The sequence below is a fragment of the Chitinophaga solisilvae genome (assembly GCF_009928525.1).
Lineage (GTDB): Bacteria > Bacteroidota > Bacteroidia > Chitinophagales > Chitinophagaceae > Chitinophaga > Chitinophaga solisilvae.
In genome coordinates, this window is record NZ_JAABOK010000022.1 from 57,672 (window position 1) to 101,898 (window position 44,227).

42 protein-coding genes and 1 tRNA gene (1 of these 43 running past the window's edge) are annotated in these 44,227 nt (G+C 48.3%); 20 read left to right on the top strand and 23 right to left on the bottom strand.

Annotated features, from left to right (window positions below; all coding sequences use genetic code 11):
* Nucleotides 1-1,117: the beginning of a hypothetical protein gene (locus GWG06_RS28245; protein ID WP_160717762.1), read on the bottom strand. The gene continues 1,334 nt to the left of window position 1, outside the view; 1,117 of the gene's 2,451 nt are visible here — the first part of the coding sequence; its start codon is at nucleotides 1,115-1,117; its stop codon lies beyond the left edge, outside the window.
* Between the two features lie 121 nt (nucleotides 1,118-1,238).
* Between GWG06_RS28245 and GWG06_RS28250 the strand changes: the two genes are divergently transcribed.
* Nucleotides 1,239-2,471 carry a BaiN/RdsA family NAD(P)/FAD-dependent oxidoreductase gene (locus tag GWG06_RS28250; RefSeq protein ID WP_160717764.1) on the top strand — a complete coding sequence of 411 codons (1,233 nt, stop codon included), beginning with the start codon at nucleotides 1,239-1,241 and terminating at the stop codon, nucleotides 2,469-2,471.
* A 154-nt stretch (nucleotides 2,472-2,625) separates the two neighbouring features.
* On the opposite strand, the gene GWG06_RS28255 is transcribed toward GWG06_RS28250, so the two are convergent.
* Both GWG06_RS28255 and GWG06_RS28260 read right to left on the bottom strand, forming a co-directional pair.
* On the bottom strand, nucleotides 2,626-3,705 hold the full coding sequence (locus GWG06_RS28255) for a class I fructose-bisphosphate aldolase (protein WP_160717766.1): 1,080 nt from the start codon (nucleotides 3,703-3,705) through the stop codon (nucleotides 2,626-2,628).
* A gap of 79 nt (nucleotides 3,706-3,784) precedes the next feature.
* The gene (locus tag GWG06_RS28260) at nucleotides 3,785-3,985 is read right to left on the bottom strand and encodes a hypothetical protein (RefSeq protein ID WP_160717768.1); all 201 of its coding nucleotides are present in this window, start codon (nucleotides 3,983-3,985) and stop codon (nucleotides 3,785-3,787) included.
* A 287-nt stretch (nucleotides 3,986-4,272) separates the two neighbouring features.
* On the opposite strand from GWG06_RS28260, the gene GWG06_RS28265 reads away from it, so the two are divergent.
* Complete coding sequence (locus GWG06_RS28265; RefSeq protein ID WP_160717770.1) at nucleotides 4,273-6,003, top strand: ATP-binding response regulator; 1,731 nt, start codon at nucleotides 4,273-4,275, stop codon at nucleotides 6,001-6,003.
* A gap of 231 nt (nucleotides 6,004-6,234) precedes the next feature.
* Nucleotides 6,235-6,813 carry a histidine phosphatase family protein gene (locus GWG06_RS28270; RefSeq protein WP_127036533.1) on the top strand — a complete coding sequence of 193 codons (579 nt, stop codon included), beginning with the start codon at nucleotides 6,235-6,237 and terminating at the stop codon, nucleotides 6,811-6,813.
* Nucleotides 6,814-6,945: 132 nt separating this feature from the next.
* On the opposite strand, the gene GWG06_RS28275 is transcribed toward GWG06_RS28270, so the two are convergent.
* Together GWG06_RS28275 and GWG06_RS28280 are read right to left on the bottom strand one after the other, a co-directional pair.
* Nucleotides 6,946-7,467: a methylated-DNA--[protein]-cysteine S-methyltransferase gene (locus GWG06_RS28275; RefSeq protein WP_202183144.1), complete on the bottom strand. Its 522-nt coding sequence runs from the start codon at nucleotides 7,465-7,467 to the stop codon at nucleotides 6,946-6,948.
* A gap of 5 nt (nucleotides 7,468-7,472) precedes the next feature.
* A complete protein-coding gene (locus GWG06_RS28280) occupies nucleotides 7,473-8,246 on the bottom strand; it encodes an isocitrate lyase/PEP mutase family protein (protein WP_160717772.1) in 774 nt (257 codons plus the stop codon).
* A 291-nt stretch (nucleotides 8,247-8,537) separates the two neighbouring features.
* On the opposite strand from GWG06_RS28280, the gene GWG06_RS28285 reads away from it, so the two are divergent.
* From GWG06_RS28285 to GWG06_RS28295, 3 genes are read left to right on the top strand one after another with little or no spacing between them, the layout of a single operon-like run.
* Nucleotides 8,538-8,741 (top strand): hypothetical protein, encoded by a 204-nt coding sequence (locus tag GWG06_RS28285; RefSeq protein WP_160717774.1) that lies wholly within the window; start codon nucleotides 8,538-8,540, stop codon nucleotides 8,739-8,741.
* Nucleotides 8,742-8,789: 48 nt separating this feature from the next.
* Complete coding sequence (locus GWG06_RS28290) at nucleotides 8,790-9,938, top strand: DUF4221 family protein (protein ID WP_160717776.1); 1,149 nt, start codon at nucleotides 8,790-8,792, stop codon at nucleotides 9,936-9,938.
* Nucleotides 9,913-10,356 (top strand): hypothetical protein, encoded by a 444-nt coding sequence (locus tag GWG06_RS28295; protein ID WP_160717778.1) that lies wholly within the window; start codon nucleotides 9,913-9,915, stop codon nucleotides 10,354-10,356. Before GWG06_RS28290 ends, GWG06_RS28295 begins: the two co-directional genes overlap by 26 nt.
* A 5-nt stretch (nucleotides 10,357-10,361) precedes the next feature.
* On the opposite strand, the gene bla is transcribed toward GWG06_RS28295, so the two are convergent.
* On the bottom strand, nucleotides 10,362-11,231 hold the full coding sequence (gene bla / locus GWG06_RS28300; RefSeq protein WP_160717780.1) for a subclass B3 metallo-beta-lactamase: 870 nt from the start codon (nucleotides 11,229-11,231) through the stop codon (nucleotides 10,362-10,364).
* Nucleotides 11,232-11,363: 132 nt separating this feature from the next.
* Entirely contained in the window at nucleotides 11,364-11,606 is a 243-nt protein-coding gene (locus tag GWG06_RS28305) for a GlsB/YeaQ/YmgE family stress response membrane protein (protein ID WP_127042439.1), read from the bottom strand.
* Nucleotides 11,607-11,737: 131 nt separating this feature from the next.
* On the opposite strand from GWG06_RS28305, the gene GWG06_RS28310 reads away from it, so the two are divergent.
* Entirely contained in the window at nucleotides 11,738-12,592 is an 855-nt protein-coding gene (locus tag GWG06_RS28310) for a helix-turn-helix domain-containing protein (protein ID WP_160717782.1), read from the top strand.
* Between the two features lie 6 nt (nucleotides 12,593-12,598).
* On the opposite strand, the gene GWG06_RS28315 is transcribed toward GWG06_RS28310, so the two are convergent.
* From GWG06_RS28315 to GWG06_RS28340, 5 genes are all read right to left on the bottom strand, one after another.
* A complete protein-coding gene (locus GWG06_RS28315) occupies nucleotides 12,599-13,600 on the bottom strand; it encodes a WG repeat-containing protein (protein WP_202183145.1) in 1,002 nt (333 codons plus the stop codon).
* 97 nt (nucleotides 13,601-13,697) lie between these two features.
* Nucleotides 13,698-14,738, bottom strand: a complete 1,041-nt coding sequence (locus GWG06_RS28320) for a succinylglutamate desuccinylase/aspartoacylase family protein (RefSeq protein ID WP_160717784.1) — start codon at nucleotides 14,736-14,738, stop codon at nucleotides 13,698-13,700.
* A gap of 196 nt (nucleotides 14,739-14,934) precedes the next feature.
* Entirely contained in the window at nucleotides 14,935-16,137 is a 1,203-nt protein-coding gene (locus GWG06_RS28330; RefSeq protein WP_202183146.1) for a cytochrome P450, read from the bottom strand.
* Between the two features lie 170 nt (nucleotides 16,138-16,307).
* Complete coding sequence (locus GWG06_RS28335; protein WP_160717790.1) at nucleotides 16,308-17,063, bottom strand: hypothetical protein; 756 nt, start codon at nucleotides 17,061-17,063, stop codon at nucleotides 16,308-16,310.
* A 239-nt stretch (nucleotides 17,064-17,302) separates the two neighbouring features.
* Nucleotides 17,303-18,439 carry a peptide-N-glycosidase F-related protein gene (locus GWG06_RS28340; RefSeq protein WP_160717792.1) on the bottom strand — a complete coding sequence of 379 codons (1,137 nt, stop codon included), beginning with the start codon at nucleotides 18,437-18,439 and terminating at the stop codon, nucleotides 17,303-17,305.
* 413 nt (nucleotides 18,440-18,852) lie between these two features.
* On the opposite strand from GWG06_RS28340, the gene GWG06_RS28345 reads away from it, so the two are divergent.
* On the top strand, nucleotides 18,853-19,296 hold the full coding sequence (locus GWG06_RS28345) for a hypothetical protein (RefSeq protein ID WP_127042431.1): 444 nt from the start codon (nucleotides 18,853-18,855) through the stop codon (nucleotides 19,294-19,296).
* 274 nt (nucleotides 19,297-19,570) lie between these two features.
* Nucleotides 19,571-21,859 (top strand): mechanosensitive ion channel family protein, encoded by a 2,289-nt coding sequence (locus GWG06_RS28350; RefSeq protein WP_160717794.1) that lies wholly within the window; start codon nucleotides 19,571-19,573, stop codon nucleotides 21,857-21,859.
* Nucleotides 21,860-21,963: 104 nt separating this feature from the next.
* Here GWG06_RS28350 and GWG06_RS28355 read toward each other — a convergent pair whose 3' ends face one another.
* Complete coding sequence (locus GWG06_RS28355) at nucleotides 21,964-22,461, bottom strand: ferritin (protein ID WP_127044448.1); 498 nt, start codon at nucleotides 22,459-22,461, stop codon at nucleotides 21,964-21,966.
* A gap of 178 nt (nucleotides 22,462-22,639) precedes the next feature.
* Nucleotides 22,640-23,047: a winged helix-turn-helix transcriptional regulator gene (locus tag GWG06_RS28360; RefSeq protein ID WP_160717796.1), complete on the bottom strand. Its 408-nt coding sequence runs from the start codon at nucleotides 23,045-23,047 to the stop codon at nucleotides 22,640-22,642.
* A 94-nt stretch (nucleotides 23,048-23,141) separates the two neighbouring features.
* Here GWG06_RS28360 and GWG06_RS28365 point away from each other — a divergent pair, with 94 nt between their 5' ends.
* The gene (locus GWG06_RS28365; protein WP_160717798.1) at nucleotides 23,142-23,519 is read left to right on the top strand and encodes a nuclear transport factor 2 family protein; all 378 of its coding nucleotides are present in this window, start codon (nucleotides 23,142-23,144) and stop codon (nucleotides 23,517-23,519) included.
* A 209-nt stretch (nucleotides 23,520-23,728) separates the two neighbouring features.
* Here the strand turns inward: GWG06_RS28365 and GWG06_RS28370 are convergent, their stop codons facing one another.
* Entirely contained in the window at nucleotides 23,729-25,741 is a 2,013-nt protein-coding gene (locus tag GWG06_RS28370; protein WP_160717800.1) for a M13 family metallopeptidase, read from the bottom strand.
* Nucleotides 25,742-25,822: 81 nt separating this feature from the next.
* On the opposite strand from GWG06_RS28370, the gene GWG06_RS28375 reads away from it, so the two are divergent.
* Complete coding sequence (locus GWG06_RS28375; RefSeq protein ID WP_160717802.1) at nucleotides 25,823-26,311, top strand: hypothetical protein; 489 nt, start codon at nucleotides 25,823-25,825, stop codon at nucleotides 26,309-26,311.
* 219 nt (nucleotides 26,312-26,530) lie between these two features.
* Here the strand turns inward: GWG06_RS28375 and GWG06_RS28380 are convergent.
* Nucleotides 26,531-26,615, bottom strand: a tRNA-Ser gene (locus GWG06_RS28380).
* 220 nt (nucleotides 26,616-26,835) lie between these two features.
* Between GWG06_RS28380 and GWG06_RS28385 the strand changes: the two genes are divergently transcribed.
* Complete coding sequence (locus GWG06_RS28385; RefSeq protein WP_127036386.1) at nucleotides 26,836-27,273, top strand: acyl-CoA thioesterase; 438 nt, start codon at nucleotides 26,836-26,838, stop codon at nucleotides 27,271-27,273.
* Here GWG06_RS28385 and GWG06_RS28390 read toward each other — a convergent pair.
* The 7 genes from GWG06_RS28390 to GWG06_RS28420 all read right to left on the bottom strand — a co-directional run bounded on the left by GWG06_RS28390 (nucleotide 27,265) and on the right by GWG06_RS28420 (nucleotide 37,577).
* Entirely contained in the window at nucleotides 27,265-27,804 is a 540-nt protein-coding gene (locus tag GWG06_RS28390) for an AAA family ATPase (RefSeq protein ID WP_160717804.1), read from the bottom strand. The two genes, GWG06_RS28385 and GWG06_RS28390, sit on opposite strands and share 9 nt — an antisense overlap.
* Nucleotides 27,805-27,841: 37 nt before the next feature.
* Entirely contained in the window at nucleotides 27,842-28,033 is a 192-nt protein-coding gene (locus GWG06_RS28395) for a hypothetical protein (protein ID WP_160717806.1), read from the bottom strand.
* Nucleotides 28,034-28,561, bottom strand: coding sequence for a hypothetical protein (locus GWG06_RS28400; RefSeq protein WP_160717808.1), 528 nt, complete (start codon nucleotides 28,559-28,561; stop codon nucleotides 28,034-28,036).
* Nucleotides 28,562-28,945: 384 nt separating this feature from the next.
* Nucleotides 28,946-29,692: a GLPGLI family protein gene (locus GWG06_RS28405; protein WP_160717810.1), complete on the bottom strand. Its 747-nt coding sequence runs from the start codon at nucleotides 29,690-29,692 to the stop codon at nucleotides 28,946-28,948.
* 3 nt (nucleotides 29,693-29,695) lie between these two features.
* Nucleotides 29,696-32,479 (bottom strand): outer membrane beta-barrel family protein, encoded by a 2,784-nt coding sequence (locus GWG06_RS28410; protein WP_160717812.1) that lies wholly within the window; start codon nucleotides 32,477-32,479, stop codon nucleotides 29,696-29,698.
* 172 nt (nucleotides 32,480-32,651) lie between these two features.
* A complete protein-coding gene (locus GWG06_RS28415) occupies nucleotides 32,652-36,683 on the bottom strand; it encodes a DEAD/DEAH box helicase (protein WP_160717814.1) in 4,032 nt (1,343 codons plus the stop codon).
* A 138-nt stretch (nucleotides 36,684-36,821) separates the two neighbouring features.
* Nucleotides 36,822-37,577: a DeoR/GlpR family DNA-binding transcription regulator gene (locus GWG06_RS28420; RefSeq protein ID WP_160717816.1), complete on the bottom strand. Its 756-nt coding sequence runs from the start codon at nucleotides 37,575-37,577 to the stop codon at nucleotides 36,822-36,824.
* Between the two features lie 74 nt (nucleotides 37,578-37,651).
* Here GWG06_RS28420 and nudK point away from each other — a divergent pair, with 74 nt between their 5' ends.
* From nudK to GWG06_RS28460, 8 genes are all read left to right on the top strand, one after another.
* On the top strand, nucleotides 37,652-38,209 hold the full coding sequence (gene nudK, locus GWG06_RS28425; RefSeq protein ID WP_235938582.1) for a GDP-mannose pyrophosphatase NudK: 558 nt from the start codon (nucleotides 37,652-37,654) through the stop codon (nucleotides 38,207-38,209).
* Nucleotides 38,210-38,217: 8 nt separating this feature from the next.
* Nucleotides 38,218-38,745 carry a GNAT family N-acetyltransferase gene (locus tag GWG06_RS28430; RefSeq protein ID WP_160717820.1) on the top strand — a complete coding sequence of 176 codons (528 nt, stop codon included), beginning with the start codon at nucleotides 38,218-38,220 and terminating at the stop codon, nucleotides 38,743-38,745.
* A 31-nt stretch (nucleotides 38,746-38,776) separates the two neighbouring features.
* Nucleotides 38,777-39,571 carry a DUF6597 domain-containing transcriptional factor gene (locus GWG06_RS28435; RefSeq protein ID WP_160717822.1) on the top strand — a complete coding sequence of 265 codons (795 nt, stop codon included), beginning with the start codon at nucleotides 38,777-38,779 and terminating at the stop codon, nucleotides 39,569-39,571.
* A 77-nt stretch (nucleotides 39,572-39,648) separates the two neighbouring features.
* Nucleotides 39,649-40,023 carry a VOC family protein gene (locus GWG06_RS28440; RefSeq protein WP_160717824.1) on the top strand — a complete coding sequence of 125 codons (375 nt, stop codon included), beginning with the start codon at nucleotides 39,649-39,651 and terminating at the stop codon, nucleotides 40,021-40,023.
* 286 nt (nucleotides 40,024-40,309) lie between these two features.
* Entirely contained in the window at nucleotides 40,310-40,903 is a 594-nt protein-coding gene (locus GWG06_RS28445) for an ankyrin repeat domain-containing protein (RefSeq protein ID WP_202183147.1), read from the top strand.
* 314 nt (nucleotides 40,904-41,217) lie between these two features.
* Complete coding sequence (locus tag GWG06_RS28450) at nucleotides 41,218-42,324, top strand: peptide-N-glycosidase F-related protein (RefSeq protein WP_160717828.1); 1,107 nt, start codon at nucleotides 41,218-41,220, stop codon at nucleotides 42,322-42,324.
* Between the two features lie 153 nt (nucleotides 42,325-42,477).
* The gene (locus GWG06_RS28455; RefSeq protein WP_160717830.1) at nucleotides 42,478-43,383 is read left to right on the top strand and encodes a helix-turn-helix domain-containing protein; all 906 of its coding nucleotides are present in this window, start codon (nucleotides 42,478-42,480) and stop codon (nucleotides 43,381-43,383) included.
* 72 nt (nucleotides 43,384-43,455) lie between these two features.
* The gene (locus GWG06_RS28460) at nucleotides 43,456-43,962 is read left to right on the top strand and encodes an SRPBCC family protein (protein ID WP_160717832.1); all 507 of its coding nucleotides are present in this window, start codon (nucleotides 43,456-43,458) and stop codon (nucleotides 43,960-43,962) included.
* Nucleotides 43,963-44,227: the final 265 nt, after the last annotated feature.

Sequence of the window (44,227 nt, forward strand, 5' to 3'; positions counted from 1 at the left end):
CGAAAGTGCTTTTCTTCCTCGCTTCGCGGGCAACGTCAGACTCCAGGATGTCCATTACGAGCAGGTCATCGCGGCGGACGAAGGCCAGTCTTTCCGCCAGTGGCTGGCCGGCTTTTGCGAACAGGGTTACCTGCAGGATACCGGAGGGGAGCTTGTCAGCAGGAATAAAGCCGCTGATACGGCCCTCGCTTACATTCAGGCTGGCTTTATATACCAGCTGATTGCCCATCTGGGCAATGACAACAAGGTCATTATAGGCAGTGTCGGCAGCGTTGGCGGGAACGGCCTGGTAGAAGATGCGGCTGCCTTTGTTGAATACCTTCAGGGTAGCGCCGGTGGATTGCGCGGCGGGTAGCGTAAAGGTTTTGGTTTGTCCTTTAGCGCTCTTCACGGTAGCCTGGAAGGCGTCCTGTGCCGCGCCGGGCGTGATGTCGAAGGTGCCCATCCCATCGTGCAGGGTTTTGATGTCCGCATTACCTTTAGGGCCTTTCACTGTGCCGGTCACATCAATCGGGTAGCCGTTGTTGTCAATGGCTTTGAAGGCAACGGTATTGGCTTGTCCGGCAATGAGTGCGCCTCCTTCGGGGAAGAACTGTACGGAGAAGTCAGCGGCAGCAGTATCCGCAGGCGGAGCTGTTTTCTTCGCCGGGTCAAAGATTTCTATGTTACGGCTGTAAGAGAAGGCGGGATCAAAGTTGAGCATCCAGGAGGTGTAGGCCCTGAGCTGATAGATGCCCGCTTTCTGGGTTTCCGGGAGATCAAAGAACCCCGGCGCCCCGGCGTTGCCGATGCCGAATAATTTTTTCTGAACGATATTATTGTTTTTATCAAGCAGCTCTACATACAGGTTGGTGGCCTGCAGGGCAGGAAGTCCGTTGAGGGTGACATATCCCTTGAACCAGATGGTTTCGCCGGCAGCGTAGTAGTCTTTGTCGAGATGCAGGTAAACCTTTTCCTGCGGATAGCGGTTACTGAATTGTTGTAAAGCCTGAATGAGACGGTCTGACCAATCGCCGGGGTTCCGGTTCACAGCGATGGCGCTCACTACTCCGGTCAGGAGCAGTGCGGGCATCAGCCACTTCAGGAAGCGTCTCTTGTTGGTATGGTGCGGTTGCATGCAATGTATTTTGAGCCGGTATAATAATAAAACAAAAATATAACTTCAGTAGATTAAATGGTAAGATTACTGCAGCTTTGCTATTATTGCGGGATAAAGCAAGGGTTTTAACAAGATTTTAATGAGTTCAATCCGGAAAAGATTAGTGGTGGCCGGCGGTGGCGCGGCCGGTTTCTTTTGCGCCGTTAATGCGGCGCGGTTATCTCCGCAGCTGGAAGTGGTGCTGCTGGAGAAAACAGGTAAGCTGTTATCCAAGGTAAAGGTGAGCGGCGGCGGCAGGTGCAATGTTACCCATAACGCACCGGACATCACGTATATGACTAAACGTTATCCGCGCGGGCAGCACTTCGTGAAAAAGTCGTTTTCCCGTTTCTTCGTGCCGGACACCATCGCCTGGTTTGCTGACCGTGGCGTGAAACTCAAAGCAGAGGCCGATGGGCGTATGTTCCCTGTTACAGACGACTCGCAGACCATCATCGACTGCCTGCTGTACGAAGCCGACCGGTACCGGGTCAGGGTAGAGATGAACCAGGAAGTAACGTCCCTGGAGAGAACCGCTGCCGGCGGGTGGATACTGCACCTGCAGGGTGGCCGCAAGCTGGAAACGGACTACGTATGCATTGCGGCCGGCGGATATGCGCAGGCAGGTAAGTTCAGCTGGCTGGAGCAGACCGGTCACACCATTGTGCCGCCTGCGCCCTCCCTGTTTACTTTCAATATGCCTGGCAACCCCATTACTTCGCTGATGGGCCTTGCCACGGAAGCCCATGTGAAAATTGCCGGTAGCAAATTACAGGAGAAAGGGCCACTGCTGATTACCCACTGGGGCATGAGCGGACCGGCCATCCTGCGTTTGTCGGCCTGGGGCGCCCGTGAACTGCAGGCATTGCAATACACCTTCACCGCCATTGTCAACTGGCTGCCCGACTATAACGAAAATACCCTCCGCGAAGCGTGGCCCTCCCTGCGGCTGGAATATGGTAAACAGAAAATCCATCATAAAAATCCGTTCGGCCTGCCGCAACGCCTCTGGCATTTCCTGCTGCAGCAGGCAGGCATACACGAAGAGAACCGATGGGCCGACGTGCCCGCCAAAGACCAGAACAAGCTGATGAAACTGCTGGTCAGCATGGATTTCCCCGTGAAAGGCAAAACTACCTTCAAAGAAGAATTTGTCACCTGTGGCGGTATCACCCTCAGTGAAATAGACCCCGCTACCATGGAAAGCCGCCTCGTTCCCAACCTCTTCTTCGCCGGCGAAGTAATGGATGTAGACGGTATTACGGGAGGCTTTAACTTCCAGCACGCGTGGACAAGCGGGTTTGTGGCAGCAACGGCAATAGTGGGAAAGTGAGTTTTTAATTACGAATTACGAATTGCGAATTACGAATGTAGAAGCGAAGAGCTAAACGTAGATTAAAAGAGATAACTATTGTATATCACCTTTAATCTACGTTTAGCTCTTCGCTTCTACATTCGTAATTCGCAATTCGTAATTCGTAATTCTTTCACGCAATCGTCACTCCCTTCTCCAGATAAACATCCTGAATCGCATTCAACAGCCCTACTCCTTCTGCCATGGGACGCTGGAAGGCCTTACGGCCGGAAATGAGTCCGATACCGCCGGCCCTTTTGTTGATGACGGCGGTGCGCACGGCTTCTGCCAGGTCGGTATCGCCGCGGGAGGCGCCGCCGGAGTTGATGAGGCCCATGCGGCCCATGTAGCAGTTGGCTACCTGGTAGCGGCAGAGGTCAATGGGATTATCGGAGGTAAGCTGCGAATAGATACGTTCATCCAGTTTACCGTAGGAGGAGTTACCGGTGTTGAGTGCTTTATAGCCACCGTTGACTTCCGGCAGTTTTTGTTTGATGATATCAGCCTGGATGGTGACGCCGAGATGATTGGCCTGCCCCGTAAGGTCTGCCGCCAGGTGGTAGTCTACATCTTTTTTGAATGCATCATTGCGGAGATAGCACCAGAGAATGGTAGCCATACCGAGTTCGTGGGCCAGTTCAAAGGCCTGTGCTACTTCCACCAGCTGCCGGTCTGCCTGCTCGGAGCCGAAGTAGATGGTGGCGCCAACGGCCACTGCGCCCAGGTTCCAGGCTTCCTGTACGGTGCCGTACATCACCTGATCTGCTTTGTTAGGATAGGTAAGCAGTTCGTTATGATTGATCTTGACGATAAAGGGAATGCGGTGTGCATATTTACGCGATACAGCTGTCAGCACGCCAAAGGTGGATGCTACTGCATTGCAGCCGCCTTCAATAGCAAGCCTCACTATATTTTCAGGATCAAAGTACGCGGGATTCTTTGCAAAAGAAGCGCCGGCGCTGTGTTCCACGCCCTGATCTACCGGCAGTACCGACATATAACCGGTGCCTGCCAGCCGGCCGGAATAAAACAGCTGCCCCAGGCTCCGCAGTACCTGCGGGTTACGGCTGGTGGGCTGATAAATTCTGTCTATCGTATCGGGGCCTGGCAGGTGCAACAGATCTCTGGGAATAGTGTTGCTCACATGACTTAAAAGCGTTTCACTGTCTTCTCCCAACAGTTCGCTGATTTTTTCCACGGATAACATAAGCATTGATCTTTTTGATTAAACTAATGTAACGATTTCCTGCTGTGCAAAAATGCCGCCACCTATGAACATCTTCCCGATAATATCAGTAGGGAGTGGGTTGTTTCTTTTTAGGACCATCCTCTCTTTCTTCAGACACCTGTTCTGTTCCCTCAAATGCGCCACCAGAGCCGTCATGAATAATAGGATCAGTAGTATCTGCTGTCTCTTCCGGAGCGGATTTAACTTCCGCTGGTGTAATTAATGTTACCATGATGTAAAAGTAACCATATTCCTGCTTTTTCATTCAGCGCAAATGATATACCTTTGAAACGCCAATAAGAGATACAACACTAACCCTCAGATGATCAGATAAGAAACCGGCAGGTATCAGTTTCAGTAAGTAAGACAAGACACAACTAATATTTATTACGTAGACGCTATCCTGAAAACTGACCGGGCTAAAACCCTTTTTCATGATACATCCGGAAACATCAGCCAACAGAAGACAACCGCGCATTCCCGTTCAAACCGAACTGGTTACACCATTATGCTTAAACCTTTTAGTTACCAGAAAAACCCGAAACTGTTACAATGAATCTCCTATCTCCTACTGTTCCCTTCTTAGCGCAACTCATTAAAACAGGTACCCGCTTCGCGCAGACAACCGAAGAGCATAAAGAAGTTATTATTGTTAACTGCCTGAGCCTGACTACGGCATCGCTGCTGCTTATCATAGGCGCTATATTCGCCCTGCTGCTGCCATCCGCCTGGATAGCCCTGCCCGTAGGACTTGAGTGCGCCGGGTTTCTCAGTATCATGCTTATTAACCGTGCCGGCAAGCTCAAAACGGCTAAACTGTCTATGTACATCCTGCAATGTATCTGCGCTACCCACTTTGGTATTCTCCTCGGACCTGTTATCGAAATACAGCTGCTCATCGTTTTTCTCATCATGGCTTCTTACCTGATTACGAAAAACAAAATCCAGCGTCGTATATTCTTAGGTGTTTCCATCGCCATGCTGATTATTACGGAGGTTAACTTTTACTATGATCTCGTTCCTGCCATTCCGCTCAACCGCGATACCAGCTTCCTGCTCCGCTGGCTGTCCATCGCCGGCATCCTGATGCTGATACTGGAAGTTATCAGCTTTTATGACCAGAAAAATTCAGCACACCAGGAGGCGTTAAAAAAATCGGGCGAATCGAAATCACTATTTGTAAAACAGATCAGCCATGAAATACGCACACCATTGAATGGTATCTATGGCATTGCACAGCTGTTACAGGAAGATGTAGCCCGGTACCCGGAACTGGTGCGGCTGCGTCATTACGTGCAGGACCTGATGTATGCCTGCACCGATGCCAAAGCTATTGTAAATAATGTGCTGGACCTGGCAGAAATAGAAAACGGGAAGATGCATAACCTGCATCATACTGCATTTGCACTGCGCCCCTGGCTGGATCAGGTAACGGGCATTCACCAGTATGCTGCTGCAGCCAGAAAGGTAAGCATACAGGTAGAAGCCGATCCGTTGCTGCCGCCGGCTATCATCGGCGATGAGCTGAAGCTGCGCCAGATACTGAATAACCTGTTATCCAACGCCATCAAGTTCACCCGGCCCGGCACCACCGTACTGGTAAAAGCTACCCGTCATCATCAGAAATGGCTGCTGTCTGTCACCGATGCCGGCGCAGGTATTGCAGAAGAGCAACGCGAAAATATTTTTGAACCTTTTGTAAAAACAACAGACCGTTACGTGGAAAGCACCGGGCTGGGACTTCACATCACCAAACAACTCACCAGCCTGCTGGGCGGAGAAATCACCCTGTTCAGCAAACCCCGTCATGGCAGCACTTTCCAGGTGATGCTGCCGCTCATGACCGGTGAAATGCCCGCCATCAAAAAAGCGGATGACCCTTTACTCAACCTGCAGGGATACAAGGCACTGATTATAGAAGACAACCTTATGTCCCAGAAAATACTGGCCAACCTGCTGAAAGGAATGGGCGCCGACACGGCCGTAGCAGACGATGGCGCAGAAGGACTTATCACAGCAGGCGCCTGGCGCCCGGATATTATTTTTGTAGATGCACATATGCCGGTAATGACAGGACCTGTCACCATACAGGAATTACGCAGACAACCCTGCTTTGAAAAAACCCTGATTATCGCTGTAACGGCAGACGGTTTTACGGGAGACGGACAAACGATGATCCGGGCAGGCGCTGATGAACTGATTCCGAAACCAATTGCATTCACCGACATCAGAACCCTGTTGAGGAAACACCTGGTGACAAGACCGGTGATGCATCAGGGATAATTACGAATTACGAATTGCGAATGTAGAATGTAGAAGCGAAGATATAAGCGTAGATTAAAGGTGATATTTAATAGTTATCCGCTTAATCTACGCTTATATCTTCGCTTCTACATTCGTAATTCGCAATTCGTAATTCGTAATTCGCAAGTCATAATTCCCAAGTCATAATTGACCTCCCAAAGCCTTCTTATTACGTATATTTGCACCCCGGAAGATCAAACGACAACAACGATGACGAGAATTGCCATTATACGCCACGGGAGTACCTCCTGGAATAAGGCGGGCCGCCTGCAGGGCCACTCTGATATACCGCTGGATGAAGAAGGGCTGGATCAGGCCCTGAAGCTGGGGCAACGCCTGTCGGGGGAGTCATGGGATGTCATCTATTCCAGTCACCTGATACGCGCCCGCCAGACTGCGGCGGTTATTGCCACAGAACTCGGCCTGGAAAGCACCCTGCAGGATCACCGGCTGGGAGAAGCCGGCGGCGGCCTCATTGAAGGCACCACCGAAGCAGAACGTATAGAAAAATGGGGAGAGAGCTGGATGCAGCAGGAACTGGGCAGAGAACCCAACGCAGCCGTTATTGGCCGCGGTATGGCCTTTCTCGAAGAGCTGCTCACCTCACATCCCGGAAAAAACATCGTCCTGATTACCCACGGCAGCTTTATCAGACAGATGCTGGCACACCTCCTCCCTGAAGAAATGCCCGCACCGCCACCCATGAAAAATACCTCCGTTACTACCCTCTGTTTTGCAGATAGCAGCTGGCGCTGTGAGCTGTTTAATTGCACCACACATCTTGATTGAGGGTTGTTGTTTTAATTACGAATTACGAATTGCGAATTACGAATGAGGAGCGAAGACATAAGCGGATAAAGAATTTACTTCTTTGCTTATGTCTTCGCTCCTCATTCGTAATTCGTAATTCGTAATTCGCAATTAAAAACCATAATCCCGTTCGAGGTTCAGCAGCCGTTGCTTTCTTTCCATGCCACCGGCATAGCCGGTTAAGCTGCCGTTGGCGCCAATCACGCGGTGACAGGGGATGATGATGGCGATGCGGTTGCGGCCATTAGCCGTACCGACTGCGCGGACGGCCTTCTCATTTTTCAGGATCAATGCCAGGTCTTTATAGGAACAGGTTTCGCCATATGGTATCTTCTGCAGTTGCTGCCATACCGATTGTTCAAAGGTGGTGCCCGGCACTACCAGTGGGATGGAGAACGTTTGCCGGCGGCCTGAGAAGTAGGCTGCCAGCTCCTCCTCTACCTGTGCGGAGTAAGCATTATACCCAGGTTGTAATACTGCCTGCAGCTTTTTCTCCAGCTGATCTTTCTGCGTCTGCAATCTTATTCTGTCTGTAAACTCCAGCAGACATAATCCTGCTGTGGTAACGCCGGCTATCATCTCCCCCAGCGGCGTGCTGATTTCCGTTGTATAAATAATTTTTTCAGCCATCATGCTTATCAGAGTATAGCTGCAAAAGTACGTTGCGTGTTGATATCCTGCGTCAGGCGGTCAATTTCCGCATATACCTTACCGAAGAGAAAACCGCCCATACTGGCGCGTTTCACACCCAGCTCCGCTAACGTGCGGAAGTCAGGTAAACCGGGAATACACATCACATTCAGCGGCAACGGCGTCAGGCGGACCATGGCAGCAATATCTGCCACTTCCTGTATGCAGGGAAGGAAAATACCATCTGCTCCGGTAGTATTATACAGTTGCAGCCTGCGCGCTGTCTCCGCCTGTTTATCCGGTACATTGAGCAGGAAGGTATCACAGCGGATATTGATAAACAATGCCAGTTTTTCGGCCTGCAGCTGCTGCCTGACATAAGCTATCCTTTCTGCAAAAACGGCCGCATCCTGCAAACTGCGTCCGGTAGCGGAAATCAGGGAGTCTTCTATATTGATGCCGGCAACGCCTGCCAGCACCAGTTTCCGGATGTTGGCATAAACGGCTTCGTTGGTTTTACCATAGCCCATTTCCAGGTCCACTGTTAAGGGCACACGTAATACAGCCAGTATTCTTCTGATAACAAAGTGATAATCTTCAAAAGACATATCCTCCCCGTCCTGAAAGCCAAGGCTGGAAGCGACAGCATGACTGGAAGTAGCGATTGCCGGAAACCCTTTATCCTGCAATATCCTGGCGCTATGCGGGTCCCAGCAGTTAGGTAATACCAGCAACGGTTTATTTTCATGTAATGTTTTGAATTGCTGAAATGCGGTAGCCATATCTATAATTTTTTTTGTCTGATACAACAAAGGTAAAATGGCTGATAATCTTCAAATTGTACAAAACGGAACAACTTTTCAAAAAGAAGGAATGCGGATATGCTGCAGTAAATAAAAAGCAATCTATTTATTACTTAAATTTAAAAAGCGATCACAAGACAATTTATTGAAGACCTGCTGATGCCAACAAGATGCGATTCCTGTATGATGCCTTCTTTCCGGTAGCGCTGTGATCCTGATCCACGTTAGTTTTTGATGTTGTGCTTTCCTTTCATTTTAAAAACATATATCATGAAAAAACCCTTCATTTATTTCAGCCTTGCCGTTATGGCATTTACCTGTCTTATTTCAGGCTTTACTAACGGTAAACCCTGCGCCGACGATCACCATGGCCTCCGCGGCAAATGCAGGTACTATGTTGTGAACGGGCAAAACATCTATTACTGCGGTACTGCAGTTGATCTGAATACAGATTGTACCTATTACGTTCAATAGCAGCAACAGGGCGAAAGCCCTGTTTATTTTTCCATTACGCACCAATTTATGACTATCAGCAAAATATACGGGCGCATCTTCTGTTGCGCCATGGCAGCTATTTTCTGCGCCTGCCAGGAAGGAAAAATCAGGACATGGTCCAACTGCAATCAACCGGGTGACAGCCTTGCGCTGCGTATTGTTTTCGGCGATACCTTACAGCTGCAGCTCGACAGCCTGATGATTCTCGGTATCACCACACCGGTGAACTATGAAGAAAAGTCACACACTTTTTATGCATACGATGAATACAACAAACGGCTGTTGTCCTGGCCGCTGCAGCAGGATTCAGCGCTGCTGACGCCGGATACCATCTACAAACTGAATATCCGGCAGAAAATCAGCTGGTTCAGTGTTTTATCGCCGGACAGCCTCGCACTCTATTGTTACGGACCGGGGCAACTTTATTTTTACTCTCATCGTAACAAAGGAGTGGTAAGGAAACTGGATTTCAGTGCAGCCGGCGCAGCCGCCAAACCATACGCCAGCGGCGGTGCTCCGGTATATATCACCGACTCGCTCATCACCGGCTTTGGTTTTCTCATGGGAGAAATTGCCGGCGAAAAACCGGAAGGCCGCACCATCTGCAGCGCTGTTCATCTGCCAGACGGGAAAGCCAGTCATCATGTGCCCTATTCTGCCGTGTATACAGACCATAACTGGGGTGGCGCACATCTGAGAACGGTATTTGCTGCCCGGCAGGACCATACCGGGGATTTCATCATCAGCTTACCTGCCGATCATCATGTGCAGTTCATCAACAGCCGCTGGGAGATAAAAGATGTATACGCCGGCAGCAGGAAACATGCATGCATTACCACCATGCCGTATTCCAAGAAGAACAACCGGATGATGGCAGACAACCAGGTAGCGCTGGATTATTATTTCAGCACCCCTACCTACCGCAATATTATTTACGACCGCTATCGTGAACGGTACTACCGGATACTGGAATGGCCGCCGGTCAATCCAAGATTGGGTAAAAAATCATGGCTTATTGCATTTGACAGCAATTTTAAATACCTGGGAGAAGCCCCGCTGCCGGAAGCGCTGGCACTGGACAACTGCTTTCTTACCAGCGAAGGATTATATATACTGAATACCGATAACAAAGATCCCAACATCGCCCAATATGTACAATGTAAAGTCGAAATTTAGCCTGTGCTGCTGGCTGATGCTGCTGGCGTGTTCCCGGCCGGACAATACGCTGGAGAAGCCTCTGCAGGCGCTGGATCCGGCCGGACCAGCGAACGGCAGCTATGTTATCATTCCGAACCAGGGTTGTGAAGGATGCATCAGTACAGCAGAATCGTTTGTAAAAAATCATATCAGCAGCACCGCTGATATCCGGTATGTTTTCACGCGTATACAATCTGTAAAACTGCTGAAGATAAAGCTGGGCGCTACGGTCATGTACAGCAACAAAGTACTGCTGGATACCGCCAATACCATTCCTTACCCTGACAAACAAAAGGAAATCTATCCGATGATTGTAAGGGTAAAGAACCATAAAGTAACGGAGATCACTTACCAGAGTCCGGAGTCTGATGGTTTTGCAGATCTGCTGAAACGATGAGATAGTTATTTCTCTGTCTTCATTTTTTTATCGTAGCTGGCCTGCAGCTCCTGCAGGGAAGCATCGTAGTCTTTTCTGCCGGAGAAGGCCGCCGGGTTATAGGCATCGCCTGGTTTGTGCTTGCTATGTAATGCAAACTGGCTGGCATGCGCGGCAAGCCATATATCAAAAGTCAGCTGTTTCATGGCCTGCAGCGTGTAGGCAAAATCCTTCGCAATTTCAGGATAAGCCTTGATAGCAGAGAATTTGCGATCAGAGATAATAGTAGGCATATTAGCGATCAGCACATTCCACGATCTGTTTTTATCCTTTACCGTAAACTGATAGCTGCAGGAGCCTTTGGTATGGCCGGGATGGTTCAGTATCACCAGGTGCATGCCACCCAGGCTGATGGTATCCCTATCGCGCAGCAGCCGATCCGGCTTAACAGGCGCAAAGGTACTGCCATGACCGCCCAGCTCAAAATCCGAGCTACCGCCGTCTCTGACAACGGGAGCATCTTTTTCATTTATCATCAGCTGTGCGCCTGTCGCTTTTTTGATGGCCGCCATCGCTCCCATATGATCGTAATGCGCCTGATTGGTGAGCAGTATTTTAGTATCAGCAAATTTAAATCCCAGCGCTTCGATATTTGCTTTTATCTGGCTGGCAGAAGCAGCCAGGCCGGTATTAATCAGAATATTTCCCTCCGGCGTGGTAATCAGGTAACTGGTAAGATCGGAAGTACCCACATAATACAGGTTACCTGCAATCTGAAATGGCTGATACGGCGTTGTCCATTCCTTTGGTGTACGGTCAGGTTCCTTTACCTGCTGCGCAGTTGTCTGCAGACCTGCGAAAGCCAGGCCGATTAACAATATGGCGTTTTTACGCATATGAGAGGGAGTATAAAAGTCAGTGAAGAAAATTATTACTTCCAAAGATATAGCATTGCCAGATTACAGCAGATAAAAAAAAGCACATGACAGGAAAACAGGGATGGCCTGTCATACGCCATCCCCGCTTTATCATTTCTTACCTTTCAGCAGGTGAACCAGCCAGATAAGAATCACTGATCCTATTACGGCTACCACCAGTGAACCTACAAAGCCATTGCCTGCATGAATGCCCAGCTGCCGGAATAACCAGCCGCCCAGCCAACCGCCGACGATGCCCAGAAGAATATCTACAATAATCCCGAAACCTTCGCCACGCATCAGTTTACCGGCCAGCCAGCCGGCAAGACCGCCAATTAATAAAGTCCACAACATAGAAAAAACTTTTAGTGACAGGATGAAAGTAGTAATTATTTATATATTTACGCGCTTCGTCCGTACCTGCCTTCTTCTTTTGCTCTTGTAAAATGTACCTACCTTTAGAGCGGCATCACCTGCACGCCTGTATGAAAAAAATGAATAAAATACCGGTCAGACAAATACGCAGCGCTCACCAGGCAACTGATTTCCGCCAGAGATTTACCATCCGGCGGGTGGAAGATATGCTGGCAGACGGGGATATGGAACAGGAGCTGCACCGCCACAATTTTTATTATCTGCTGGCCCTGCAACAGGGAAAGGGAAATCATGAAATCGACTTTCAGCCTTATCCGGTAGACAATCATACCATATTTCTCATGCGGCCGGGGCAGGTACACCGGTTAATACTGAAAACCGGCAGTAGCGGCTATATTGTGGGTTTCCGGGATGAATGGCAGGCAACACAGGATGCACTTGTCAGAAAGGCCGCAGCGTTTCCCCACTATCCGTTAACCGCAGACCGCTTTCAGCCACTACAGGTTATGCTGGCCTATATCTTCCGGGAGTATACCGAGCGGCAGGAAAGGTATGGCGACGTTATCAAAGCGCATATGACAGCGGTACTCACCATGCTTATCCGTACGCAATCCATACAGGATGCGGATAACAGCAGTATGTACCTGCAGGAAAGACTGGAAATATTTTCCTCACTGCTGGCAACACATATCAGCACACATAAACAGGTATCAGATTATGCCGCGCTGATGCACCTTTCCGTGTACCAGCTCAACACTGTTACCAGCGCCTCGCTCGGCAAAACAGCTGCTGCCTGTATCAACGACTATATCATACTTGAAGCCCGCAGATACCTGCTGGCTACCTCCAATAAAATCAATCAGATAGCGTACGAACTGGGTTATGAAGATGTTTCCTATTTTATCCGGTTCTTCAAAAAGCACACAGGTTATTCTCCTGAAGCCTACCGGCAGCAGTTTCAGTAAATACGTTTACCGCCGGTGCTGCCACTCTTTTGCATACTTGTTTACATCAAAAGAAAAAGGCGCATCCGGATGTTCGCGGAGATATTCGCGGCAGGATTGCAGCTCCGCCAGTATCCACCGCTGCAGCGGCTGTTGCTTTTCGCCGGCAAACGCAGCATGGTATATTTTTTTGCCGTCCCGGCTCACGAGAAAAACGAAGCGGTCTTCCTGCTGCTGTCGCTGGTAGCCCTGTACAACATACCAGGGATGCAGCGCCGAGGGCTTCTCTGTTATTTCAAACTGCAGGTTACCGGGATCAGCTGCATAATTCACTTTATGGATCAGCTGCAGCAGCGGCAGCTGACGGAAGTAGCTTACTATCTGTCCTTCCGCAGCGGTATAGCTGAACGGATACGGATAATATTTACCATCGTAGTAGTAATCACCCGGATGTTGCTGTGCAGACAGCGGTATTACCTTTTCTCCGTGATGAGTGATCATCCAGGTAGTACCCTGACCGGAATCGGCCGCGATGCTCCAGTGTTCACCTCCTGCTTCAAACACACGTTTCCAGGAGCCGGTGTAAACAGCGGCATAGCCGTAATTGAACGGCGTTGCAAAAGACCATTGTGCAGGAATAACTTTCCGGCCGGATTTATCAGCAAAACCTATTTTATCGTTTTCCACAAACCGTTGTAGTCCTTCCGCATAGTAATCCGGACCATTATCATAGAGCTGCGGATAATACAGGAATTTGCCTGCCCGGCTGAATGCCTCTCCCATCGGGATGGCGGGAGAATGCTTATCCTTGGCGCGCGCATCTGTATCACTGAAGATGATAACTGCTTCACGGATCGGGTGCTCCGTATCATAGGAGAACCCGGCAGCGTGCGTAGCAGGAATAATAATGCGGCCCTGCCCGTTCTTAACGCCTACGCGCGTGCTATCGGCGTTATAGAAATAAAACAGTGCGCCGGTTTTTCCTGCTGCCGGTTGCTGTTGCGCGTTGGCTCCTGCAAATATTCCCATGCAACAAAAAAGGTATAACGATCGTCTGATATAGTGATTCATCTTCAACAGTTTTCAAGCCGGAACCAATTTATGCATTCCTGCGCAATAATCCTGTTCACGGCCCTGGCAACACGCCGAAGCTGAAAAGTGTTTCTCCTTTGTTGACGGGAGGTGTAGCCAGCAGATAGATAATAACGCCATCCACCGGAGAGATGATGTCCTCCAGGTGCTGTCCGGTAAAACCGGTGATAAACCCCAGTTTCATTCCTTTGCGTACCAGCTCCCCGCTTTTCATGGTAGTATGTATGATACCGGTATGGTTGCTTTTAATGCTGGCGCGGGTGTTAATATACATTGGCTGATTAGCCGGCGGCGGTGTTCCCGGCAACATGCGCAGGTAACGGATTACCCGGAGCAGTGCGGTGGTGTAGACGCGGATATCCTCCTGGCTGACGTTGCCCAGCTTGCCGTATTCGATGGTGATAGCGGGGATGTTTTGCATGGCCGCTTCGCGGTTACAGTACATGCTATGCTCGCCCGGCCCCGGTTTAATATCAGCAGGCGTGATCCAGTCGAAGCCGGTGGCTGCCGCCATTTCCCCGGAGACGGCTGTCTGGCTGCCGTAGCGGTAATAGCCTGCGTATCCGTGCAGATCTTCGCTGGCATCGCCGCCGTGGTTATCAATGATGTAGTTACAGCGGGAGAAAACGGTGGTTGCTATGAAATGTGCGATACGTTCTGTGATGGAGCCGCCGGCATTGCCGGGGAAGGAGCGGTTCAGGTTCTTTTTATCTGCCGGGTTCAGGTATACGCTTCTCCCGGAAAAGGCAGCCACATTGGCGATATGCAGTATCAGCAAGGTGCCTGTCAGCTCCTGTGGATCGATATGTGCAGGGAGTGCCTGCAATGTCATGATGGGTGGATACTCATATCCATGGATACCTGCGATAAGACCAAGTACCGGTCCGGCCTTGCGGCCGTGTATTACAGTAAATGGCAGCAGTGCGCTGTCTCCATCCGGATTGGGCAGCTTCACTTCAAAAGAGGCGCGGGTACCGGGTTTGACGGCATGTCCGCTGAATACAAAATCCTTTACCCGTGCCAGCGCGGGTTGTATGGCCAGCAGGCAGATGAAAATAAGTCCCGGATATTTCATGTGTTAAACTTTTATGAGCAGTATGCAGCATAAGCGTGCGGCAGGCATTATGGCTACCGGCAGGCATTTCATCCGCATGTCATTTCCGGGATGCAAAATAATCAATAATTTTTTACATGCAACCATGTTGCAATTATTTCTCGCGGAAGATATAGAGGAGCAGTAAAAAAAAGTGGCCGGCAGTGTGTTACGGGTATCAGGTCCGGGGTTTAAACCGGATGCGCAGGCTTTCCGGATAGCGGGTAAAAACGCCGGTCTCTTTAGGAATTTCAGGTTCAGCGAACGACATTTCCTCCATATAGTCCAGCAGGTATTCCATGGCTACCTGCATTTCCATTTTAGCCAGCTGTACTCCCACACAGTAATGCCGTCCGAAGCCAAAGGTAGCGATATTGGAGGCGCCGGTAAATGCTGTTCTGGGATCCAGTTCTTCGCGGAAGATATTGAACTCATCCGGGCGGTCAAACACTTTTCCATCGCGGTTGGCTGCGCCTATGAGGCAGATAACCGTTGCTTCCGCGGGGATTTCTCCGCCGGACACCTGTACCTTTTCGTTGGTAATCCTGAGCAGCATATGGGTGGGCGGGGAAAAGCGCAGCGACTCAATAATGGCCCGGTCCAGCAATGATCTGTCTTTCCGCAGCCGTTCAAACTGATCCGGATGCAGCAGCAGATTCCGGACCATATTAGCCAGGGCTTTGTCGGTGGTTTCAGCACCCGCCTGCAGCAACAGTCCGCAGAAACCTTTTATCTGGGTGCTGTCCATCCTTACACCATCCACTTCCGCAGTACATAGTACAGACAGCAGATCGTGGCCAGGCTTCGCCATCCGTTCCGCCAGCACTGCATCCAGGTAAGCCCGGAATTCATCCCTGGCAGTCAGCGCCTCCTGTAACACCGCATCATCATTACTCAGATTTGTAAACTGCCTCTGTAAAATATTATACCACCGGTGAAAGAGCAACAGGTCTTCTTCAGGCAATCCCAGCAAACCCACAATCACCTTAATCGGAAAGATGTTGGTAAACTCATCCCGCAGCTCCACTACCTCCCTGCCATTGAATCCAGACAGTAAGGCAGCCGCATAACTACGCATAACCGGCAGCGTATTTTCCATCAGCTCCTTACCCCGGAAGGCGGGTACCACAACGTTACGCGAAGCGGAATGCTCCCTTCCGTCCATCTGTATAATGGTTTTACCATGCAGCGGTTCCATCTGCCAGGCATAATTGCGGGAAGAAAAAGCAGGATCCTTAAACGCCTTCACAATATCCTCATGCCTGCTCAGTACGTAACTGCCGGTAGGTTCGTGAAAGAATAGCGGCTGATGCCTGTGCATCACCTGGTAAAAATAGTAGGGATCTTCCTGGTACTCAGGAGAGAATAAATTAATACGCATAGTATTCATTTTTGGGTTACAATGAATATAGGGAAAATGAGTGCGGGGGGCAATCAGTTGGTCAGGAATTACGAATTACGAATTGCGAATTACGAATGAGAAGCGAAGACATAAGCGGATCCGCTTATATCTTCGCTTCTCATTCGTAATTCGCAATTCGTAATTCGTAATTATTTATACTTATAGGTCTGCAGCAAATACCGCTTCTCCCCTACTGTGGTGTAAAGCTGGCTGATATAGCCTTTCCGGTTGTAGACATATTCAAAAGACTGGTCGTCGCCACCGGGGCCGCCGGTATAAACGCCGTTGGCGTTGAGGGGGCGTCTTTGAACAGTGCTGCGTTGCAGGCGGTGCTTATTATCGTATTCATATACCGTTTCTTCTGTGCGGCCATCTGCCTCCAGCCGGAATAATTTTACCAGCAGGCCGTTACGATAGGTCAATGTCCAGGTATCCTTGATGGGGGGTGGCTCGTTGTTAAGCTCTGCGGTGCGGCAGATAGCACGCTGGTAGGTAAATTCAGCGTCTTTCCGCCCGGTGAGCCGGTATTTAAATCCATAGTTCCCATTGGTTGACAACTCTTCTGTAATCAGGTTGCCCTCATATGCATAACTGTAAATGGTGGTATCAATTTTTCCGGGCCTGTTTATGTCGTGGGTTTCAATGATGCATTTCAAATTATTCTTTTCATCATACTGCATCTCTTTTCTGTACATCAGGATATTTTTCCGGTAACCTTCATCTACGATGACCTTTCCTGAAGTATCGGTTTTTATGAGGTTCCAGTAATGACCGCCGCCGGAGCCATTGTAAGATTTTCTTTTTACTGTTGCCTGCGGAGGGAATGAGTGCACTTCATGCATCAGCTGTGCTGTTGCATGAAAGCTGCAGAGGAGCAGGGATAAGGTAGGGATAAGTCTTTTCATATTCGCAGATATATTAAAAAGTTACTGTTCAGGTTAGCAGCATTATCATGATGCAGGTGGTTATTTATCAGGAAAAGATGAGCAGGCAATAGTGCTATGAAGCTAGGAAAAAAGTTTGTAAAAGGGAGGCTTCGGCAGCGTTATTGTGAAACGCCGCATCCGGATACCTGCAAAAACGGAGGTATTCCGGATTTGCGGGTATCCCGATGCGGCGTCTGTACCGGGTTTATAGCGTTGCCTTACCGGTTGGTCACTACCGGGTTTGTCAGCGGACTATTACTTTGTATGATTACAAAGGAAGAAACGGAATAGTAAGCGCCATCAGGATTAGCGCCGTTATCTCTCCACTTTTCAGCCATGTTGGCGGTATTCCACTGGTCTTCCTGGAGCACGTAATTGAAATTGAATGATTGACCAGCTTTCGGATCAGAGAGGATATTTGTTCTTACCGGCACTTCCATTCCGGGGCACCAGCCAGCGCGGTTGCCGGTCCAGTTACCTCCCTGGTTTTTCACCACTTTGGGGTTGGTGCTGCATCCCAGGCTGCCCATATTATGTTTGAAGGCAGAAACGTCATTGATATTGATATCATGCGTCCGGAAGGCCCATTCTGCAAATCCCCGGCTACCGGGAGCGTAAGGCTGCGCATGGCCCCAACCGGAGATAATAGTCCGGAAAGAGGTTTGCGCCACGCTATCCGGCAACTGAATGCGGAAGCCTGTTTGTTTTCCGTTATAGGCATTGGCGGTAACAATCCCTTTGCCGAACTGGATAGTACTGCTGCCGGTAGACCAGCTGCTGTAGTCCATTACCGGCGCAACGGCGGCGTATTTATAAGCGGGGGCGCCTGCTTTAAATTCGAAATCTATCGACACCAGCCAGGTGCCGCTCCATACTTCCGCGCGGGTTTCCAGCGTAACATCGCCGACCAGCAAGGATCTGAAGTCGGTAACATCAATCACCCATCCGCCGGGGATAGTACGGTTATCCTTACCGTACGGCGTAATCCAGCGGCCCAGTTCATAATTCAGTCTTTTACTGGTATCGCCGTTGCTGGTCATTAATCTTACGTTGGCGAAAACATCCCAGGGCGGGCATCCTCCGGAGGGGCAGTCAAGATACACGTGCATGAGTATCTGCTTTGTATTGCTGTAGCCGGCAGGAAATTTAAAAGCTTTCGTGGAGGTACCGCCGCTGGCAATAGGTTCCTTGTCAAACGTTTTGATAGTCTGGTCAGCCAGTATGCCGACAGATGCAATACCTGTCTTTATCTGTCCGGCAGTAGCAGTGGTTACATCCGTCATATTCTTCTGACAGGCATATATGCCGCCTAATACAACAATGGTCAGGATGCTTAATAAACTTTTGTTTTTCATTATTCATTGGGTTTTGGTTCTTAACATTGACCAGGGGTTAACCATTCAGGCCTCAAAAACTACAGGATGCGTGCTCTTACCGCGATATGAAATAAATTTACTACCGTACACCTGCTATCAGCACTCAAGGCCAACAAAATAAGTCATCATCAGGCTGTTTAATATGGATGATGCCGGAGGTGTTCATTCCACTTCTCCGTCATGGCTACAGTGCTTCTAATAAAAGGTTCGTGCGTTAACGTGGATCTCTCACAGATGAATAAATGAATGTTATATATCCGGGCTACAGGCAAAAATTTTATCTTCTCCGCGCTGATACTTCTTCAAAAAGATACATCATTTCTTTAAATTTACCCGTAATATATTTTCAGCAGCCGTATTTTTATTTGATATACAAACCGCCAGCAGCTATTATGTCGTATACGCAGGATAATTTTCAGGAATGGATATTTCTGATTGCAGATAAAATGGATGCCTTTACCGGAGCATTTGCATCCCGGCATCACCTGACAGCAGATTACAGTATCCGGTCGTTAGATGACATTGAGCAATGGATTTTCCGTACTTATCCCACCATTCAGCATTTAAGGGAAGATCCGGAAACACTGGATCTATTGACGGTTTATATCGGAGAAACCTTCAGAAAACATATAGGTGGTAAATGGATGATGGATACGGAGGATCAAAAGAACGCCTACTATATGATGCCGGTGCTGACAAGTCCGGACTTCTGCGGAGAAGTATACAAGGCTCCCCGGACTTTTGCCACGGCTGCTATCCCACGAAAAAAAGGAAATTATATCAGTACTATATTAAAAAATAATATGGAAGATATGGGCATCCCGGTAAAAGGGTAATTGATTTCAGGAGAAAGTAATATTCTCTGCAGATAAAACAAGAAATCACACAATTGAAAAAATATTATTATATTTGTTTTGCTTTTTTTTATTGTTCCCCATAACCCGTCACCTCTTTTAACTTTAATGCTTGTTTAACTTTCCTGTCAGGGCTTATGCTTTTGAACGGGTCATTATTTCCTATTTACACATGACAAAATCAATGCATGGTACATGCACGAAGGGAATTGCTGTATTGCTTTTTCTGTGCTGGTTTAATTTTTCAGGGAATGCGGTGAGCGCACAATCTGTAAAGGATACTGCAGCAGCAGCTACATCCGGTTCCGTGAAGCTAAGCGCCGACAGCCTGCTGATACGGATGGAGGAGCTGCACAATACCCTGAACCGTATCAATAATATTACCTCCCGTGAATTTGATACCCGCGGTATGGAGGCAGAACTCCCGGAAATAAAATCCAACCTGCAAACTATTGATGACAACCTGAAGCTCTACAACAAGGTACTGAATATACGTAACCTGCAAATGTTCCGTGTATTACTGGCCGATATGCGGGAACATCTGGAGGAATGGCGCACCCAGCTGTTCGACTACAACAAGGAACTCGTGAGGATGAACGCAGAGATGACCGCTTTTACCAAAGATTCCTTTGTGAAGCAGATCAAGGCAGACACCACCTTCCGGAAATTTTACCTGCCTGAACTGAAAGAATTAAAAAGCAAATGGGATCAGGCACAACAGTCCACCACCCGGCATCTGAACAAGATTACCGTATTGCAGGCGGGCATTTCCGGCAGTTATTTCAAGGCCATAGAACTGGAGAATAAAGTCAATGAACAGTTACGGATTTTTAGTATTAAATCCCTGGGGAAAGAATACAATTATCTCTGGGAAAATAAAAGCCATACAGACTCTTCTGCAGCCGCGCTGGCGCAACAATCTTCCAAATCATTTGAAGGGCTGGGGAAAATACTGAATTATTATACCCGTACGCATTCGGACACCTGGTTCTGGATGTTCCTGATAGGACTGATATTTTTCCTGCGGGTGAATAAACAATTCAGGAAGATAAAAAAGGCCGGCAGCCATGAACTGCTGCAACCGCCCTACATCAAATATCTGCGGGCGCTCCCTTTTGCGGGCACGCTGGTCATCGTGCTTAATATCGCCTCTTTCTTTGACCTGCACGCCCCCTCCGCTTACATCGATTCCCTGCAATCCTTTTTAGTATTTGTACTCACCATCCTGTTCTGGCGCAGGTGGGAACGCCGTATGTTTGTTTACTGGATCACCATCTTCGTATTGTACCTGCTTACCACCGGCACGGCCACGGTGGTGGTACCGGACGTACGTGTGCGCACCTGGATGCTGGCACTGAATGCATTGTCCGTAATAACCGGTTTCTTTATTTACTTCCGCATTTACAAAAACCTGCCTGCCGGAAAGCTGGTCAGAATCGTGTCTGTCATCTTCATTGTGCTGAATGTGCTGTCTGCACTCTTTAACCTGTATGGCCGTTTAAGCATGGCGCAGGTGTACAGCACGGCAGCAATTGCCGGTTTGTTGCAGATCATTGGTCTGACCGTATTCATACAGATCGTGGAAGAAGCCTTCTACCTTCAGATGCAGACCAGCCGTATTGCGGGAGGTTTTACTGCCCGGTTTGATTTTGAAAAGGTGCGTGCGGGGCTTCACAAAATACTGGTGGCCCTGGCAGTAGTACTGTGGCTGATGGTATTTACCACCAATCTGAATATTTACAACGAATTATATAATGGCATCAGCAGCCTGATTACTGCCACCAGAAAGATTGGCAATACATCCTTTACGCTGGGGAATATTCTCCTGTTCTTTGTGATTCTGTTAATTTCCAATTTTCTGCAGAAGTATATCGGTTACTTTTTCGGGGAGACAGACGATGAGCAGGTCGGCGAAGTAAAAGCGAAGAGTTCCCGGCTGCTGTTGTTACGCCTGCTGGTGCTGGTAGCTGGTTTCCTGATAGCCATTGCCGCTTCCGGTTTACCGATGGATAAGATCACGGTAGTACTGGGCGCGCTGGGTGTAGGTATCGGTCTGGGGTTACAGAATATTGTCAACAACCTTGTTTCAGGCGTGATTCTCATCTTTGAACGTCCGCTGAAGATCGGCGACTTTGTAGAAGCAGCCGGACAGAAAGGCCGGGTAAAAGATATAGGTATCCGGTCCAGCAGAATGGTGACCACGGATGGCGCAGAAGTGACTGTACCTAACGGGGACCTGTTATCCTCCAAACTGATAAACTGGACGCTCAGCAACAATCATATACGCACAGAACTGTTATTCACCATTGCTCCTTCAGCAGCTTTGCCGCTGGCGAAAAAAATTATCCTGGAAGAGGTATCTGCTTCGGAGGCTGTTATCGGCAAAGTAGCGCCGGAATTGCTGGTGAAGAGTATCAATGACAGTAATGTTGCCCTGAAGGTGATGGTATGGATTCAGCATGTACACCAGGAAGAAGCATTTAAAAGCCAGATGTTACAGCAGATCTATCAGCGACTGAAGGATAATGAGATTATGATGTCGTAGCGGGAATACAGCAATATTGGTCTTAAGGCAGGAAGCCGTCTCCTTAAATGATGGAGACGGCTTCCTGCCATATGTTTCCGGAAGCAGGTGTTTACCTGCTGTCATTATTCCTGGTCCATAGTCATGATATCCCTGTCAAAGAGATACAATCCGCTTTTATCATCGCCAATCAGCTCCAGCTTATCGTTACAATCCCTGGCGAGTTTTTCTTCTTCCATCTGTTCCATTACATACCATTGCAGGAAGTTGTGGGTAGCATAATCCTTCTCTCCCAGTGCTATTTCTACCAGATCATTAATGCTTTCACTTACCTTGATTTCATGCTTGAGCAGTTGTTCGAAAGCACTTTTCAAGGATACAAATGTCATTACAGGCTGTTCCAGGGCCGGTATAACCGCAAAGCCACCACGTTCATTCACAAAATGAATCAGTTTAAGCATATGCATTCTTTCTTCATCACTATGACGGAAGAAAAATTTGGTAACACCTTTTAATCCGGGTTGGATCTCCGCCCAGCTTCCCATTGCCAGATAAGCCTGCGATGACTGTGCTTCCATCAATATCTGCTTATTCAGCGCATCTTTCATTTTTTGTGATAGCATAAGAAAAGTTCGTTTTAGTACACCAATTTACAAATTATAGTGATGATAAGAGGATGATAATTAGCAGGGAAGGTTAAATTGATGCAAAAGTTTACCCACGGGATTATACTTTTCCCTGCGGGCTGAGTCAGGGCCGAAAACACGGTTTCCTGGCGCTGAAAAAATATTGGAGAGGTAATTAGCGGATTTTCTTTTTCAGTTCCTTAGATAATTCCTTGATGACAGCCGTTTTGTCTTTCTGTATTTTCTTACCAAGTTCTTTTCGTGGCGAATTTGCATTATACTTCGCGCCCCAATCCATCATTTCAATAATTACCGGGAGCAAATCTGCTCCTTTCTGGGTAAGGCTGTAAATAAACCTGGATTTATTTTTTGCGGAAACTTCTTTAATCAGAATTTTTTCTGCTTCCAGCGCATTCAGTCTGTTTACCAATATATTGCTGGCTATTTTTTCTTCTGAATTTAAAAATTCACTGTAAGATACCTTTTCCCTTAACATGATATCCCTGATGATCAGTAATGACCATTTATCGCCAAATATATCCAGCGAGCAGCTTATCGGGCAATCAGACCTCATTTTTTCCATAAGTCAAAAAATTAGTTCTTGCATTTCGCAATATCTTTTTTAACTTGTACTTGCAAAACGCAAGAACAAATTTATAAATTTAAAAAGAAAACCAATGGAAAAATCACAGGAAACCAGGGAACTTCTGGAAACTTACTATCAGGGATTTGCCGAAAAAGCAAACTGGGAAAGTGTTATTGCTGATGATTTTCAGTACATAGGTGGCGATATGACCAACATTGCTCCGGTTACCGGTAAGCAAGCATATGTTGAGATCATCAAACGCTTTTCGCAGCGTTTTGAAGCTATGCGCGTACAGCGGATGATTGTAGAAGACGACAGGGCTGCGGTTATTGGCAACTATGACTTTGTATTCCCCAACGGCGTAAAAATAAATGGAAACGTTGCCGAATTCTGGACGGTAAGCAATGGTAAACTAAGTTCACTGACGTTGTATTTTGACACTTTAACGTTTATGAGCAATTTGAAGTAGGTCAATTCTTGCCATGGAAGGGAAAGTGGCGCTTACCGCCACAAGGCATTGCCTTTGAAAAGCACAAAGCCGCCAAATCATCCAAACAAAAAGCCTCCGGGCTATATCCGAAGGCCTTTTATTCTTCTGCGGGTATCGGATCCATCAATCGAATCCGTTCTTCCTCCTTTCTAGCAGCATGCAGAACGTATCCACAGGCTTCAGGCATCTTACCATATCCTGATCCGCTTATCTTCGTCCAGGAACATCTTCTCTCCGGGTCGTACATTAAAAGCCGGGTAGAAAGCAGGCGTGTTCATCAGCGGACCATTTACACGCCAGATTGGTGGGGAATGGGGATCGTTATTTACCCAGTAGCGGAGGTATTCGTCTTTCATTTTCACGCGCCAGATTCTGGCCACTGAAAAGAAAAACCGCTGATCAGGTGTAAACCCTCCGATCCTCGTTGTATCCTGCCCTTGCCGGGTCATTTTAAAAGCATCGTATGCTACCGCAATTCCGCTGATATCTGCTGTGTTTTCTCCTACTGTAAGCGCACCTTTTATATGAATACTATCCAATACGGTGAATGTACTGTACAGATCAATGACCTGCTGTGTTTTGGCCTTAAACTTCTTATAGTCTTCAGGTGTCCACCAATTTTTCACGTTACCGTCTTTATCAAACTGGGCCCCCTGATCGTCAAACGTATGCGTCAACTCATGCCCGATCACCATGCCAATGCCACCATAGTTAAGCGCATCATCCGCGTTGTTATCAAAGTAGGGAGGCTGCAGAATTCCGGCGGGGAACACAATCTCATTGGCGGAAGGATTATTATAGGCTGTAACTGTAGAAGGCGTAGTGAACCACTCCGTCTTGTCAACCGGCTTACCTAGTTTAGCGAAGTTGTACTGGAAGTTGTTCGCGGCCGCCGATACCACATTTTCAAAATATTTATTCCTTACAATAATTACATTGTTGTATGCGCGCCACTTATCCGGGTATCCGATTTTTTTGGTGATAGCAAACAATTTTATCTTGGCTTTTTGCTTGGTGCTGTCACTCATCCAGTCTAACTTGTCTATCCTGTTGGAGAATGCCTTCTGCAGGTTATTCACAAGTTCCAGCATCCGTGTTTTGGCTGACTCCGGGAAATATAGCTTCGTATATAATTGACCCAATGCCTGGCCAAGATAGGTATCTACCACGCTGGACATGGTCTCACCGCGTGTTTTTTGCATGGTTTGTCCCGTGAGGACTTTATTATATTCAAAGGATGCATTCACAAAGGGCTTGCTGAGGTAATCTGCATAGGTACTAATATAATTTACGCTCAGGTATACTTTCCAGTCCTCAAGCGGAACCGTTTTGAGAAGTGTGTTCAATTTGTCATAATAACCTGGTTGGGCTACATCCAGTGAATCTATGGAAGCTCCCAGATGCTGGAAGAAAGTTGTCCAGCCTATATTGGGATGTTGCTTATTTAAAGCGGCCAATCCAACTTTATGGAAATTGGCTTTTATATCCCGCAACTCAATATTGGTCTTATGTGATGCTGCCAGCTGCTTTTGGATATTGTAAACAAGTGCCGCATTTTTTCTCGCCGATGCAGTATCGCTTCCCGTCAGTGTAAAAAGATCTGCGAGGTACTTTTTATAGGCTTGCTGAATAGCAATGGTGGCTGTGTCTGTCTTGAAGTAATAATCTCTGTCAGGCATACCGATACCAGTCTGACCAATATGCCCCATATTCATGCTACTGTTTTCCTGATCGGGCGCCACCTGAAGATCGATCAGGGAAATGTTAGACAATTTGGTTTCTTCCGCTATGAATGTAAGCATATCAGCAATACTCCTGATGTCATTGATCTGCTGCAGACCGGGTTTGAGTGGCTCAAAACCACGCTGATTAATGATACTTGTATCCATTCCGGAAGCAAAGAAATCACCAATCTTTTGTTCAAGGCTGCCGGAGGGATTATTGCTTTTTGATACGCTGTCAAGGATACCCTGCAACCTGAGACGTTGCTGATAGTTCATAAACCGGTAGGCGCCTACACCCGATTGGCTGGGTGGTATTTGTGCGGTATCATACCATTTTAAATTTACGTAATTATAAAAATTATCACCCGGCTGAATGGTCGAGTCAATTCCGTCAATGGCAATGAAGGTTTTTTCGTTTGTTTGCGGTTGACAGGCAACAAAAACCAAGAAAAGGGATAGCAAAAACCAGTTTCTCATACAAATTGAATTGGTTGCGAAATGATGTTGAATGATTAATAAAGATATCGTTTCTATCTAATAATTTTTCAAATACATCATATGGAAGATGCCGGAATCTTTATAGAATGGAGGGCAAATCATCAGTACTTTCTAAAAAGACCCGTTTTCTTTTGGCATTTGTTGTGCCCCCTGGGTGCTGCCATTGCCGGACAAAATTTCTTACATCAACTACACCCTGTATTGCAAAACCGTAATTATCATAATTTTGATCAGATTATAAACTTTTTTATGGACGAGTTTAAAACCACCATTGATTTTCTAAAAAAAAATGCCCTGGCCAGTTCAATCTTGCTTAGCGATAGCCAGATTGCATCGAAAATCGGGCTAGGTATAGAAAAGTTCAATGAGTATTACCATAAGGATACTGCTCCCGTTAGTACCTTAAAAAAATTGAGAGATAGTTACCCTCAATATCTGATCGGACAAACTTATTTTACGGTGACTTATATTCAGGAAGTAGATCCTGAAGACCCGCCTACTCCTCCTTTAACTGAAGAGGAAAAAAAGAATGGAAAATTTTCAAATTAGCAGTACTATACTGCAGCTATGTAATAATAAACGTATTCAAAAACTGAACAATTACGGACGGGTGGCCAGGCTTTGGCATTCTTCTTTAAAATAAAAGTGCCACGAAAGCCGCGATTTATTTCCGGGAATAGTTGCGATTCCGGGGCAATTTTTCCGGAAATAAGAAAGCCTGCAGGTATTAACCTGCAGGCTTCTTGCATATCTTATTCATGTTATTTGCGGAGAGTCAGGGATTCGAACCCCGGGACCTGTTACAGTCAACAGTTTTCAAGACTGCCGCAATCGACCGCTCTGCCAACTCTCCAGTGGCGCAAATGTATAAAACGAATTGATTTTAAAAAAATTTATACCCGTTTTTTTTGAAAAATCTTCGGCCTAAAGATGGCCCCAGTCCGGATACAAGTATCCAGATACACCGAAAACCCTTTACTATGGCCATTTACATCCCGTAACTATTTTTACATTCACATAGTACCTTGAAGCAGAAAATGTTAGCCATTACACCAATTTCCGTAAATTTAAAGATGAACATATTCTTTGAAGGACCTGTACTCTGGTCGCAAATAGATGCCAATATGCACCTGCGGCACTCCGCCTATGCGGATTTTGCTGCGCAGGCGCGCCTGGCCATGCTCGATAGGGTTGGAATGGATGCCATGCAGTTCGTGAAATTACAACTCGGCCCGATCCTCTTCCGGGAAGAGCTGATCTACCTCCGCGAAATCGGCGCCAACGACAAAGTCACCGTTACCTGTGAAATGACGAAATGCAAAAGCGATGGCTCCCGCTGGTCTATCCGCCACGAGATTTACCGCGGTGATGGCATAAAATCCGCTATTGTCAATGTAGACGGGGCCTGGATAGATACTGCGAAACGCAAACTCACGGCGCTGTCCCCGGAAATGATGGCGCGGTTCAATGCCATTCCCCGCAGCGCGGACTTCATCCCGGAATCAGTGTAACCGCTGCAATATAAAATCAACCCGCTCCCTGACGCTGCCTGGCGGCACGGTGAACAACGTATATCCGTATGCGGTGTATACCTCCTGCATCCTGTCATGCGTGGCAGTGGCCGTAGTAAAATCCTGCTTCCGCTCTTCATCTCCGCAGAAAATTTCTTCCCAGGGCGGGAAGATAAATACGCGGTCATTATACCGGCATTCCCTGCAAAGGCATACCAGCTCTTCTGTCAGCGGTAAACCGGTTAGTTTCGTATAGCCGGCAACGTCCGGAAGCGCCCGGTCAAAAAATACCGGAGATACGCCTGGCTGCAAGGCATGATAGTCCCGCACTGCCGCTGCCTGCATGAGGTTACGGAATGCTTCCGTGTTATCCCAGGGCACAGCATGACCACCAGACTGCACCTGTTCCTGAATAATCTGTCGCCCTGACTCGGGCACAATGGAATAGCCCATTGCTTCCAATGCCTTTATCACCGTGGTTTTACCCGCGCCGGGCCCACCGGTCAATACATAGCCGTTTTGCCTTATCATAAATAGTAAATTGAGATTGAAAAAGATGACAGAACCGTCACCGGGTGAAGTAGCACAAAGATACATCATCTCCGGTAAGTATACACGTACCGGAAAAATTCTGTTGTAAATACATCTCAGGCTGAACAAACAAGGCCGCCCCGGTCAGTACACCGGACAACAAGGCGCCTGTATATAACACAGACGCCTGCATCGTTTCTTCCTGCTCCGGCTGTATGCCGGATATCATTTACCGGACTGTTACCGGTTTGGCAGCGCGTGTAATCATATCCCTGTCAGACTCCAGCGCCTTGATAAAGGGCAGGTCATTCTGCAGCCACGCGCGGGATGACTGCTCCAGGTAATTGTCCAGCTGAAAAAACTTCGCTGCCCTGGTGGCTCCCAACAGCTTGTTCATGCGCCTGAAATAACGCATCTGCAGCCGCCCGAATTCGAGGTCGTTATTAATCAGCTGACGGGTCAGGGAGTTCATCTTGCGCTCGTCCAGTGAAGCAAATTCTTCATTGTACATCTTCAGCAAGGCAATCCGCTCCGTCAGCCAGGGGCTCTTCTCGTCTTCATATTCCAGAAAGGCTGCTGTAAAAGTCTTTTCCTCCAATGGTGAAATATGCAGCTGCTCGCTCAGCAATGCACCTTTGTCTTTCCCGAAGATTTGTGTAACCAGATCCGGCCCGGGGTAGGCCTCGGCGGCAGGTGTCTGGGAGTAAGCCGCCAGTCCTGATAGCAGGACAATCAACAAACAAAACAAAGTTCTCATGTTACCTGGATTTAATAGTTATCGTCGTCCCTTTTCCATCGCGCATTAGCTGCTACGCAGGTATACTGATAAATACAAATCGTGATGAAGGCTACCGTGAATTTTTAATTATGAATTAGGAATGATGAATGATGAGTTAGCGCGAAGATCTAAGCGGATCAAATAACTTTAATCATTCGCTGAGCTCTTCGCTCAAACTCATCATTCATAATTCTTAATTCATAATTGATCCTCTCCTGTTTATCGTTGCGATGGTAATTAGCTTAACAGGCACATCAGCACCTCTGGCCTGGTCTTCGGGAGGCATGGTTATGAGGTGTAAGAATGTAAACAACGGGAACTGAAAAATAGTTCTGGCGGGTAGAAAGATTTAACAGAAGGGCCTCACAACATGATACCCTTCAGGTATGCTTTTCCATAGTTGCCCCATTTGTCCAGCGTTTTGGAGATTGTTTCATTCAGGGCGGCAGTAGTCACTTTTTTCCCTCTGGCAGGCGGTTTCAGCGCTCCGGGCTGCACATCGTCTACCAGCACTTTGGTGGCAAACCAGGTGATATGCTCATGCGGCAATGCTACCCCCAGTATCATACCAGGCAGACCAGTAAAGGATTCCGGCCCGCCAGGGGTAACAATGGCATCCGTATAGAAGGCTACTACATAGATGGAATCCATGATGATGGCATTGGCCCGGCGGCAGTCGAAACCGGCAATCTTCCTGGTTTCATCCGTGAGCTTCCAGCGGATCCGGCGGATACTGTCCTGCTGCAGATACAGTTGCTCAAACACTTTCTTTTGTGATATGCTTTCTTTTTTCTGCAGATCTGTATATACTTCGTTGGCCTCTGCAGGCGATTCCCGGACATTCACATTCTCCTGCAACTCCCTCCCTGGCTTGTAGGAAGTGATGTTACCGGTAAACTGCAGATCAAAATAGGATGTACTGAATTTAGGCGTCATCTTTTTTTCCAGGTCTTTCCAGGAAGCGTTATCATCACCGTACATCTCGTCTATCCGTGCATGAACGTTCTGCTTCTTCTCAAACTCTATCCTGCCCTGCTGCAGAAAGGTCGTATGCTGCGCCTGCACGCTGCTGCACACAAAAGCTAAAAGACAAATAACAATGCTTTTCATAAATCAGTCTTTAGATGCCGCTCCTCCGGCTTTATTGAAATTCCAGGTAACAGACAACATACCATAGCGTCCGATGGAAGACCAGGTGTTCTGTGTGATATAATTACTGTTGACAGACCTGCTGAATCCGATGTTCTGGTTCAGCATATCATTTACAGAGATGCCTGCCTGCAGGGCTTCCTTCTTGCCAAACTTCTTCATAAGTCCTGCATTCAGGATACACGCGTTGTTGTTTCCGGTAAATACGGCAGTTTTCTGCCGGATATTATAATTGGCCTCCGAGTGCAGTACCAGCTTCCAGGGCAGGAACAGGTCCATGCTGTAGGTGAAAGTATAAGTCCAGTAATCGGTACGTATACTTTTCTGCACGGAAGATGTACTGGTATTGAACCGTGCTTCCGCCTGCGCATATGCTTCATAGACTTTTTCTTTGGAACTCATGAAATATATGCTCCCATTGCCGTTGAAGCTGCGCGTTATGTTCTGTTGGCCTTCAATAAAGTTCACATTCCGGTAATAGTTGTTGGTCAGGTTATACCCGATGGTGTGGGGCGTACCTTTAATTCTCCAGCCCATTGTCATGTCCATTCCGGCGTTCTGATTACCGTTTACGTTTACCGCCTGCGTTGTACGGCGGCCTTTTGCATCGATGGTGGTATAATCGCTGAAGTCATTGCTGCTGGTATTATACATCAGGCTGATCCAGAGATTTCTTTCTGAAATAACCTTATAATCAGAATAGGTTATTCTGAAATTATTTCTGAAAGATGGCTTCAGATCAGGGTTTCCGATATACACATTCTGCTCGTCTTCATTGGAGCGCAGCGGTTGCAGCTGATTGATGGAAGGCTGCCCGGTATTACCGTTATAGGAAAAGTTGAGCCGGCGCTGCTGGCTGAAGGTATAACGCAGGGTGGCTGCTGGAAACCAGTTAACAAAATCGCGCCTGCGGGAGCTACCCTGATACTTGTCCTGCTGGTCATATCCGGTAAGCCCAACGTTACCGCCTAAATTAATACGTAATTTTTTTGCATTAAAAACATAGAACAGTCCGCCCTTGTGGGTTAGCATGTTGAAGGCATAATCGTTGCTGAAGGTACTGTCCAGCAAGGCATATTTTCCATCTGCCTTATTAAATGAATTGCGGCTGGAGTGGCTGTTGGTAATATTAATGCCGTAGCTGGCCATCAGCGAGGACTTGGGCGACAACGGCTCTGTATAGGTAATGTTACCGTTTACATTGATACTTTCGTTATTGGTAGTCTTGTACTGGTCGGTATGCTGCGTAGAGTCTACCGCGTTATTGGCAAAATAGTCTGTTTTCGAATCCAGGAAACCATCGCCTTTGGTACGGGAATAGTTTTCCGAGAAGTTCAGGGAAAGGGTTCTGCCTTGTTTCTTTAATTTCTTCCGCCAGAGAATATTACTGGAAAGGGTACTGATATCTGATTTGGCATTATACCTGCGTTCATTCTGATTCACCAGGGCGCTGTCTGCCCCGATAAATTCAGAAGCGAAGCGGCTGTTGGTTATTTTATGATCCAGTCCGCCATCCATGCGGATAGTCAGGGAGGAAGAAGAATCGAGCTGTCTTTCATAAAAGCCGTTCAGGCTGTTTCTCATGATGCTGTTATTGAAAGACTCCCGCACGTTACGGAAGGTGGTGGTATTATCCGGCATGATATTCTGTGTGTTGGTAACGCTGTTACCATCCATGTAGAGCTGCATGGTTTTCAGGTTACCATTGATATTGTTTTTATCTGCATTCCACTTATTATTGAAGTGCAGGCCGCCGGTTTGTACCAGCGGGTAGCCTTTGCCTTCGTATTTTCCGCTCCAGTCCTGCATATCATCTGTAACCGTGCCGTTAAAAACAAGATCACCGCTGCCGTCGGGTGTAAACTGATCGGCCATGCCCTGTCCGTATTTCTCCCGTTCATTCCAGTCGAGGCCCATTTTACCGGTATTGGAAACGATGCCGTAGGCAGAAAATTTCATTTTTCCGCGGAACATATTCAGCATGGCACTGGTTTCATGAAATCCGTCCAGGCCTGCGCCGGTACTGATTTTTCCGAAGTACCCGTTTTTTTTGTTTTCTTTGAGTTTCAGGTTGATGGTTTTCGCTGCCTGTCCGTCATCTACGCCGGTAAAGGCTGCCTGGTCGCTTTTTTTATCAAACAGCTGTACTTTATCCACCATATCGGCGCGCAGATTTTTTGTTACCAGGGTAGGATCATCGCCAAAGAATTCTTCTCCGTCTACCAGCACCTTTTTTACCTTTTCTCCCTGTGCGGTAATCTGCCCCTTGTTATCTACCTGAATGCCGGGCAGTTTCTTCAGGAGGTCTTCCACATTGGCGTTAGCCTGTGTCTTATAGCTGTCTGCATTAAATTCTGTGGTATCTCCCTTTATTTTGATGGCGGCCACCTTCTGTTGAATCACTACTTCATGCAGCAGTCTGGAACGCAGGGTGAGCATAATACTACCGGTATTATGCACGCTGGTATCTGATAACGTTACCGGCTCTACGTAATCGGCAAAGGAGGGATAGGTAATCAGCAGCAGGTATTTACCCGCCGGAATGTTATCCAGCTGAAAATTACCGGTGGCGGCAGAGCGGGTAAAGGTAACGAGTATGGAATCTTTTGCCTGCAGCAGGGCTACTACGGCGTTGGAGAGTTTTACGTGATTAAGCGTGTCTGTCACATTCCCCTTGATCACTGCCTGCTGGCCATAACACAGGTTAATAACGGTTAAGCAAAAAATGAACGATAGGATTTTTTTCATCGCGGGTATTACAGTTATAAACTACGGGGTAAAATTCATCTTTTAATTCAGAAAATGATTGTTGGCAGTGATAAACATCTGTTAAAAAGCATCCTATTTATCATGTAGGTTTAGTGTGTTACTGTTGGCATTTAACAAACGGCTATCGTCATAACAAGATAAGAAAAACTTTTTAGAAATGGGCTGCCATGAGGTCCATCAGTTCTTCGGCGGAGAGGCGGCCGGCCTGGTCGCTGCCTTCCAGCAGGCGGTCTGCCAGATCCCTTTTGCTGTTATGCAGGGCCAGGATCTTTTCCTCTATGGTATGCTGGGCAACGAGCCGGTAGACGGTAACGGGCCGTGTCTGCCCTATACGGTGTGCGCGGTCGGAGGCCTGTTCTTCTACGGCGGGGTTCCACCAGGGGTCCAGGTGAATGACATAATCCGCTGCGGTCAGGTTCAGCCCTATGCCGCCGGCTTTCAGGCTGAGTAAAAACAGTTCTCCGTTGCCGGACTGAAAATCTTTTACCAGCTGATCGCGCTGCCCTACCGGCGTTGCGCCATCCATGTACAGGTAGGAGATCTGTTGCTGATCCAGCGCATTTCTCACGATGTCCAGGTGTTTTACAAACTGGCTGAATACCAGCGCGCGGTGTTTGTTGGCGATCAGCTCTGCCGTGATTTCCAGGAAGGCTTCCAGCTTGGAGGAGCTTATCCGGCTTTCTGTATCCACCAGTTGCGGGTGACAGGCGGCCATGCGCAGGCGGCTGATTTCAGCGAGCGCACGGAAGCGTTGCTGCCCGGCGGTTGTGGCGTCAAAGGTTTCCAGGTTCTCCACGGCCTTGCGGCGCAGCGCCTCATAGAAGGTAGCTTCTTCAGGCGTAAGCTGTATCAGCCGGGTGATCTCCGTTTTTGCCGGCAGCTCATCCAGCACGGCTGTTTTGGTACGGCGCAGGATAAAGGGCGCCAGGAGTTTCCGCAAATGCGCCTTCACCGTACTTTCCGGGTTACGTAAAACAGGGTATACAAACTGTTCATTGAAATGATCCAGGGAACCGAGTAGCCCGGGATTCAGGAAGCGGAACAGGTTCCAGATTTCCGTCAGCTGATTTTGTATAGGCGTTCCCGTTAACATCACCCGGAAATCGGCCTGCAGCATCATAGCGGCTCTGGAAGTTTTTGTCTGATGATTTTTGATATGATGCGCTTCGTCAAGGATAACGGTGCCCCATTGCCTGCCAGCCAGCAGCTTACCTTCCGACTGCAGCAGTCCGTAGGAAGTGATGATAACATCCAGCGGGGCAGCATGGCCGATCACAGCTTCCCGCCTGCTGTTATGCAGGAAGCTGACGTTCAGGGAAGGTGCGAAGCGGGCTATTTCAGCAGCCCAGTTAGCTATTACGGAAGCGGGACATACAACAAGTGCAGGTCCCAGGGCCGCGCGGTACAGCAACAGGGCAACAGACTGAATCGTTTTTCCCAGCCCCATATCGTCCGCCAGGCAGGCGCCGGCTCCCCAGGCTGCGAGGTGGGTCATCCAGCGGAAGCCTTCTTCCTGATACGGGCGCAGGGTGGCCTGTAAGGTAGCAGGTACTTCCGGGATGGCAGCCATCGCGGTTTCGCGTTTCAGCGTAAATATTTTCCAGGCGGCATCTGTTGTGGCAGCGCCGGCATGCGCCAGCAGTTCTTCCAGCACCGGCGCTGCAAACTGAGGTACCTGCCATCCGTCTTTTTCTTTTGTTCCGATGCTCGCCAGTTCGTTGAGGCGTTTACGTAAGTCCGAGGTGAGCGCCACAAATTCGCCGTTGCTCAGGGCGATAAAGCGGTGGTTCACAATGCGTGTGGTATCCAGCAGGTCTTTCAGTGATAATACCAGGTCTTCATCTACCCTCAGCTCTCCTTCGCAGGCAAACCAGTGGCCTTTCTGCTTTACGTTAACGGTGAAGCCGGAGAAGCCGGCCGTCTGCCGCACCCGGTAACGTTCTCCTTCCGGCCATTCGGGGCGTACCAGTTCCGGATGGTCTTTTATCAGCTCCAGCAGCTCCAGGCAGTCTACCGGATCTTCAAAGAGGATAACATCTTCCATCAGTTCCTGCGGTACAATCTGCTGAATCATCTCCTGCAACTTTTCCGCGTTGGTCTTTTCCAGCGCCAGATCGCGGGCTGCCTGCCAGCGTGCGCCGTTGCTCATCCCGATGATGTGGGCGGCGCCCTGTCCCGGTTTACAGTAGGGTGGATCGGCGGTAAATGGCTTGACAAACAACGCCGCTTTCAATCCGTTGCCATAAGGCAGGAGCTGCACCACAATGCGCGGATCTCCGTTACGCCGGCGCAGGCCAACGCTGCCCTCTCCAAGATCCGCATGGATGGTAATATGCGCACCAATGCTGCGCAGCACTTCCATGAGTTTATCTTTTCCGGCGGCGGGTACTACAGGTATCTGGCTGAGCGTCTGCAATACTTTCCGTTGCCGGGCGGTGAGTTTAATGATCTTCAAACGCGCAGGCGTTTCATGCAGGAAAATGGTATCGCTGACAAAGTCAGTGATGTCACAGGAAAACGTATAGCCGTTACCGATATTATTCACGGCCAGCTCCGGTATCCCCTTTACTACTTCCACCGGTACAGCGGGGTTATCTGCCAGGAACAGCAGCGGATGGCCTGCTATCTCATTCCAGACGCGGGCATCAAAGGAATAGTATTCTCCGTCGTAATTATAGTAGTGATCCTTATGTACGGTGCCGCCTATACGGAAATCCTGGTCGGTCATTGCTTCCGCCTTCCCTTCCTTCAGCTTTTTCAGCGCCACCTGGCGGCCGCTGCTCCATTGCCCGTCGCCAGCGGAAGATTGCAGTACCGGCTGGATTTTATAGCTGGAAAAATCCAGCAGGTATATCAGGCGGTAGCTGACTTCTTTCTTCTCTTTTTTTACCAGTTCCGCTTCAGCAACCAGCAAGGTATTCAGCAGGCGTTCCCAATCGGCCGTCTGTTCCAGCAGCGAAAAAACCGGCGGCCGCTGAATACTGCCTTCCAGCTGGTGGAAGACCGGTGCATAACCGCCATAGCCTTCATTTCTCAGCAGGTATAAATATTCGTACAGGAGTAACCGGTAGTGGTGTTCCATCACGCGGCGCATCAGCGCATCCGCATTCACCCGGAAAGTATACAGCAGCTTGCTCCGCGGATGCAGCAGCTGCAGGCACATGATAGCCAGGAAGCTCAGCAGCCGGCTTTCATTACGTTCCAGCAGTATCAGCAGCAGGTTTTCCGCCTTCTCCTTTTTTCCGGTATGAAAATACAGGAGCGCGACGGCTGGCGTAACTGCGGGAAACAGCTTTCGTTCGTACGCGGTAAGTATTTTGCTGATAACCGGATTAGCATCGCCTCCGGGCAGCAGCATCAATGTAAATGCATACCAGAAGGCAAACAGCGGAGATACAGGTATCGTATTTTTTTTATCGTACTGCCGTTGCCGTTTAATACCTTTATCGAAAGTTTTCAGGGCTTTGTCAGGCTGCGCATGGTACAACAGCCATACTGCCTGCATAAAAATATCGTCCGCCGTTTCATCTGCCATTGCGGGCGACAATAATCCCTGCATCAGCAGCAGCTCTGGAAAACGGTATGCCTGCCTTTGTTCAAAAGCCAGCAGATCCGCCATCGGCGGCAGCTGCAGCAGCTGGTACTTCATGGCGTATGCATACATCCTATCAATTGCCTGCTGACTAAAAAGCTGCAGCAGACCGGCATATTCCGGATAATACAGCAGCCAGGAGATAGCCGGCAGGTATTCATCCAGCTCCGCCTCCACTCTTTTCACGGGCGCCAGCAGCAGATATTTATCGCCCGTAAAATAGGCTACCAGCAACTGTTGCAGGTCCTGCAGGCGTGCGCTGACCGTATAAAAGGCATGCACCGCCATCCGCGAACGGCCAATGACCTGCAGGTATTGTGGCTTTACAATATTCGCAGGAAACAACAGAAAATTCAGTTCGGGCGCCAGTGTAAAATTACCGGTAACATTTACTCCCCCCAGCTCCCGCTCCTTGAGGTCCTGCAGGATTTCATCAAAGCGCTTCCTGGGTAACTCCTGCATCAGCTGCACGGCATCAAACAGGGTATGCTTTTCCAGGGGATACAGGTGAATGGAAAGCACGTCCATCACCAGCTGCGCATCAGCGGGCTGAGATTGATATTGCTGCCGGTACCAGGAGGTGTTTATCATCCGGCAAAAGTAAGATATGATTTACGGATTTTGGAATTTACGGATTTTGGAATTTATAAATGCTGCGGAGATCTGAGCGTAATTATTTGCTTAGATCTTCGAAGCATTTATAAATTCCAAAATCCGTAAATTTTCCCTTTAAATAAAGTTGACTTTTTTCGTCCTGAGGGTGGCTGCCTGCGCAGCGGATAGTTCCTGGTCTGTAACCAGGGCGGTGATGAGGGAGAGGGGGGCAAATTTCAGGTAGCTGTCTTTGCCTATTTTGGAGGAGTCGCAGAGGAGGTAGATGTGGTCAGCGCTGCCGGCCATGGCGGTGGTGATGCCGGCTTCTTTTTCGCTGATGGCGGTCAGTCCTCTTTTTGCGGAGAGTCCGTCTGTGCCTACGAAGGCTTTGGCGGCGTGGTAGCTTTTGATGTGGGCGATGGCTCTGTCTCCGTGGATGGCTTTCCTTTCCTTATCTATTTCTCCGCCGATGAGATTCACCTGTATGCCGGCTGCATCCATAAAGGCGGCGGCTACCGGTAAGGAGTTAGTGATGATACGCAGCGGGGTGATGTTTTTCAGGTGGGGGCACATGGTGAATACGGTGCTGCCGCAGTCCATGAAAATGGTGTCTCCGGGTTTTACCAGAGCGGCCGCGCGTTTACCGATATATTTTTTGCGGGCGGAGGCCACCTGTTCCTTGTCGGCAAATGCGGTGAACGGATGTTGGGGAGGCGCTTTCATAGCGCCGCCGTGGGTTCTTATCAGCAGTTCTTCCGCTGCCAGCTGTTGCAGGTCACGACGGATGGTGATGGCTGAAATGCCCAGCTCATCTGCCATTTCCTGCACGTCCATGCTCTCTGTCTTCTCCAGAATTTTTAAAATTTTTCTTTTTCTTTCCTGGAATCCCATTTCTTTTTATATTTGATCAAAATAATCAATAACGATCAAATATAATCATTTTTATGCCACCCGACGTAAAAATCATGTCAACGGAAATTCTGTCCGACAACTGGTACACGCTGAAAAAGGTAACGTATGAATACAAACGCCGCAACGGCGACTGGCAGACACAGTCGCGCGAGGCATATGACAGAGGCAACGGCGCTGTGATACTGTTGTACAACGTGCAGACCCGTACCGTTATCCTCACCCGTCAGTTCCGGCTGCCCTCCTTTATCAACGGCAACAGCAGCGGTATGCTCATAGAAGCCTGCGCCGGCCTGCTGGATGAAAACAATCCGGAAGAATGCATCCGCCGCGAAGCGGAAGAAGAGACAGGTTACCGTATCCGGGATGTGCGGAAAATATTTGACGCGTATATGTCGCCCGGCTCTGTAACAGAGATACTTCACTTCTTCATCGCCGCCTATGATCATCAAATGAAAGTCAACGATGGCGGAGGTCTTGCACATGAACAGGAAGAAATAGAAGTGCTGGAAATACCTGTTGCGGAAGCAATGGAGATGATTACACGGGGAGAAATCAGAGATGGTAAAACAATTATGCTACTGCAGTATATAAAACTAAATGGAATTTTGTAAATTCAGGAATGGAATTACAATTCACTCCCTTTCCGGAACTGACAACCGGCCGGCTGCTGCTCAGACAGCCTGAAAGCCACGATGACATTGCCTTACTGCGAATCCGCTCTGATGATGAGGTACGGCGATATATACAACGTCCTAAAAATTCGCTGGAAGATGTACAGCAATTTATTCAGAAGGTCAGGCAAGGTATTGCCGCCAATGAAAATTTATACTGGGTGATTATCCACCGGGAAACACAGGAACTGATGGGCACCTTCTGCCTGTGGAATCTGTCTGCTGCAAATAACAGCGCCGAGATCGGCTATGAACTGCATCCCGACTATCAGCACCAGGGATATATGCAGGAAGCCATCACCGCAGTTATTGACTATGCCTTCCATACCATGAAAGCCGGTATGATTACCGCCTTCACCGTAGAAGAAAACCAGGCATCCATCCGTGTACTGGAAAGAAATCACTTCCTGAAAGCGCCGCCTGAAATGCAGGAGGAAGCAGAAGATGACGGTATTATTTATATTTTAAACCGCTGAAATAATCCGCAGACTTTCCTACCTTCAGGAAGTGAAATACTTTACCATTCCGCCGTCAGATCATCTGAAAGATATAGTAAGATATTTCTGGGTACTGGAAAGTGCCGAGCCATACGTTCATTACTCAATGGCCGATGTCTGCCCGGAGCTGGTATTCCACTACCACGGGCGGTTTGATGAAATAGCTGCCGATGGCAGCAGCGTACCTTCCTTTACTGCCGGCGTACACGGACAAAGCAGTCGCATCCGCCGTTTTACCATCAACGGCTCCTTTGGCATACTGGGCGTTTACCTGTATCCGCACGCAGTATCCCTGCTTTTTAACGTGCCGCCGGTAGTACTCACCAACGAAATGACCGACCTCAACACCCTGCTTAAAACAGCCGGCGACAACCTGGAAGAACAGGTAGCGCTGGCGCCGGGGCATCCGCAACGTATACAGCTCATTGAAGCGTTCATCACCCGGCGCCTGCTGCAGCAACGACAACAGCAGCCACCGGTATTTCACGCCATACAGGCCATCATTGAAAGCAAAGGACAGATTACAGTGAAACAGCTGGCGCAGGATTATTTCTTATCAGAAAGACAATTTGAACGGCAGTTCCGGCAATTCTCAGGATTCAGTCCCAAACTGTTTTCCAGGATATCACGCTTTCAGTGGGCCATAGCGCAATACGGGAACAACTTCCCGTCATTAACGCAACTGGCACTGGAAAGCGGCTATTATGACCAATCGCACTTTATCCATGACTTCCGGGAGTTTTCCGGTCAGCATCCCCGCCACTATTTTTCCGGTAACACCGACGCCACCAGGTGGCGCGACTAAGATGTCGGGTTTTTCCAATTTCAACCGCCGGCCCCATCCTAATTTTGGGTCATTGTTTCACTTATAACTTTCAGCAAATGGAAATTCCAAAAGGCCATCAGGCAGTCATGCCCTACATGATGCTTTCAGACGCAGCAGGCTTTATCCGCTTCACCGAAAAAGTATTCGGCGCAATGCTCACCCACACCACCAACCGGGATAATACCGATAAAATCATGCATGCCGAAATCCAGATTGCCGGCAACACCATTATGTTCTGCGACGCTACCGAACAATGGAAGGAACAAACAGCCAACCTGTTCGTATACGTCCCCGATGCAGACACCACCTATCATACCGCCATTGACAACGGCGGCGCCACCATCATGGAACTGACCGACCAGCATTATGGCCGCACCTGCGGCGTAAAAGACCCGGTTGGGAATGTGTGGTGGATCACATCGGTGAAGTAAATTACGAATTGCGAATTGCGAATTACGAATGCTGAGCGAAGACATAAGGGAAGAAGTAAATTCTTTATCTGCTTATGTCTTCGCTAAGCATTCGTAATTCGCAATTCGTAATTCGTAATTCATAATTATAAAAAGTACCCACAAAGTAATAACCCGTCCCTTCCTTCCCGCCTGAATACTTCTACCTTAGTGCTGACCAAAACACTGCGGAAAAATGAAAAGAATTATCTTCCTGTTCTCGTGGGTATTAATTTCCTGTACTTCAGATGCACAAAAAAAAGAAACAATGAAACCAGATATTTTTGCTGCTATCACCGGTAATGATGAGCCTACCGTGAAGCAATGGATTGCGCAGGGCAACAACCTGGAAACCAGGAATGAAAAAGGAGAAACGCCGCTGATGGCCGCTACCTATAAAAATAATATACCGCTGGCCTCCCTGTTCATACAGGCGGGCGCAGATGTGAATGCGCAGGACCGCATGCTTAACAGTCCGTTTTTGTATGCCGGCGCTACCGGATACCTGGAAATATTACGCTTATGCCTGAAAGCGGGCGCCAGATACGATGTATATAACCGCTATGGCGGCACGGCGCTGATTCCTGCCTGCGAAAGAGGACATATAGCCATTGTAACAGAGCTGCTGAAAGACAAATCCTTTCCGGTGGACCATATCAATAAGCTGGGCTGGACGGGCCTGCTGGAAGCCATCATCCTGGGCAACGGCGGCACGAAACATATACAGATTGTACAATTGCTGATTGATGCAGGATGCCATGTAAACATTGCAGATAAAGACGGCGTAACACCGCTGGCACATGCGAAAAGCCGCGGCTTCACAGAAATAGTAAAAATACTGGAAAAGGCAGGCGCAAAGTAAACGCCTGTCTTCCTGCTGCTTTTCTGCTTTCTTCCCTTCCATTCTTCCCCCCTCCCCCCACTCATTTCTGCACACTTCCCATTCTCTGCAAACGTTTGTCGGTTTTGTACTTTCTTCTCTTTTGCATTTGTAATTTTCACTTTTCTTGTCTGTTCCCCTTTTCTTGTATAATTTAAAAGAAAGTACCGTAAATCTGACTCCACCGGGCAGAGCACCCCGGTTTGCACATCTGACGATTCGAGCTGTTTTTCCCCCCGATGCCATACCGGCATACGGTTGACCCGTTTCATTTTTTCTTAACCAAAATAAAAACAATGAAAACACAAGGTATTCTCACGTTACTGGCGGCAGGCACGCTGTTCATGGCCTGTAAAAACAACCTCCGCGAAGACATTAAACCCGGCAGCGACAAACCCGCTGCAACAACCGAACTGACAGGCACCTACACAGAACAGATTTTCACCGGACTGGATTTCTACAACGGCTATGCCGCCAACGCCTACACCGATGCCGGCGGCGTTATTTACCTGAATAATACCGTAGCCCTGAAAAAAATATCGCTGAGAGGAAAAGCTGATTCCACCGCCACCTTCAAAGGAGAGCTGCGCATATACCAGCGCGGCGACGGCTATGACCGCGACGGACAACTTTACTTTCTCAGAGACTCCGTCGTAAAGGCGCTGCTGACGAATCAGAGCACCTTCGATTCCGCTGCCAAATCCAGAATAGATGCCTATGCACCCAAAACAGGCTACCTGTATGTAACCCCCTTCTTCTATTGGTACCAGTCCATCAAATCAGTACCATATACTTTCGACCTGAAAGATGTAGCCTCCCTGCTCACCGGCAAAGACTCCGTATGGGTAGCGCTCAGCGCATGGGGTACACATCTTGACCAGTCTGACTGGGTGGGTAAAAACGAACCCCGCTCCTTCTCTGCAGACTTCAGCATCACGGCAGACAACAATACCACCAATGCCAACCCAACCTACATACAGGCCGTTCAATTCGGCAGAATAGCAGATGCTGCCGGTAACAACTCCCGCACCCTGACCAAAATCATCACCATCCCCTACCGCCTGCGCAATGCGAAGATAGTAGTGGTATCACAAGCCTGGGGCGCCGGGTCCGGCGGTGAAGAATATACTTACCGCACCCATAACGTGAGCTGGGATAATACACAGATCGGTACCTTCTCCTCCAAAGTAGCCTGCGGCCCCAACACCATGCGCAGCTACGACATTTCTTCCTCCCCACGCAACTGGTGCCCTTCTGAAGTAGTACCACCACATACCATCAGCATCAGCGGCACCATCGCCGCCGGCAGCAACCACACCGTAAAAGTGGATATCGTCAACGCCAAAGCTGATGCTAACAACAACTTCAAACTCTCCGTATATATAGCCGGCGAAAAATACTAGGTTAAAATAATTACGAATTACAAATTGCGAATTACGAATGATGAGCGAAGATCTGAGCGGATAAAGAATTTACTTCATCGCTCAGATCTTCGCTCATCATTCGTAATTCGCAATTTGTAATTCGTAATTCCCCCAAATCCCTACCTTAGCATCATGTATCTTCAAACGCTTCCGAAGGTTTTTCATGCTGCGAATGAAATTACGCCGCCTGTTTATCCGGATCATTTTCTGTATGCAGAAACGATGCGGCAGCCGTATGACAGCCCGGCGCACCCTGCAGGCATAGGTTTGTTGCTGAGTGGCGGCGGAACGTGCGGGTACTATGTAAATGGTGGCAAAAATCCGGTACAGGCGCAGCAAGTGTTCTTCATCAACCGGGGCAGCCGGCTGGCGGTAAGCACCGGCAAAGAGGTGGCGCCGGTGATGTTATTCTTTCATTCCGGTATGCCGGATCTGATTCAGTACAGCCTGCATTACGAAGATGAAAAATTACTGGATGCACCGTTTGATAGTCTGCCGTACGATTTCTCCTACCTGGAGAGAATGCATACCAACCCCGCCCTGCATCAGACCATCATATCCCTGATAACACTGGGCAACAGCTGTTCTTCCTTTGCCGCACTACGGGCAGATATCATCATCAGAAGCCTTTTTGAGGACCTGCTGAAAGCCAACCGGGAAGCATTTCGCCGGTCGCAGAACATACAGGCAGTAAAGGTTGCCACACGGCGGGAGATCTTCAAAAGAATCGCATTGGCCAGAGAATGGCTGGAAGCCCATTATGCGGGTAACGTTACCCTTGAAGATATGGCTGTCATCGCCACCATGAACAGCCAGCATTTTCTGCGTATGTTTAAACAGGCGTACCTGATTACACCTCATCAGTACCAGATAGAACTGAAGCTCAGGAAAGCCGTGCAACTACTGGAAACAACCTTGATGCCCGTACAGGACATATGCCTGGAAATCGGCTTTGAAAGCGTCTTCAGCTTCAGTGTATTGTTTAAGGAACGTTTCGGTACACCGCCGGCAGCTTTCAGAAAAGAAGCGGCCGGATGAAATTCTCCATTTCCGATAAATCCCCTTCCCGCTACCCTTGTTAGTTTTGCTTCATCATCAATATGTAACATCATGAATCAATTATCAACACCTGATTTCAGTCAGTTCAAATTGAGGGTGAACATTAAAACTCCGGTTGAAAATGTTTACAAAGCCTGGGCTACCAGCGCCGGGCTTACCTCCTGGTTTGCGGCAGCATCCTTTACTGATGAGGATGGCAACATCCGGCCGGCAGATGCACCGGCACAAACCAACGACCATTACCGGCTCCAGCTTTCCTGTGAAGGAGTGGATGCCCACGGTACCGGAAAAGTATTGCAGGCGAATGGCAAAAATATTTTCAGCTTCACTTTCTCCAAAGGCTGTCCTGTCAGTATTTCCATTTATCCGGAACATGGAGAAACCATTGTAGAACTGTTTGAAAGCAAACTGCCTACCGACAGCGATACCATTCAGAGACATTACGTCGGCGACTCCAAAGGCTGGATCTTCTTTCTCACCAACCTCAAATCTGTACTGGAAGGAGGATTGGATTTGCGTAATAAGAATGAAGCTATTGGGAATGTGATTACGGGATAGAATGGAGAGTGAGGAATTGCGAATTACGAATTGCGAATTACGAATTGCGAATTACGAATGTAGCGCGAAGATCTGAGCGGATAATGAATTTACTTCATCGCTCAGATCTTCGCGCTACATTCGTAATTCGTAATTCGCAATTCTATAGTGTCCGGTTAAAATAACCCAAAGGATAAATAAAAGGAGGCCGATGTGGCCTCCTTTTTTAGTAAGTTTAAGTTACCACACTAAAACTACTATTATGAGCAAAAGTAGATTTTTTTCC

What these genes read in the sequence shown, in the direction of transcription:
- GWG06_RS28250 (WP_160717764.1), top strand. Translation starts at nt 1,239, where the DNA reads ATGAGTTCAATCCGGAAAAGATTAGTGGTGGCCGGCGGTGGCGCGGCC.
- GWG06_RS28255 (WP_160717766.1), bottom strand. Translation starts at nt 3,705, where the DNA reads ATGCTTATGTTATCCGTGGAAAAAATCAGCGAACTGTTGGGAGAAGAC.
- GWG06_RS28260 (WP_160717768.1), bottom strand. Translation starts at nt 3,985, where the DNA reads ATGAAAAAGCAGGAATATGGTTACTTTTACATCATGGTAACATTAATT.
- GWG06_RS28265 (WP_160717770.1), top strand. Translation starts at nt 4,273, where the DNA reads ATGAATCTCCTATCTCCTACTGTTCCCTTCTTAGCGCAACTCATTAAA.
- GWG06_RS28270 (WP_127036533.1), top strand. Translation starts at nt 6,235, where the DNA reads ATGACGAGAATTGCCATTATACGCCACGGGAGTACCTCCTGGAATAAG.
- GWG06_RS28275 (WP_202183144.1), bottom strand. Translation starts at nt 7,467, where the DNA reads ATGATGGCTGAAAAAATTATTTATACAACGGAAATCAGCACGCCGCTG.
- GWG06_RS28280 (WP_160717772.1), bottom strand. Translation starts at nt 8,246, where the DNA reads ATGGCTACCGCATTTCAGCAATTCAAAACATTACATGAAAATAAACCG.
- GWG06_RS28285 (WP_160717774.1), top strand. Translation starts at nt 8,538, where the DNA reads ATGAAAAAACCCTTCATTTATTTCAGCCTTGCCGTTATGGCATTTACC.
- GWG06_RS28290 (WP_160717776.1), top strand. Translation starts at nt 8,790, where the DNA reads ATGACTATCAGCAAAATATACGGGCGCATCTTCTGTTGCGCCATGGCA.
- GWG06_RS28295 (WP_160717778.1), top strand. Translation starts at nt 9,913, where the DNA reads ATGTACAATGTAAAGTCGAAATTTAGCCTGTGCTGCTGGCTGATGCTG.
- bla (WP_160717780.1), bottom strand. Translation starts at nt 11,231, where the DNA reads ATGCGTAAAAACGCCATATTGTTAATCGGCCTGGCTTTCGCAGGTCTG.
- GWG06_RS28305 (WP_127042439.1), bottom strand. Translation starts at nt 11,606, where the DNA reads ATGTTGTGGACTTTATTAATTGGCGGTCTTGCCGGCTGGCTGGCCGGT.
- GWG06_RS28310 (WP_160717782.1), top strand. Translation starts at nt 11,738, where the DNA reads ATGAAAAAAATGAATAAAATACCGGTCAGACAAATACGCAGCGCTCAC.
- GWG06_RS28315 (WP_202183145.1), bottom strand. Translation starts at nt 13,600, where the DNA reads ATGGGAATATTTGCAGGAGCCAACGCGCAACAGCAACCGGCAGCAGGA.
- GWG06_RS28320 (WP_160717784.1), bottom strand. Translation starts at nt 14,738, where the DNA reads ATGAAATATCCGGGACTTATTTTCATCTGCCTGCTGGCCATACAACCC.
- GWG06_RS28330 (WP_202183146.1), bottom strand. Translation starts at nt 16,137, where the DNA reads ATGCGTATTAATTTATTCTCTCCTGAGTACCAGGAAGATCCCTACTAT.
- GWG06_RS28335 (WP_160717790.1), bottom strand. Translation starts at nt 17,063, where the DNA reads ATGAAAAGACTTATCCCTACCTTATCCCTGCTCCTCTGCAGCTTTCAT.
- GWG06_RS28340 (WP_160717792.1), bottom strand. Translation starts at nt 18,439, where the DNA reads ATGAAAAACAAAAGTTTATTAAGCATCCTGACCATTGTTGTATTAGGC.
- GWG06_RS28345 (WP_127042431.1), top strand. Translation starts at nt 18,853, where the DNA reads ATGTCGTATACGCAGGATAATTTTCAGGAATGGATATTTCTGATTGCA.
- GWG06_RS28355 (WP_127044448.1), bottom strand. Translation starts at nt 22,461, where the DNA reads ATGCTATCACAAAAAATGAAAGATGCGCTGAATAAGCAGATATTGATG.
- GWG06_RS28360 (WP_160717796.1), bottom strand. Translation starts at nt 23,047, where the DNA reads ATGGAAAAAATGAGGTCTGATTGCCCGATAAGCTGCTCGCTGGATATA.
- GWG06_RS28365 (WP_160717798.1), top strand. Translation starts at nt 23,142, where the DNA reads ATGGAAAAATCACAGGAAACCAGGGAACTTCTGGAAACTTACTATCAG.
- GWG06_RS28370 (WP_160717800.1), bottom strand. Translation starts at nt 25,741, where the DNA reads ATGAGAAACTGGTTTTTGCTATCCCTTTTCTTGGTTTTTGTTGCCTGT.
- GWG06_RS28375 (WP_160717802.1), top strand. Translation starts at nt 25,823, where the DNA reads ATGGAAGATGCCGGAATCTTTATAGAATGGAGGGCAAATCATCAGTAC.
- GWG06_RS28385 (WP_127036386.1), top strand. Translation starts at nt 26,836, where the DNA reads ATGAACATATTCTTTGAAGGACCTGTACTCTGGTCGCAAATAGATGCC.
- GWG06_RS28390 (WP_160717804.1), bottom strand. Translation starts at nt 27,804, where the DNA reads ATGATAAGGCAAAACGGCTATGTATTGACCGGTGGGCCCGGCGCGGGT.
- GWG06_RS28395 (WP_160717806.1), bottom strand. Translation starts at nt 28,033, where the DNA reads ATGATATCCGGCATACAGCCGGAGCAGGAAGAAACGATGCAGGCGTCT.
- GWG06_RS28400 (WP_160717808.1), bottom strand. Translation starts at nt 28,561, where the DNA reads ATGAGAACTTTGTTTTGTTTGTTGATTGTCCTGCTATCAGGACTGGCG.
- GWG06_RS28405 (WP_160717810.1), bottom strand. Translation starts at nt 29,692, where the DNA reads ATGAAAAGCATTGTTATTTGTCTTTTAGCTTTTGTGTGCAGCAGCGTG.
- GWG06_RS28410 (WP_160717812.1), bottom strand. Translation starts at nt 32,479, where the DNA reads ATGAAAAAAATCCTATCGTTCATTTTTTGCTTAACCGTTATTAACCTG.
- GWG06_RS28415 (WP_160717814.1), bottom strand. Translation starts at nt 36,683, where the DNA reads ATGATAAACACCTCCTGGTACCGGCAGCAATATCAATCTCAGCCCGCT.
- GWG06_RS28420 (WP_160717816.1), bottom strand. Translation starts at nt 37,577, where the DNA reads ATGGGATTCCAGGAAAGAAAAAGAAAAATTTTAAAAATTCTGGAGAAG.
- nudK (WP_235938582.1), top strand. Translation starts at nt 37,652, where the DNA reads ATGTCAACGGAAATTCTGTCCGACAACTGGTACACGCTGAAAAAGGTA.
- GWG06_RS28430 (WP_160717820.1), top strand. Translation starts at nt 38,218, where the DNA reads ATGGAATTACAATTCACTCCCTTTCCGGAACTGACAACCGGCCGGCTG.
- GWG06_RS28440 (WP_160717824.1), top strand. Translation starts at nt 39,649, where the DNA reads ATGGAAATTCCAAAAGGCCATCAGGCAGTCATGCCCTACATGATGCTT.
- GWG06_RS28445 (WP_202183147.1), top strand. Translation starts at nt 40,310, where the DNA reads ATGAAACCAGATATTTTTGCTGCTATCACCGGTAATGATGAGCCTACC.
- GWG06_RS28450 (WP_160717828.1), top strand. Translation starts at nt 41,218, where the DNA reads ATGAAAACACAAGGTATTCTCACGTTACTGGCGGCAGGCACGCTGTTC.
- GWG06_RS28455 (WP_160717830.1), top strand. Translation starts at nt 42,478, where the DNA reads ATGTATCTTCAAACGCTTCCGAAGGTTTTTCATGCTGCGAATGAAATT.
- GWG06_RS28460 (WP_160717832.1), top strand. Translation starts at nt 43,456, where the DNA reads ATGAATCAATTATCAACACCTGATTTCAGTCAGTTCAAATTGAGGGTG.